Origin of the sequence: Kribbella sp. NPDC050470, assembly GCF_044458365.1 — a bacterium.
Taxonomy (GTDB): Bacteria; Actinomycetota; Actinomycetes; order Propionibacteriales; family Kribbellaceae; genus Kribbella.
On the sequence record NZ_JBITHV010000006.1, the window covers coordinates 115344 to 171910 of the forward strand.

The following is a 56567-nucleotide window of genomic DNA, read 5'->3' on the forward strand; positions in this document are numbered from 1 at the left end:
CAATCAGATCGCAGACCGGGCCGGCGAGTCGGACGTAGGCGAGCTGGCCGGTGGGGGAGTAGGCCGGGCCGTAGACGGTGCTGCCGGTCTGGGCGGGGACGAGGGTGGTGCGGGTGCCGGCTTTGAGGTCGAGCTCGACGATGGCTGCTGCGTCCACGGTGAAGGCGATCCTGGTGCCGTCGGCGGATACGGCCGGCTCGGCTTCCTCGGTCGTGTCGTCGGTGAGGGCGACGATCGTGCCGCTGGTGAGCTCGAGGCGGTGGATACCGTAGCTGCCGTTGCCGCCACGGTCCGAGGAGAAGACGACGTACCGGCCGTCGGGCGTGTAGTGCGGCTCGCGGTGGTCGTAGCGGCCGGTGGTCAGTTGGCGGAGATCGGTGCCGTCGGCGTTGATCGTCCAGAGGTGGAAGTTGCCGTCGCGGTATGACTGGAAGACGAGTCGTTGGCCGTCGGGCGACCAGCGCGGGCGGGTCGCGTCCTGGAGGTCGTCGGTCAGGCGCCGGGACACGCCGCCGGCGGCCGGTGTCACCCAGATCGCGGTGACCAGGTCGAAGGCTAGCCAGTTCCCGTCAGGCGACACGGACACCATGAAGTTGGTGCCCTCGGTGAGCACGGCCTGGTTGGCGGCCGTGGTCGTTGCTGCCTGCGTTGTGGTGGCACCTGCTGCTTCGGTGGCGGTGTGCAGCGCGCCGGCCGCGGCGGCACCGCCGCTGAGCTGGAGAGCGCGACGCCGGGAGATGCTCCACGAACCGGGCGCTTCGAGTTCGGTGTGGTCCACGGTCGGTCCAATCCCTCGGGGGCGGTGGGGCGCCACCGAATCTGCCAGTACCGTCACGACTGCACGATCCTGACCGGCGCGTCGAGCGCCGAGCGGCCCCTGTACTGCGACGAACGGCCGAACGTCTATCGTCTGCGCCATGCAATCCGTGTCGCCCCGGATCCGGGCGCTCGCCGCCGCCGTCGCCTGCATCGTGATCGCGCTCGCCGCGGCGCTGGCGGTGGACAGTCGGCTCGATCGGCACTGGATCATGCGCGGTCTCACGCTGTTCCTCGCGCTTTGCTGTGCTGCCTTGCTGCTCACCGACCAGAGCCGTCGGTTCCGTCAGATCATCACCGGGGTCGGTCTTCTCATGTTCGGAGTCGTCTTCCCGGTCACCTCGACCACCTGGGCCACCCCGCCGGAGATCGACTTCGCCCTCGCGGTCGCAACCGACGCGGAGAACGCCGCGACCAAGGACGCCCGCAGTGTCGTCACCGTCGAGGACGTGAAGTCGGCCGCCGAAGCACGCGGCGGCGCAATCGGTTCCCTGCAAACCGAACGAAGCCCGCAGGTCCGCGGCGCCGACGCCTTCCCCCTCATCGTCCGCCCCAAATCCACCCAGGGCCGCCCCTGGGCCTGCCTCACCTTCACCAACGGCCTAGAAGCCAAGATCCGAGCCTGCTGAACCCGAGCCCGACGGTCGGTGTGGGCTGGTTCAGTGGGGGTTGGTTGTGGCTAGTTGCTCGGCTCGGTCTAGGGGGTTCCAGGTGATTTGCTTGCCTGCTAGTTGGGCTTCGATTACTTCGAGGCCGGCCTGCCAGCCTGCGGAGGCGGGGGCGGCGGATTCGGGGTCGGTGAGGACGTTGGTGAAGACGAGCCGGCTGCCTTCCGGCGTACCCGTGATCTCCCAGGTGAGGATTTCGCCGGACCATTCGTACTCGAGCATCGACGGCGGCTCGTTGCGGAGCATTTGGCCGTTGGGGGTGGCGGCTGGGTCGTCGGTCATGCCGTAGCGGCGGTGTTGTTCGGGGGTGACGCCGAAGAACAGGGCCGCGCCGGCAGGGTGGTCCAGGTCGACGATGGCGGGGAACCAGACGGACAGTTGGGTCGGGTCGGTGATGGCCTGCCAGACCTTCTCCGGTGGGTGCGGGAGCAGCCGGACGAAACGGATCGCCACTCGGCCGTCATCGGTCTCGAACACCGTTCCACGTCGACTGTCCATGCCGTCAATATAACCCAACTGGCATATAGGCGGGAGTCGACCAGATCAGGGGATGGCAGTCGCCGCGTCGAACCAGGTGGTCGGGTCGCGTGGGTCACCGGCGAGCTGCAGCGGTTCGGCGACTCTCCGGAGCCTGCCGACGTCGGGCGTGCTGGTGAGGTCCTGGATCACGACGGCCACGCCGTTGCCTTCCATGCGGATCGCGGACTTGGCCGGCTTCGGCCGGTCGACCGGCTCCCCGAAGGTCAGCTCGGCGATGTACCAGGCCTTCATGCCGTTGATGGTCAAGTCGGGCTTGGGCTCGGGGAATCGCGACATCTGGTTCCAGAACTTGTCGGTGGTGACCCGGATCCGCAGGTCGTCCCCGGGCTGTGGGTCGTACGGGCGGTCGGTCTTGGCGTAGCCCTTCAGGTCCCGGAGCCGGAAGCCGGTCGCCGGATTCCCGTCACTCACATCGACGGTGAAGTTCTGCCCGGACCCTTCGATCCCGGCGTCCGGACTCCGATAAGTGACGCGGCCAGGCCGCAGCCCCTCCGGCAAGTACCCCACCTTCACCGGCGATCCGAGAGTTCGCGTCCCTGGTGAGATCGACTTCGCGATGGTCACCGCGAGCGGCACGTTCGCCTCGTACGGAGCGTCGAGCTGCGGCACCTTGAGCGTGCCGAGCTCCTGCTGCGAGCTGCAGGTCAGCAGCGCCCACAGGCCGTCGCCCGGTTGCCAGACCACCGTCTGCAGCGGGTCGCCCTGGATGGCCCCGAGGTACCCGCGAGGCGCCGCAATGAACGGGCGGCGCTGTGTCGAGCGCACGACCCGCCCCGACCGCCCGTTGAGGTCGATGCGAGGACTGCCGGCCGGGATCGTCGCCGGATCGAAGTCGCCGTTGCGATGCACGGTCAGCAGGCAGGTGGTGATCCAGGGGCGGCCGGTGAACCCGATCAGCTCGTAGTCCTGCCGATTCGCCGTGTGCACGCGAGGATTCACCCTCATCCCCTTCGGCACCGGCAGGTCGACCCACGGCGTCCACGCCGAGTTCCGAGGCTCTGCCGTCACGGCCCGATCGTTCAACTGGCTCACCACGATCGGCCCGGCGACAGCAGCTGTGGCAGTCGCCAACGCGGTGGCAACAACGAGAGGTGTACGGCGACGTCGTACCCGACCGAGCCTGGTCAGCGTCTCGTCCGGCGCCGGGGCCGAGCTCGCGAGGTGGTTGAAGGCGGCGCGGAGGTCTTCCTCAGTACGCATGGTTCACTTCCGAGGTCAGAGTCGGGGTGGTGAATTCGATCCGGAGGGTCGCGAGGGCGCGCGAGGCGTGCGCGCGAACGGTTCCGGCCGAGCAGCCGAGGGTCTCGGCGATCTCGGCGTCGCTCAGGCCGCCGTAGTACCGGAGCACCAGTACGGCGCGTTGCCGCCGGGGCAGCTTGGCCAGTTCGGCGATCAACTGATCGCGGTCGGCCGCCCGGTCGGCGTGGTCGGGTGTCTCCTCGGCCGGGAAGATCTCGGCCCGCGGCACGTACCGGGACCACTTGCGCCGCCAGGACAGGTACTCGTTGACCACCATCCGCCGCAGGTAGGCGTCCGGGCGACCGGCGGCGTCGACCCGGGACCAGTTCCGGTGCGCCTTGATCGCGACGTCCTGGACCAGGTCCTCGGCCAGATGCCCCGACCCGCACAGCGCGGTGGCGAACCGGAGCAACCCAGGCAGCCCCGAGCGGGTCCACTCGTCGAAGGTCACGTCCCCTCCCAGGGTGCCGGCGGTCTACACCAGTACAGACGACACGAGGACCCGATCTGCTGAGTCCAGTTGCTGGGCAATCGATTTCTCACAGGCCCGGCGACGACCTAAGGTCGCGGGTATGACTCTTGGGAACTTGTCCGGAATCAGCGCGATCGTGGACGTCGAGACGCGCTCCATCAGTGCGGAGAACCCCACCGGTGAGCCCGGCCAGGGCGGCCGGCGGACCGAGGGGACCGGCGCCAACGCGGCCCGGGACCTCGGCCAGGGCTGGAAGGTGTCGCCGTCGATCGAGATCGGCCCGGGGGAGACCGCGACGCTGGCGGACATCGCCGGCCAGGGCTGCATCACGCACATCTGGCTCACCACGCACGTCGACCACTGGCGGCGGCTGGTGCTGCGCGCGCACTGGGACGGCGACGAGGCGCCGGCGATCGAGACACCGGTCGGCGACTTCTTCTGCTCCGGTTGGGGCAAGTTCGCCCAGGTCAACTCGCTCCCGGTCGCGGTGAACCCCAACGGCGGCTTCAACAGCTACTGGGAGATGCCGTTCCAGTCCGAAGCCAGGCTGACCCTGGAGAACACCCACGACGAAGCAGTGGTCGTGTACTTCCAGGTCGACTACTGGCTGGGCGCAGTACCGGACAACACGGCGTACCTGCACGCGCAGTGGCGGCGGAGCAACCCGCTGCCCACCAAGACCGTGCACACCCTGCTGGACGGCGTGGAGGGCCCGGGACACTACGTCGGCACGTACGTCGCGTGGGGCGTCAACAGCAGCGGCTGGTGGGGTGAGGGTGAGGTGAAGTTCTACGTCGACGGCGACGACGAGTTCCCGACCATCTGCGGTACCGGGACCGAGGACTACTTCGGTGGCGCGTGGAACTTCGACGTGCCGCACCTCGGCGGTTACACCGAGTTCAGTACGCCGTACCTCGGCATGCCGCAGGTGATCCGGCCGGACGGGCAGTACGCGAGCCAGCAGCGGTTCGGCATGTACCGCTTCCACCTGCCAGACCCCATCCGCTTCAAGGAGAAGCTGCGCGTTGACGTCCAGGCGCTCGGCTGGCGCTCCGGCGGCCGCTACCTCCCGCTCCAGGACGACATTGCCTCGACTGCCTTCTTCTACTCGGTCAAGACCAGTACGGCGCGCCCGGAAGCGCCGGTGCACGACGCGATGGAGATCTGCTAGGGGATTGGCAGCGGCCGCTCGAGTGCAGCGCCGGCGAGGACGACCAGGGCTGAGGTCCAGCCGAGGGGAGCCTCGCCGGCCGGCTGCCGGTCGCGGTTCACCTTCTCCGGCAGCGCGCCGGTGCTGGTCCGGTACTCGTTCAGCCAGGTCAGCAGCTCACCGGCCGTCGCGCGATCCCAGCGCGCTGCGGCGCTCAACGCGAACAACGCGGTCTGCGGTGTCCAGGCGACCCCGTCGGTCCGCCAGTCCTCGCCCGGCGTCACCCCGCCGTTCGGCTGCGTCAGTCCGGCGCGTGCCCGCTCGATCGCCCGGTCGACCTCGGTACGGCGGGGCGCGAACGGCGGCCCGAGGACCGTGACGATCGCATCCGCCCCGCCGCCTAGCCCGATCGCCTCGAGTCCCGGCTCCAGGAAGGCCACCGCCCGCGCGGGCGTCCGCGGATAGTCCGGCCCGAAGTGCCGATCCGTTGCCGCGGACAACTTCTCCGCCGCCGCCCGCCACCGTGCCGCGTCGTCCGGATGCCCTAAGTCCGTGGCGATCCCGACCGCGGATCGAAGCCCGGCGAGCAGCGGCGCCACAGTGCCGAGCGTCACCTCGGCCTCCGGGCGTTCCCAGTAGTCCGGCGACGGTCCGGGCAAGCCGTTCGGTCCGAGCTCAGCGACGATCTGGTCCGCCGACTCCCGGACCAACTCCCAGTAGCTGCCGCCGGCCTTGCAGAACCACGTTGCCCACAGCACCCATCCCGACCCGTCGAGCTGAGCTTCGCGCCCGTCCCGGACGGCCTCCCCACCCGAGGAGTAGCGGGCCTCCCACCGACCCGTCGACGGCCTGACCCCGTCGAGGAAGTCCAGCACGCGTACGGCGTCCGCCGTACGGCCGATCGCGCAGTACGCGGCAGCCACGAAGGAGGCGTCCCGCGGCCAGACGAAACGCCACGGCCCGTCCCACCCGGCAAGGGTCGCGCCGTTCGGCAGTGTGAGGGCATCGAGGTCGGCGACCGCGTGCTGCATCATGTCGTCGTACTGGCCGTCGTCGGCGGTCAGCGCGGACGAGCCCGGCACCCCCTCAGCGACCAGCTGCGGCTGGGGGTTGCGCACCAGGTTGACCGTCGTCCCGGCGGCCAGGAGCGCCAGCAGGACGGCGATGACGACGGCCGGAAACCACCGGACCCGCCGCGCGCTGTCGTCCCGCATGGTTCTCCCTGCTGCTGGATCTACTGGGCCAGGTGCTGCACTTCGGCCTCGAACTTGCGCCGCGGTGCGAGTTCCACCAAGTACATGGCAGACAGCATCAGAGCGCCACCCACCAGCATCCGCCAGGTCACGCTCTCCGCCCCGAACAGGACGGCGAACGCCGACGCGAACACTGGTTCCATTGTCATCGCGATCGCCGCGCGGGTGGGAGTGAGGTGTGCCTGGGCCCAGGTCTGGACGATGAGTGCGAGCGCACCCGCGACGAGCGCCATGTAGAAGACGCTGACCCAGTCAGCGCCCGTACCCGGTACGGCGAAGCCGCCCGGAACGGCGCCGATCGCGCAGACGCAGGTGATCACGACCATCTGCAGCGCGGACAGCCCGAAGGCGTTCGAGGAGGTGGACCAGGCGCCGAGGCCAATGATGTGCAGCGCGTACAGGCCGGCCGAGGCCAGCGTGAGCAGCTCGCCGATGCCCAGGCTGAGCCCGCGCAGCGACAGGACGCCAAGGCCCACAGTGGCGAGGATCACGGCGACCCAGGCCCAGCGGCCGATCTTGTGCCGCAGGATGACCGCGGCCAGCAGTGGCGTGAAGACGACGTACATGCCGGTGACGAAGCCGGAGACGCTCGCCGAGGTGTGCCGCAGGCCCTCGGTCTGGACCAGCTGGGCGATGCCGTAGGTGATGCCGAGGGCAACGGCCCGGCCGCGGTCGAGGCGGCTGAGCCGGGCGATCGCGGGCGGGTGCACAAGGATCAGCGCGACCGAGGCGATCAGGAACCGCAACGCCAGGTAGTCGGCGACGTCCATCCTGGTGAGCAGGTCCTTGGTCAGGAAGAACGTCGATCCCCACGCCGCCGCGACCGCGAGCAGGGCCAGTACGGCGAGACGCGGGTGATTCACGCCGGACATCTCATCAGACGCCCGGCGACCGGGGCAAAACGGCTACAGAACCGTGATGACGACCTCGCTGCCCGGCTTGACCTTCTTCTTGGCGCCCGGGTTCTGGGCCGCGACGATGTTCAGGCCGAGGCCGTACGGCGCCTTCTCCGTCTTCACGGTGAAACCTGCCTCGGTCAGGATCCGCTGCGCGTCGGCGAGCCGTTTGCCCTTGACGTTCGGGACCTCGACCAGCGGCGGGCCCTTCGACACCACCAGCTGGACCTTGTCCTTGGCGAACAGCGTGCCGGTGTTCGGGCTCTGGCTGATCACCTTGCCCTCGGCGACCTTCTCGTCGTACTGGTCCGTCCGGCCGATCACGAAGCCGAGTCTGCGCAGTTCCTTGCTGGCGTCGCGGTACGACTTCCCGGTGGTGTCCGGGACCGTGATCGGCCGCTTGCCCTTGCTGATCGCGAGGTTGACCGCGGTCCCGGGCTTCACGACCGTGTCGAACTTCGGGCTGAACGCGATCACCCGTCCGGCCGGCACGGACTCGTTGTACTGCTCGTTGATCTGCCCGGTGATCAGCTTGATCGGGTCCAGCGCCCGCTTCGCCGCCTCCAGGTCCAGCCCGGCGAGCTGGGGGACCCGGTAGCGCTCCGGGCCCTTGGAGACGGTGAGACCGATCTCACCGTTCTTGCGGATCCGGTCGCCGGGGGCGGGGTCGGTCGCCATGACCTCGCCCGTCGGCACGTCCTCGGAGAAGTCCTGGTTCGCGAGGGTCGTCCGCAGTCCGGCCTTCTCCGCTTTGGTGGCGGCGTCTGCCGGCACCATGTTCACCAGGTTCGGTGTGGCGGTGTAGCGGTGGATGCCGTAGTACCAGGCCGCCGTACCGACGCCGATGGCGGCGGCCAGGATGGCGATCAGCGCGATCAGCCCGCGGCCCTTCCGCTGCGGCGGTGCATGGACCCTCGCTGCACCCGTGGGCCGCCCGTTCTCCACCGGTACGACGATCGTGTCGTGCCGCAGCAGCTGGCCGTTCTCCTCGGGGGCGCCCCGCGTGTAGCCGTCGTCGTACCCGCTGTCCTGGCGGATCTGCTGGATCGGCACAGTGAGGTCGCCGGTGAGCTCCGGGTCGTCCGGCAGGCCCTCGTCGAGGGCACTGCGCACCCGGCGCACCTGGCGACTCAGCACCCGGGCGTCGGCCGGCCGCAGGTCCCGGTCCCGCGCGGTCGCGCGCTGCACGAGCGCATCGACGTACGGCGGGATGCTCGGCTGCTCCGCCGACGGCGCAGGCACGTCGGCGTGCACATGCGCGTAGGCGACCTGGATCGGGGTGTCACCGGAGTGCGGCTTGTTGCCGGTGAGCATCTCGTACAGCAGGATGCCGGACGAGTACACGTCGGAGCGGGCGTCCGCACTACCGTCAGTGACGAGCTCAGGCGCCAGGTAGGACACCGTGCCCATCAGCAGGCCCTGCGTCGCGGTGTTGCCGGTCGCAGAGACCGCACGGGCCAGGCCGAAGTCCGCGACCTTCACCACGCCGTTGTCGGAGATCAGCACGTTCTCCGGCTTGATGTCGCGATGGACGATGCCGGCGTCGTGCGCTGCCGAGAGCGCGGACAGGATCGGCGCGAGCAGGTCAAGCGCTCGAGAGGGGGTGAGTGGCGCCTGCTCGCGGATCACGTCCCGCAGCGTCCGGCCGGGGACGTACTCCATCGCCAGGAACAGGGTGCCGTCGTCGTCACCCTGGTCGAAGACGGCGACCACGTTCGGGTGCGAGAGCCGGGCGGCGGCGCGGGCCTCGGCCACGAACCGGCGGGTGAACTGGGCGTCGTCGCCGAGCCCGTCGTGCATCACCTTGAGCGCGACCACCCGGTCCAGCCGCATGTCGAGGGCCTGGTAGACAGTGGCCATGCCGCCCTTGGCGACGCGCGCGCCGACGCGGTACCGTCCGTCGAGCACTCGCCCGACGAGGCGGTCGCTGACCTGCGTGTCCACGTCGTCCGTCACTTGCGGTGAGCCGCCTCTCCAAGCCGTTCTGCTCTGAGAGTGTAGATAACGGCTCAGCGTCACCGCGCCAGGCGCACCGCAGTAGCTGCTACCTCACCGTAACGGGTCCCAGCTCCGCTCCAGCTGTGCCTTGATCCGGAGGACGTTCTTCACGTAGGCCTTCGTGTCCGGGTACATGCCGTTCCGGGTCACCCCGCCCAGGCCCTGGTAGTACGCCGCGACGGCGATGTCCAGCCGCGCCGCGCTGGTCAGCCGGTCCAGCAGCACCACCCCGGCGGTGACGTTGTCCTGCGGCCGGAGCAGGTCCAGCTTCCGCCCGACGATCGAGGAGGCGAACTGCCCGGTCGAGGGGATCACCTGCATCGCGCCGATGGCGTTCGCGGGGGAGACCACCCGCTGCTTCCAGCCCGACTCCTGCCAGCTGATTGCGAGCGCCAGCTCCGGGTCGACACCGTGCCGCGTGGCGGTGCTGACGATGAGCGTCCGCATCTGGGCCCGGGTCGGCAGCTTGCGGCTCTTCAGGATCGCCCGGTTGCGATCGGCGCGGGCGACGATGTGGTCGGGGTAGGTGCGCCCGGCGAAGGTGTTGTTCTTCTTCTTGACCGGAGCCTTGGCCTTCGGGCGGATCTTGACCGGGATCTGCAGCCGTTTGCCGGCGTAGATGTGGTCGCCGGCGCGCAGTCCGTTGGCGGCCAGCAGGTTCGCCTGGGAGCACTTGAAGCGTTTGGCGATCCTGGAGACGGTGTCGCCGGGCTTGACGACGTACGTCACCCGGCCGAGCTGGGACCGCTTGGACGGGTGCGCCGCCGTGGCGCCTTGCTTGCCGGGCACCTTGAGCACCTCGCCGGCGTAGATCGCGTTGCCGTTGCCGGGCAGGTTGTTCAAGGCAACCAAGTTCTGGACTGTGGTGCCGTAGCGGCCGGCGATGTGGCTGAGCGTGTCGCCGTCCTTCACCTTGTACGAGCCGAAGCCCGGCGAGCCGGCGGTGATCACGGCCGCGGTCAGGAACGGTACGGCGATGCCCGTCAGTACACGTACGACGTTACGCATGTTCGATCTCCCCGTGTGAACGTCACTTGACCGTAAGTGCTGATACGGATGTGACAACAGGGGCGATTGGGGTGCTTGTTACGCCTGTAACCCAATGTTTACAATTCAAGGCTGAACTACATGCGTGTAGTTCACAAGCTGTCCTTGCTCGGAGCAACCGAACGGGTCAGAACCTGCTGCCGAGGAACGGCTTCCCGAGCTCCGGGACCACGCCGCTGCGGACCGTGTCCGCGATGATCTGCGCGGTGATCGGCGTCAGCAGCACGCCGTTGCGGTAGTGGCCCGTTGCCCACAGCAACCCATCCAGTCCGGACGGCCCGAGCACGGGCGCGTTGTCCGGAGTGGCCGGCCGCAGCCCGGCGATCGTCTCCACCAACTCCAGTTCGTCCGTGATCGGCAGGACGGTCCGCGCGTCCCGCAGCAACGCGAACACTCCGCCTGCGAGCACCCGGGTGTCGTAGCCGAGCTCGGAGGAGGTCGCACCCACCACGAGCTCACCGCCGGGCCGCGGGACGAGATAGACCGAGAAGCCTCTGGCTGTGGCCCGTACGACGTGACTCAGCGCCGGTCGATACGCTTCCGGCACCCGCAGCCGCAGTACCTCACCTTTCACCGGGCGCACTGGTGGCCGCAGCTCCTGAGGTACGCCGTCCAGCTGCCCGGACCACGGTCCTGCCGCAGCAATGACGTGCCCGGCGTGCACGGTGCCCCCGTTGTCCAGTTGTACGCCGACTGCCGTCGTACCGGACGTGATGACGTGGGACACGCGCTCACGGATCAGGGTGACGCCGGCAACCTCCACTGCGCGGAGGAGTGCGGTCACTGCCTGCCTGTTGTCGACTGAGTGGTCGCCGGGGACCCACACGCCGCCGGAGACGCCGGTGGCCAGCATGGGCTCGCGTTTGCGGGCGTCGCGGCCGGACAGCTCCTCGACCTCGAGGCCGAGCCGGCGCTGGTAGTCGGCCAGCCTCCGGAGGGCTGCTGCGTCGTCGACGTCGTACGCGACCGACAGCGTTCCGGTCTGGTGCAGGCCGGCGGACAGGCCGGTGGCGGCTTCCAGCTCGGCGGCGAACGTCGGCCAGGCGGCCACGCTGGCCAGATTGAGGGCCAGCAGGTCGTCCTCGCCGTACTCGACCTCGGTGACCGGGGCGAGCATGCCGGCGGCGACGTTGGAGGTCTGGGTGCCGGGTGTCGGGTCACATACCGTCACCTGGATACCGTCTGCAGCCAGCCGCCAGGCCGTGGCCAAACCGATCAGCCCGGCGCCGACCACCACCACGTCGGATGTGAGCCCGGTCATGGGGCCTCCCGGTCTGGACTGAGGAGCGGAGGGAGCGAAGCGACTGGAGCGACGAGGGAAGACCGGGAGTTACAGCCCCATGACCCGCCGCGCGGCAGCGCGGCAATCAGTACAGGCATGCCAACACCCTACGACGGTGGGGGCATGGCAGGCTTGGCGGTGTGACTGAGCGCACCGACAGACTCCAAGACGCCCGGCTCTACCTGTGCACGGATGCGCGGGAGAAGCAGGGCGACCTCGAACAGTTCCTGGACGCCGCGCTGAGCGGCGGTGTGGACATCGTGCAGCTGCGCCAGAAGGAGATGGAGGCGGCGGACGAGCTGGCCGCGCTCGAGGTCTTCGCGGACGCCTGCAAGCGGCACGGCAAGCTGCTCGCCGTCAACGACCGTGCGGACATCGCGTTCGCGGCCGGGGCCGACGTACTGCACCTTGGCCAGCGGGACCTGCCTGTGCACGCAGCGCGGGCAGTCATCGGTCCGGAGCCGATCGTCGGACGCTCCACCCACACCTTCAGCCAGGTGAACGCCGCCGTGACCGAGCAGGGGTCGGAGTACTTCTGCGTCGGCCCGACCTGGGAGACCCCGACCAAGCCGGGCCGCCAGGCCGCTGGGCTCGAGCTGGTCTCCTACGCGGCCAGCAGGCAGCAGTCCAAGCCGTGGTTCGCGATCGGCGGGATCGACCTCGACCGGCTGGACGAGGTCATCGAGGCGGGCGCCACCCGTGTGGTCGTCGTCCGGGCGATCACCGACGCGGGCGACCCGGCGGCGGCCGCAGCGGAGTTCAGCAGGCGGTTGCGGAGCGCCGGGTGATCAACAACCCGAAGGCCGCCCGGATCGTCGCGATCGTGGTGATCGCGATGCTGGTGATCACGCTGGCGGCCGCGCTGTTCGGGTGCAGCGCGCAAGAGAAGGCGAGCAGTACCGATACCGACAGCGGTCTGACCGTCGTCGCGATGGCGGACCTGCCGGACGAGGCGCGGGACACGCTGAGGCTGATCGACCAGGGCGGGCCGTTCCCGTACAGCCGCGACGGCGTGGTGTTCGGGAACTTCGAGAAGCTGCTGCCCCAGCAGGACCGTGGGTACTACCGGGAGTACACCGTGAAGACGCCGGGGGAGAACGACCGCGGCGCCCGCCGGATCGTGACCGGGAAGGGTGGCGAGCGTTATTACACCGACGATCACTACAAGTCGTTCCGCCGGGTCGCGGCGGACGGGGGGACCGACGGATGACTGAGCTGCGCACGCTGCTGACCAAGGGCCTGCGGCCCGGGGTCTACCGCTGGCCCTCGGACGCCCGCCCGGACCAGGTACGGCGTGACGCGGCCGAAGCCGGCTGGGACTTCGTCCTGCTGGACACCAGCGAGATCCACGACAAGACCGGCTTCCTGGACCTCTGCGCGACCGCGTTCGATCTGCCGCGCTGGTTCGGGCGCAACTGGGACGCGCTCGCCGACTCGCTCGGTGACCGCTCCACCGGCGAGCCCGAGCTCGTCCTGTGGGCCGGCCTGCACCACCTGCTCGAGCACGACCGCGACACCGTCGACGTCGCGCTGCAGATCTTCAGCGAGGACGTCACGGCCTCCGGTCAGCTCCGGGTGCTCGTCCAGGAGCACCCGGACGCCGAGCCCCCGGACCTGCTCAGCGCCCAGCCGGTCCTGTAGGCAGCAAGCGCTCCGCGAGCTCGGACAGCTCGCCGACGAACCACAGGGACCGGCCGCGGTTGCTCTCCCGCACCCAGTCGCGCAGCGGCTTGCTCGCGGCGAGCTTGTCCGAGATGTCCCCGACCACGACCAGGCCCATCCGGTAGTTCACGAACTTCTGCACGATCGCCCCGGCCCGTCCGGTCCGCAGCTCGAAGAACTCGTCGCCCAGCTCCGCCGCCGGCAGCGCAACCCACTCCGCCTGGTGCTCGTAGTGCGCGGTCGCGATCAGCTGTACGGCGTCGCCCTCGTCCACCACGCCGGTGTCCGCCACGAACACCCGCACGCCGCCTAGCTCCTCAACCACGTCAGCACCCTCTCGGTCTGGGCCGGCAGCACGTGTCCGGCCTCCGGCAACAAGACGGTCGCCTCCGGCAACCGCCGTTCGGTCTCGTGGGAGTCGAGCATCCGGTCCCTCCCTCCGACGATGACGAGGAGGTCGAGCTTCTCCAGTTGCTCGTCGGTGAAGATCGGCAGCGACACCCGGCGCGGCCGGAAGTGCTCATGGATCAGCAGGGCGAAGTCGCCGTACTCCGTTGGTTCTCCTGACGGCAACGGGCCCGCGACGAGTCGCATCGTCTGCACGATTCCCCACCGTCCCCAGGGCAGCAGGAACAGCGCAGGCAGGTAGATCAGCGACTTCTGCCGCCCGATCCCGCTAGGGGTCAGCAGCGCCAGCTTCGCCACCTGCCGCCGGATCGCGTAGTCGAGCGCGAACCAGCCACCCAGGGAGGACGCGACCATCGACACCGGCTCCGACATACCCAGACCTTCGAGTACGTCGTCCAGCCAGTCGACGTGAGCGTCCAGCGGGGGACGCGCGTCCGCGCTCAGGCCCGGCTCACCGATCAGGTCGACGGCGTGGAGGCGGAAGTGCTCGGACCATGCGACCACATCGCCGATCCACTCCAGCGTCGTACTGGCCGAGCCGTGCAGCAGGACCAGCGGCGGGGCGTCGACCGGCCCGCAGCTCACCACGAACGTCTCGCCCTGCCTGGTCGGCACGACCTGTTGCTCGCTCGGCACCGGCCAGGTCGCCAGCAGCTCGCGGTAGCGCTCATGCAGAGCGCTCCGGCCGACTGCCGACTTCCAGATCATGCAATCAAAGTACCTCAAACATCCCCATCTGACGAATTATAGGGAATTCTAAGGAAACTGCCGTAGCCTGGAGTCCCACGACGACAGGGACGCGGATGCCACAAGAGCTGTACTCGGTCGAGCAGGTCGCGAGCCGGCTCGGCCTGCACGTCCGGACGATCCGGAACTACGTGCGCGACGGCCGGCTGAAGGCCGTCCGGATCGGGAAGCAGTACCGGATAGCCCGCGAGGACCTCGAGGCGTTCACCGGCACCAGCGCCGCCGCGCTCGAGGCCGACGAGCAGTCCCGGCACGTCGAGGCGTCGAGCATCGTGCACATCGACGCGATCGACCGCGCGGAGGCGGACCGGATCACCACCCACGTGATGGGTTCGCTCAATCAGAGCGGGATCGGCAGGCTCCGGGTCGAGACTGTGTACGACGAGGATCGCGCCGTACTCAAGGTGATCATCCTCGGCGACCTGGCCCCCACCGCCGAGCTGCTCCGCCTGATCAACCTGATGACGACGCCTTAGAGGACGCGGGAGGTGGCGGCGATCGCCAGGTCGGCGAGTGCCTTGCGGGCGGTGTCGTCGGCCAGCGGAGCGCGGTCGAGCGCGTCCAGGGCGTCCTCGGTCCGCTCGGTGATCAGGTCCTCGCAGGCCTGCACCGCGCGCGAGTCCTGCAGGATCTCGCGCAGCAGCTGGATCTCGTCGTCGTGCAGGTCCGGCCGCCCGAAAAGCCGGTCGAACTCGGCCAGCTGCACCTCCGACGCGTGGTCGACCGCGTAGGCCACAAGCACGGTCCGCTTGCCCTCACGGAGGTCGTCACCGGCCGGCTTGCCGGTCAGCGCCGGATCGCCGAACACCCCGAGCAGGTCGTCGCGCAGCTGGAACGCCTCGCCCACGGGCAGCCCGTACGCCGACAGGGCCTCGATCAACCGCCGGTCGCCGCCGGCCAGCGCCGCGCCGATGTGCAACGGCCGCTCGACCGTGTACGTCGCGGACTTGTACCGCAGCACCCGCAGCGCCTGGTCCATGTCGGACACGCCACTCGCCTGCGCGACCAGGTCCAGGTACTGCCCGGCGGTCACCTCGACCCGCACGGCATCGAAGAACTTCGACGCCCGGGCCAGTGCGGCCGCGTCGAAGCCGGACGTGTGCAGCATCTCGTCGGCCCAGATCAGGCACAGGTCGCCGAGCAGGATGGCTGCCCCGACGCCGAAGCGCTCCGGGTCGCCTCCGAGCCCGGACGCCTCGGACCGGGCCCGCTGCAGGGCCTCGAAGCGACGGTGGGCCGCCGGCGCGCCTCGCCGTACGTCGGAGGAGTCCATCACGTCGTCGTGCACCAGGGCGCTGACGTGCAGCATCTCCAGGCTGGCCGCCGCGGTCAGGATCGGCTGCGTCAGATCGCCGCCTGCGGCCCGGAAACCCCAGTAGCAGAAGGCCGGCCGCAGCCGCTTGCCGCCGCTGGTCGCGCCCCGCGCGGCCTGCACCTGCTCGGTCAGCTCCGGCCCGATCGCCACCAGCCGCTGCTGCTGCAGGTCGAGGAAACCGGTCAGCGCGCGCTGTACCTCGGCCGGGATGTCCACATCGCCATACACGTCTCGGAGCGTAGTCGGTGGCAGCGGCGTGGTGGACACCGCGGGTAACCTGTCGGCATGGCGAACGGTCTCCCTTCGACGCTGCCCGGCGGTACGCCGACGATCCGTGACCTGCTCGCGACCGGACACCGTTCGTTCTCCTTCGAGTTCTTCCCACCGAAGACGCCCGAGGCCGAAGAGGTGCTGTGGCGGTCGATCCGCGAGATCGAGCAGCTCCGGCCGACCTTCGTCTCGATCACGTACGGCGCGGGCGGGACCACCCGGGACGGCACCATCCGGGTCACCGAGCGAGTCGCGCAGGACACGTCGCTGACTCCGCTCGGCCACCTCACCTGTGTCGCCCACTCCCGCGACGAGTTGCGCTCGGTGATCGGCGCCTACGCCGGCGCGGGCGTCCGGAACATGCTCGCCCTGCGCGGCGACCCGCCGGGCGGTCCGAACCAGCCCTGGGTCGCGCACCCGGAGGGCATGAACCATGCGATCGAGCTGGTCGAGCTGATCCGGTCGCTGGGCGACTTCTGCGTCGGGGTGGCTGCCTTCCCGGACAAACATCCGGAGGCCCAGTCGCTGGAGGCGGACGCGCAGGTGCTGGCGGCCAAGGCCGCCGCGGGCGCGGACTACGCGATCACCCAGATGTTCTTCGGCGCGGACGACTACTTCCGGCTGGTCGAGCGGGCGTCCGCGCTGGGCTGCGACATCCCGGTGCTGCCGGGCATCATGCCGGTCACCAACATCAAGCAGATCCAGCGGATGGCGGAGCTGACCGGCATGGCGTTGCCGAAGGCCGTCACCGACCGGTTGCTCGCGGTCGAGGACGAGCCGTCCGCGGTCCGCGAGATCGGTATCGAGATCGCCACCGAGCTGTGCGAGCAGCTGCTCGGGGGCGGTGCGCCGGGGATTCACTTCATCACGCTGAACCGGTCCACGGCGACCCGGCAGGTGTTCCTGAACCTCCGCTCGTCGGTCGTGTCCTGAACCCGGCCTCCCGCCGTATCCTGTGCGGATGGCTGACCCGTCGGACCTGCTGATCGACCGCACGCTCGTGCTGCTCCGGCACTCGAAGGCGGTCCCGCACGAATCGATGCCGGACCCGGAGCGCCCGCTGGCCGACCGCGGCCGGGCCGACGCCCGCGCGGCCGGCCGCTACCTCGTTGCCCAAGGCATCGAAGCGGACCTGGTGCTGTGCTCGCCCTCGCAGCGCACCCGGGAGACCTGGCAGTACGCCGCCGAGGCCGGCGCGACCGCAGCCGACATCTGGTACGACCGGCGGATCTATGACGCCGACTCCGACGAGCTGCTCGACGTCATCCGCGAGGCCCCGACCGAGGCGCGCACGGTGATCCTGGTCGGCCACGCTCCCGGCGTACCGTGGCTGGCCGACGAGCTCGCCCTCGACGGCACCAGCCCCGAGCGCGTCCAGCTCACCCAGAAGTACCCGACCAGCGGCCTGGCCGTCCTGCACCTGACCTGCCACTGGTCAGACCTCTCCGAGAACGACGCCGACCTGGTCTCGTACGTCGTACCGCGCGGCTAAGGCAACCAGTTCGTCGTGCTGTTGATCGTCACCAGGCGTTGAGTCGCTCTGGTCAGCACGACGTACAGCGCGCGTACGCCGCCCAGGGTGTCGCTGACGATGCGGTCCGGTTCGACGACGACCACTGCGTCGTACTCGAGGCCCTTTGACTCCAAGGGGCTTACGGCAACGACGCGTGGGTCGCCCAGCTCGGCGAGCACGGGGTCGACGGCCGGTCGCAGCTTCGGCGGCACGATCACGCCGACCGTGCCCTCGACCAGCTGGAGCAGCTCGACCGCCGCGTCGCCGGCGGCCTCGGCAAGCTTGCCGTGGTCAACGATCCGGTGCTCGGGCTCCACTCCGGTACGACGTACTGCGTCGGGCAGGTCCGCATCGGGCAGGCTCTGCCGGATCACCTCACCGGCGAATGCGTAGATCTCGGCCGAGTTCCGGTAGTTGGTGGACAGCCGGAACGAATGCCGCTGCAGGTGCGACAGCATCGAGTCCATCGCCGCACGGGCCTCGTCCGGGTCCGGCCACGAGCTCTGCGCCGGGTCGCCGACGATCGTCCAGCTCGCCTGCGGGCCGCGGCGGGTCACCATCCGCCACTGCATGGGGGAGAGGTCCTGCGCTTCGTCGACCAGGACGTGCGCATACTCCTCCGGCTCCTCCGCCTCGCGGGCAGCAACAGCCCGTGCCCGGCGTTCCGACGTGGTCAGCACCTCGTTGACGCCGTCCGACAGGCCCTCGAGCCAGTCGAACTCCTCGTCCTTGACCTCGGCGACCGGTGCGCGTCCCAGCAGCGTGCCCAGCTCGTCCAGCAGCGCCACGTCGGCGATGGTGAACTCGTCCGTGCCGCGAATGGCGGCAGCGAGTGTGTCGACCTCGACAGGGGACAGGTCGTTGCGAGCCCAGCGCTGCAACCGTCTCGGGTCACCGAGCCAGCGCAGGACCGACTCCGGCGTCAGCACCGGCCACCACTGGCCGAAGAACGTCCGGAACGCCGGCGTCTCGGTGACCTGGTCGCCGAACGCCTCCCGGTCGCCGTACACGCCGTTGCGCAGGTCGTCGGGGAACCGCTGCCACAGCGCAGCGACCAGGCCCTTGCGGGCTTCGGCAGCGGCCCTGTTGCGAGGCGTCCGGCGCAGCGCGTTCCGCCGCACGTTGTCCAGTTGGTTGGCGTCCAGCTCGATCGTTGCCCCGCCGACGAAGACACGCATCGTCGTGGGCGCAGTGGGCACGCGGTCGCGAGCAGCGCGCGACAGCACGCCGCGCATTCGCAGCGAGCCCTTGATGGCGGCCGCATCGGCCTCGTCGACCGCAGTGGCCTTGACGCCGTCCACCAGCTCGCCGACAGCGCGCAGCGACACGGTGTTCTCACCAAGACTCGGCAGCACGCGCTCGATGTACGCCATGAACGCAGCAGACGGCCCCACGACCAGTACGCCGCCACGCTCGAACCGCCTGCGGTCGCTGTAGAGCAGGTACGCCGCGCGGTGCAGAGCGACCACGGTCTTGCCGGTGCCCGGTCCACCACCGATCACGGTGACACCACGGGCAGGAGCCCGGATCGCCTTGTCCTGCTCGGCCTGGATGGTGGCGACGATGTCCCGCATCGTGTGACCGCGGGCCCGCGACAGCGACGCCATCAGCGCGCCCTCACCCATCACCGGCAGGTCCTCGGGCGCCCGCTCCGGCGCCAGCAGGTCGTCCTCGAGACCGATGATCCGCGGGCCCTTGTTCCGCAGCACGCGGCGGCGGACGACCTTGAGCCGGTCGGTCGACGTGGCCCGGTAGAACGGCTCGGCGGCCGGGGCGCGCCAGTCGATCACCAGCGGCTCGTACTCCGCGTCGCGGACGCCGATCCGGCCGACGTACAGCTTCTCGAGATCCGTCGCGGCGCCGGCGGCGGGCTGGTCGTCGCCGTGGTCGGAGTCGAGCCGGCCGAAGACGAGCCCCTCGTGCTCGGCGTCCAGCTCGGCGATCCGGCGGGCCGCCGCGAACACCAGCACGTCCCGCTCGTACAGACCGGTCTGCTCCTCCTCGCGGACCCGGCCGACGTTCTGCGCCTGCCCGCGCTGGTGGCCTTCGACCGCGATCCGGGACGCCGACCTGGCCGCCTCCGCGACCCGCTCGTACACCCGGTCGACGTGTAGCTGCTCAGCCGCCAGCTCAGCCCGCTCGACGTTCTCGTGATCGGCCGACGTGGGGGATTGATCCACCGAGGTCCTCTCTACTGCCGGGCACCCATCCCGACATGACACACATGAACAATCAATCCTACGTGCGCCCTTGGACCGGAACCCAACCCGGTCTCAGGCTTTCCCGACCGCGTCGGCCACGATGGCCGCACCCAGCGTGGTGGCCGGTACGCCGGACCCCGGGTGGGCTCCCGCGCCGACGCAGTACAGGCCCTTGACCGGCGACACGTTGGCAGCCCGCCGACGGGCCGTGCGGTAGCCCTCCCACGCCACGCCGGCCCACCAGGACGGCGATGTCTGCCGTGACACCACCTTGCCCCGGATGTGCAGGCCACGGGCCACCAGGAGGTCCAGTACGTCGTCCGTCGGGTAGCCGTGCACCAGCACTGACCACGCCCGATGCCCGGCCGGCGCCTGTCCACCCGTCCGTACGACGACTGTCGGCGTACCGTGCAGCACAGTCTCGAACGGCAGGCTCGGCACCGGCTGCCGCAGACCCAGGTGTACGACGTACGCGGCCTGCGCCTGGTGGGTCGACTGCACCTTCTTGCGCACCTTCTTGGCCGCCGGGTCGTCCACCAGTTGCCCGTAGAGCTCACGCGGGTCGATGTCGCTCACCACGATCTCGCCAGCAAGCTCAGTCCCGTCAGCGAGCCGTACGCCCGTCACACTGCCGTCCGATGTGGTTACTGCCACAACCTCGGCACCGGTCCGGACGTCTACCTTCCGTTCACTCGCGCGTTGCGCCAGCGCATCCGCGAGGGTGCCGAAACCGCCATCGATCGTCCAGCGGCCGAACGTGCGCTCCAGGTACGACCAGACGCCGACGTATCCCGGAGTGAGCTTCGCGTCCGATCCACCCTGTGCTGCGAAGTGCCGCAGGACCGCCCGAGCTCTCTCGTCGTCCAGTTGGCGCTGTGCGACCCGCTCCAGCGACTGCCACGGCTTGAGTGTTCTGACCGCTCCCAGGGGCAGCTTGTCCTTGAGCGGCGGCTCCAGCGACGTCTTGCGCAGTACCTGCCAGGTCTCGCTGTAGCCGTCGACCAGTGCGGTCCACTGCTGGGCCGCCCTCTCGCCGGCCAGGTCCGTCCAGGCCTGGAACTGCTCACCGCGGTCGGCGATCGGCAGGTCGAGCACCGAGCCGTCCCCGAACATGTGCCGTCGCGGCTCGGTCACAGGCTCGAGCTGGATCAGGCTCTCGATCGGACGGCCACTCTTGCGGAACAGGTCGCGCAGCGCGGCCGGGAGCGTCGTACTGGCTGCGCCTGCGTCCCAGCTGAAGCCGTCTGCCTCGATCCGGCCCAGCACTCCGCCGAGACGCTCGTCACGCTCGCAGATGGTGACCTGGTGACCCAGCTTGGCCAGGCGGACTGCACTGGCGAGACCGGCAAGGCCGGCCCCGATGACTATCACCCGTGCCATCAGAGCGCACTGCTCCCAGTCACCGGGGCACCGCGTTTCTCCCGCCAGGCCCTGAACCTGGCCCAACCCCGTCTGATGAACCGGAAGGCGACGTACACGCCGATCAGGCCGAGCAGCAGCAGGATGCCGGCGATGATTAGGGCGGCCTCCGGGTGGAAGGCGGCGAGCGTCACCACACCGGCGACCGCGACGTCCTCACCGGACGACGCCGCGATGTTGGTGACCGGCTCGGGGGAGGTGTTGATCGCGAGCCGCAGACTCGACTTGACCGCGTGCGAGAGCAGCGCGACCAGGCCGCCGGCGGTCGCGATCGCGGCCTGCTCCAGCGTGCTCGCCTCACCGGACAGCAGCGCGGCGATGATCGCGCCGACAGTGGGCCGGATCACTGTCGAGATCGCGTCCCAGGCCGAGTCGATGTACGGGATCTTGTCCGCGATGAACTCGAACGCGAACAACGCGCCGGCCGCGATCAGCACGCCGTTGGTGGTCAGTGCCTCCGGCACGTCCTCGGCGCCGGCGAAGCGGCCGAGCAGACCGAGGATCAGCACGCAGGCGTAGGCGTTGATCCCACTCGCCCAGCCGGTCGTGAACGCCAACGGCAACGCTTCCATCGTCCTGCTCCCGTAACCCTCTGTCGCCACTGCTGCTGTCAGTATTGAACCTTTTGTGGCGAGTTTTGGTTAACCGTTGACTTCCGGGTCGCCTCGACTCACAGTGATCAGGCTGCCAGTCTGTGTGACCGGCATCCCCGCCGTCGGTTCAGGAGAACAACATGCGTCGTCGTCCGAAGATTCTCGCCGCATTGGCTGCGGTAGCGCTGGCCATCACCGTGACCGGCGTGTCGTCAGGCGGTCCACCCGCATCCGCGTCGACACCAGATCCCGCTGCCTCTCCCTACAGCGCGGCGGCTGCGAAGTACGGCGTACCGGAGTCCGTGCTGCTGGCTGTGTCGTACGCCGAGACGCGCTGGGACGACCATCAGGGTGCGTCGAGCACCGACGGCGGCTACGGGCCGATGCACCTGACCGCTGTCGACCCCACTGCGGTCGTGGACCTCTCCGGCAAGCGCAAGGTCGCGAAGGCCGAGTCACTGCGGACCCTCTACAAGGCGTCCGAGCTGACCGGGCTCGACCCGGTTGCCTTGCGCAATGAGACCGCCGCGAACATCGAGGGTGGCGCTGCACTGCTTGCGTCGTACCAGCGGAACCTCGGTCTGCCAGTGGGCTCCGACACGTCGGCAGCCCAGTGGTACGGCGCGGTGGCCTCGTACGCGGAGGCCTCGGACCGTGCGACCGCATCGGCCTTCGCCGACGACGTCTACGCGATCATGGCGCGCGGCGCGGCCCGTACGACGAACACCGGGCAGCAGGTCGTGATGCCTGCCCTGGCTGTCACACCGGACAAGACGCAGGTGAACAAGCTGGCGCTGCCGGCCGGGGTGCAGGCTTCGACCGCCGGTGTGGAGTGCCCGGACTCGCTGGGCTGCGAGTGGCTGCCGGCGCCGTACCAGGACCTGGGTGGTGGCGACTACGGCAACCACGACCTGGCGGACCGGCCCAAGACCGGCAAGATCGACTACATCATCGTTCACGACACCGAGGGCGGCTGGCAGGGCACGCTCAACCTGGTGCAGGACCCGACGTACGTGAGCTGGCAGTACACGATGCGCTCGTCCGACGGCCACACCTGGCAGCACGTGAAGGCCGACGACGTCGCCTGGCACGCCGGCAACTGGTACGTGAACATGCACAGCATCGGCATCGAGCACGAGGGCTTCGCGGCCCAGGGCGCGACCTGGTACACCGAGTCGCTCTACCGCAACTCGGCCAAGCTGGTGCGCTACCTGGCCGCCAAGCACAACATCCCGCTCGACCGGGCGCACATCATCGGCCACGACCAGATCCCGGGGACGATCCCGAGCACGGTCCGCGGCATGCACTGGGACCCGGGACCGTACTGGGACTGGGAGCACTACTTCGACCTGCTCGGCGCTCCGATCTGGGGCAACTCCGTGTTCCCGGTGAAGGCGGGCTCGATCGTCACCATCAAGCCCGGGTTCGACGACAACGTGCAGGTGCTGACCAACTGCACCGGTGCGGGCACCACGTGCACGCCGCAGGGCACCAACTTCGTCTACCTGCGGCAGGCGCCCGACGACGCGGCTCCGCTGGTCAAGGACATCGGTCTGCGCCCGGACGGCTCGGACAGCACGACTGTGGTGTCCGACATCGGGGCACGGGCGGCCGCCGGCTCGCAGTACGTCGTGGCTCAGCGGCAGGGGGACTGGGTGGCGGTCTGGTACCTCGGTGCGCTCGGCTGGTTCAAGAGCCCGCCGTCGGCCCCGGATGCGTTCGCCAAGCCGGGTCTCGTGGTGAAGCCGAAGGCGGGTAAGGCTTCCGTTCCGGTGTACGGGCGGGCCTACCCCGAGCAGTCGGCGTACCCGGCGGGCATCCCGTACCAGGTGGTCACCCCGCTGCAGTACTCGATCGGAGCCGGTCAGGCCTACCCGGTGGGCGACCCGTCCATCGAGACCGACTACTACCGCGCCGTCACCTTCGCGGGTGAGCCGCCGACCGACCACGTCCAGGTGATCGGCAACGACCGGTACTACCAGATCTGGTTCGGCCACCGGATGGCCTACGTCCGTGCTGCCGACGTGGACCTGCGACCGGCTGTCTAAGCTGCTGTTGTGATCGACGAAGCCGTCCAGTCTTTGCTGGACGGCTTCGTCACGTCGGTGCGCCGGATCGCTGACGTCGAGGCGATCTGGCTGCACGGGTCGCTGGCGTTGGGCGACTTCCAGCCGGGGCGGAGCGACCTCGACGTGGTGGCCGTGGTCTCGTCGCCGCCGCCTCTGGCTGTCGCCGACCTTCATCGCCAGCTGATGGCGGCCTCGCCGCTGGCGTCGAAGCTGCATTGCTCGTACATGCTCGCGTCGGACCTGGCGGATCCGTCGGTTCGGCATCCGACCTTCGCTCAGGAGCGGTACTTCGACCGGCCGGTGACTCCGGTGACGCGGCGGGAGCTAGCCATGGGCAACAAGTCGCTGTACGGGCCGCCGCCGGCCTCGTTGCTACCGGCAATCAGTGATGCGGAGCTGTCTGCGTTCATTCGTGAGGACCTGCGGTCGTTCTGGTTGCCCGTGACAGCGCGCCGGAAGCCTTGGTACGCCGACATCTGGGTCGATCTGGGCCTGGTGACGGTCGCGCGAGCCCACGTCACGTTGTCGTCCGGTGACCTGATCACGAAGCGGGCGGCGCTTGGACTGCTGCCCGGGATGGGGGCGCCGGAGAGCGTCGTACGGGATGTGGCCCGCCGGCGGTACGGTCCGGCGGGCGCGGTGAACCCGTTCTGGCGTCAACGGCGAGCGGTGCTGACGCAGGTCTTTCTGCAGTCGGCGATTCCTGCGGTGATCAGTTCACCGTGATCGGCGTGCCCGCGGTGACCTTCAGGAGCTCGGCGTACGTAGTCGGGTAGACCGAGTGGGGGATACCGGCGGCCGCCCAGATGACGCCGTACTGCTCGAGGGCGGTGTCGACGTAGGTGCGGACCGGGTGCGGGTGGCCGACCGGGGCGACGCCGCCGATCGACTGGCCGGTGTGCTCCTTGACGAACTCCGGGGTGGCGCGGCGCAGCTTGGCGATGCCGAGCTCGGCGGCGACCTTCGCGGTGTCGACCCGGTGCGCGCCGGACGTCAGGATCAGCACCGGGGCGCCGTCGCCGTCGAAGATCAGGCTGTTCGCGATCGCGCCGACCTCGCAGCCGAGCTCGGCCGCCGCGGCCGCCGCGGTCGGGACCGCCTCGTCGAGGATCACGATCTCGCCGGTGGCCCCGGCCGCCCGGAGCGCGTCGGCCACGCGTTGCACGTTGGGATGGTTGCTCACCTTCGTGAGCTTAGGCGGCCTGTCACACCGTTTTGAGCTCGGCTGCCCCGAAGGACACGTTGAAGCGGTCGCACCAGATCGCGACGCTGCGGAAGTCGCCGAGGTCGACGGCCTTCGGGATGACGTAGTTCTGGTTGCCGTGGTTGCCCTTGAGACTGCCCAGGCTCTGGTGGTCACCGTCGTCGAACACGTGCCAGCCCGCGCGGCCGGGGACGGTTTTCGCGTCACTGAGCCAGACCTTGAGGTCGGGGCCGTCGGAGGTGCTGAGGTTCTCCAGGCGGAGGATGCGGGAGCCGTCGGGCAGCCTGAGTACGGCGACGGTGCCTTCGGTCTCGTGCTCGTGCGTGATCAGCTTCCCGGTCAGGAGCACGGTCGGCGCTGTCGGCTGCTGTGCCGGTTGCTGTGTCGGCTGCTTTGCGGAAACTGTCGGTGGCGTCGTCGACGATGACTGTGTGGAGATCGGAACGGCGCCTGGCAGCGCTTCGTCGACGACCTTGTCGGTGAAGAGCCGCCACGGCTGGAAGAGCGGCAGCGCGACCGCGGTGACCACGACGGCCACCGCCGCCGCGGCGATCACGGCTGCCCGCCACCGCTTCGTCAGTCTCGGCATCGGCGTTCCCTCCACGTCCTCGGCCTGCTTCTTCGGTGACTTCCGGCGTCTGTCCGGCGTCCCCGGGGTCTTCGGTGCTGCGTGTTCTCCAGTGTGGACGGCGGATCGGTCGCGCGGCGGCGCGCCGGGCTTACGGCCCGTTGACGTTTGTCGGCGGCCGACGATACGCTGTTCGTGTTCGAACAGATGTTCGATTACCTTCGGCCCGGTTTCGTCGGGAGACCGGCCAGGGGTGATCCGGACAGCTGGACGGCTCCGGTGCGGAGTTGCGGCCGCATCGGAAACCGGTGGTCCCGGCGGGCCGGGCGCCGAGGTGGTCCTCGACCCCCACCTCGAGCCTGTCCGCCGGGCCCCGGAACCAGCCGTCGACCAGGGGAAGCAGGCGTTCGTTCACAGGAGGCGATGGAGTATGTGGGAGTTCGACGAGGCCGTGGAAGTGCGTTCGGACGTCGTGGACGGCGTCGAGACCCCGGCGCAGTTCCTCTGGCGTGGCCGGCTCTGGCGCGTGTGCTCCGTCCAGGCCCGCTGGACCGAGACCGCCGCCTGGTGGGAGCGCGGCATCATCGGCGCCGGCCTCGGCCCGTCGTACGACGCCCGCCCCCGATCGACCGAGGTAGCCGGCACGGCTGCCCACCTGAACGGCGCGGTGGCGTCGGCGAGCCCCCGATCTCGCACCGACTGCCTGGCCGCGTCCGCTCTCGGCGGGAGCACCACCGCCCTCGCTCCCGCCGGGAGCGCCACCACCGGGATGGCCGAGAGCCCGGCGGCCGTCGGCGTGCTGGATGCGGACTGGGGGCCGCGGCGTGCGGTGTTCCGAGTAGAGGCGGGGTGCGGCCGGCACGGTCGGCGTGAGCTGTTCGATCTCGCGCACGACCCGGACTCCGGCCGCTGGCAACTGGAAAGGGTGACGGACCGATGACTGTCTCACCGGTATCTCCGGCAGCCGCCGGCGCGGCCAGCCGCGAACTGTCCCGCGCGCGAGCCGCGCTGGCCGAGGCTGTGGAGACGAGCGACCACCTGATCCGCTACTCGAGCGCCCATGTCGCAGGCCTCCGAGTTGCGGCCGCGGTCCTCGCCGTCCGCGCCCGCCCGGTCCGCTCCGGCACTCGCCGTCGGGTCCAGCGCAACGCCTGGGTGCTGCTCGCCGAGGTGGCGCCCGAGTTCGGCGAGTGGGCCACCTTTTTCGCCGCCGGCGCATCCCAGCGCGCGGCTGCCGAAGCGGGTCTGGAGCGCGCGGTCACTACCCGCGAGGCCGACGATCTCGTCCGCGCCGTGGAGACCTTCTACGACCTGGTCGAGACCAGCCTCCGGCTGTCCGCCAGCCCGGCCCTCACCGCCACCACGGACCCCCAGTCCGTCCTGACCCAACCTTGGATGCAGGCCAGCTGACCGCGTGGCTCTGTTGACCACCTGACAGCCTGACCTTGTTGACTCGGACTCGGACTCGGGAGAACCAAACCTGTGAGTGAGCTACGGCGGGGCGTCGGCAAAGACGTCTGCGGTCGCGTCCACGCCATCACCGGCGTCGAGTGCTACCTCCCCGACACCCACTACCCCAACCCGCACCACTCCATCGAAGGCGACTCCTGGCACGACGGTCTCTGCAGCAGGTGCGCCGGTGGCGGCACCGACGCCGACGCCGACGCCGTCTGCCCCCGCTGCAACGGCACCGCCTTCGAACCCGTGGCCCTCATCGACCCCGAGACCTACCAACCCGGCTGACCACCTTGCGGGTTCCCCGATGCCCGCGAGCTCGCGGCCGATCGTGACCGCTCTGATCGCGGCCGATGCTGACCGCGCTGAACCGCGCTGGTCGCGCTGAACCGCCCTGGTCGCGCTGAACCGCCCTGGTCGCGCTGAACCGCCCTGGTCGCGCTGGGGAGCTGGCGCTTCTCGTATTGCTCTCGGGCTGCGGGCTCTGTTGGTTGGGGGAATCGTCTGGACTGTTCTGGGGGTCTGGGAATTAGGGTCGGGAGGGTGAGTGAACTTCCTGTACTCGACGGTGAGGATCAGCGGGTCCTCGGAAGCCTGATGGAGAAGCAGTCGACGGTGCCGGCGTCGTACCCGCTCACCGCCAACGCGTTGCGTACCGCCTGCAACCAGACCAGCAACCGCGAACCCGTCGTCGACTACGACCAGTCGACGGTCGAGCAGACCGCGCGCTCGCTGCGGGACAGAGGCCTCCTGCGGATCGTGTGGGCCGACACCGGCCGCCGCACCCTCAAGTACCACCAGACCCTCGACGAGCGCCTGGGCCTCGAACCTGACGAGCGCGCACTTCTCACGGTCCTGCTCCTTCGGGGCGCCCAAGCGCCCGGCGAGCTCCGCACCCGCACCGAGCGCCTCCACCCGTTCCCCGACCGATCCGACGTCGAAGCCTGCCTACGGCGTATGGCCGCCCGACCCGAACCGCTGGTCCGCGAGCTCGAACGCCGCGCCGGCCAGCACGACCACCGCTGGATCCACCTCCTCGGCCCGGTGCCGGACGAAGCCGCCCAGCCCGCCGCGCCGGCCGTCGACCGCGACGTGGTGATCGCCGAGGGCGCGGACACCCGCGACGCTCGAGTGCGTTCGGCGTACGACGCTGTCGCCACCTCCTACGCCGATCGACTCATCGACGAGTTGGACGTCCTGCCCTTCGAAACCTGGCTCCTGGACCGCGTGGTCGCCCACGCCGCCGGACGCCCGATCGTGGAAGTCGGTTCCGGCCCCGGCCACATCACCGCCTACCTCGCCGACCACGGCGCCGACGCCACCGGCATCGACGTCTCACGCGCCATGGTCGAGGAAGCCCGCCGCCGCTTCCCCGACCACACTTACGAGCTCGGCGACCTCCGCCGGCTGGGGCGCCCCCCGACATCCTCCGGCTGGTCCGCAGTCCTCGCCTGGTACTCCCTGATCCACCTGGCCGCCGCCGAGCTCCCGGCCGCCCTCGCAGCCCTGACCCGCCCCCTGGACCCAGGCGGCTGGCTGGTCCTGGCCCTCCACGCCGGCTCCGAAGTCCGCCACGTCACCGACATCTTCGGCCACGAGGTCAACCTCGACTTCGTCCTCCACGACCCGGCAGCCATCGTCACGCTCATCGAGTCCGCTGGCCTGACAGACATCGAGTGGTACCTGAGAGGACCCCTCCCGACCCACCAGGAAACAACCCAACGCCTCTACGTCGTGGCCCGAACCCCCAGCTGATCCGCCTCGGCAGTGGTTGGTGTCCGTCGTTCACCGGGACCGGGCGGGTCAGCTCTTGGCGTAGGTTTCGGCGGCTTGGGACTCGAACTCGTAGGCGATGGCGGGTTGGTCGCCGACGACCCAGGCGTCGTGGCCGGGCTCGATGATGTAGGCGATGCCTGGGAGTACGCGGGCCTTGGTGCCGTCGTCGTGGACGACCTCCATCTCGCCGGAGATCAGGGTGCCGACGTGCCGCACCTGGCAGGTGTCGCCGCCGACGATGGGACGGATGCACTCGGACCAGCGCCAGCCCGGCTGGAACGTGATCCGCGCGACGCTGGCTCCTGGCAGCTTGACCACGTCGACGGTGGTCTTGTCCGGCGTACGGCGCTCGTCGGGCTCGTCGAAGGACTTGCTGTGAATGGTCATTGGGTTCCCTCCCTGGCCGGTGTTTCTTCCCCTTCTCTCCGACGATGGCGCGCCCAGCCGCACCGCGACAGACACCAGCTCTTAACGTCCGCTTACAGGACCCACAGCCGATCACGCCAGGTGGTGCGGCGCTGGCCGGCGGTGCTGGGGAAGTAGGGTGTGGCGGGGTGGGGTCATGGGTCGAGGAGGGTTATGACGATGGTCGATCGGCGGCGGCGGTCTGTGCGGACGGCGCTGGTGGCCGAGGCTCTGCGGGTGGCGCTGGCGGGGCGGGCGCGGGTTGATCCTGAGGCCGGGTTGGACATCGTCGACCTGGGTGGTGGGACCGGTGGGTTCGCGGTGCCGCTGGCGGTCGAAGGCCACCGGGTGACCGTGGTGGATCCGAGCCCGGACGCGCTGGCCTCGCTGGAGCGGCGGGCGAGCGATGAAGGCGTCAGCGCGCTGGTTCGTGGTGTGCAGGGCGACGCGGCTGAGCTTCCCGGTCTCGCGGGGGAGTCGAGTGCGGACGCCGTACTGTGCCATGGCGTGCTCGAGGTCGTCGACGACCCGGTGCAGGCGCTGCAGGCGATGGCGTCGGTACTGCGGGAAGGCGGCGTACTCAGCCTGCTCGTTGCCCAGCGCAACGCTGTCGTCCTCGCTCGCGCGCTCGCCGGCCACCTCGCCGAGGCGCGGATCGCGTTGCAGGATCCGGACGGGCGCTGGGGTGCGACCGATCCGATGCCGCGGCGGTTCGACGAGGCCGGGATCACGGGGCAGCTGGCCGATGCCGGGTTCATGGTGCACACGGTGCACGGCGTACGCACGTTCGCGGACCTCGTCCCGTCAGCGTTCGTCGACTCCGAGCCGGGGGCGGCCGAGTCGCTGGCCGAGCTCGAGCGCGCCGCCAGCCAGCACCCGGCCTTCCGGGCGCTCGCAACCCAGCTGCACATCCTCGCGACCCGCTGACCGATCGATCCGGGCTCGCCGGCTCGAGCACGGCGCTCAACCTGCGACACGCCCGGGTTGTGTTGTGAGTCACACTCGCCGCCCGGCCGCGGTCGCCTCGGGAGCTGTGAAGTCCCGGCGGCTCCGTCGTGGGTGGTCGACGGAGGGTGATGGACCGGTGACTACTCCTCGGCGGCGTGGAATAGACCGGTGCGGGGTGGATGGTGCGACACACGGAGTTTGGTGGGTTTGGAGGGTCGATGTTGTGGGCAGTTGCGGGACCGTGACGCGCTGGACAGGCGGTCAGGGTTTCGTGCAAGGCAAGCGCGGCCTAGACTGGAGTCGGCCTATCGAGATCGCGCTCATCATGGAGGGATCGACGGTGCCCCTCTCGGAAGAAGAGCAGCGCCAGTTCGAGCAGCTCGAACGTGCCCTTGCTGCGGAAGACCCGAAGTTCGTCTCCGCCATGCGAGGGACCAATGTGCGCTTGTACTACAAGCGCCGGGCAGTGCTTGCCGGCGTTGGATTCGTGCTGGGCATCGCTGTTCTGATGACCGGTGCGATCATCCCCAACACCATCATCGGAGTCATCGGCTTCGTGATGATGGTCGCCTGTCTATACATCGCTGCGCTGAGCATGAAGCGGATCAGCAACGCCGGAGACTCCGACGACATCCCGCCGCCTCCGCCGCCGACCAAGCGGCACCGGACCAAACACGACTCGTCCGGCAGCTTCATGGAGCGGATGGAGGACCGCTGGCGGCGCCGCCGCGACGAAGACCTCTGACGGTGCGGCGCTCCTGAGCGCGTAACCGGCCGACAACCACACCCGCGTCCCTGGTGGCGCGGGTGTGGTTTTTGTTTGGGGTACGGCGGGGGTGGGTGCCGCTGCCGCAGCGTTTGCCGGCGGGTGCGGGTAGCTCCCGTTCGGCGCTTTGCAGGTCGGCGGTTGAGTGGCCGATGGTGCGCAGGCAAAGCGCCGAACGGGAGCAGTTGTGGGTCAGGAGGGGATTGCCAGGCAGGCTAGCCGGCGTGGCGGCGGCGTAGGGCCAGGGAGCGGAGGCGGGCCAGGAGGAGGTCGAAGTCGTCCAGGAGGTCGGAGGCCTCGGTGCTGCCCCGGCTCAGGTACCAGCGCCAGGAGGGCGGCAGCAGCCGGGCTCGCCAGCGGCGCAGGTGGGAGGCCTGCGTCCACAGGGCCTTGCGTACGGCGGCTGCCTCGGAGCGCAGGTCCATGGTCACGTCGGCGTCACCGGCGTACCGCAGGGCCTCGATGCCGCGAGCGACCCGGATGGCCTGTCGGTGAACATCAGCCGGCAATTGGCCGACCAGCCACTCGCCGGACTGCCGCGGTGTGGCGATGTCGGACCAGTCCAGTCCGAGGTCGCGGGACGTGTCCCGGATCTCGGCCCACAAGCCCTCGGCTCCGAGCCGGCCCGGCGGTCTGGCGAACCGCTGTCGCCTGGTCAGGCCGCGGATCAGCCACGGCACGCAGAGCAGCAGAAGCACCCCGAGGGCGATCGCGATGTTCCGGCCACCGCCGTTGGTGAACCAGTTGCCGCTGTCAATGATCGGGACGCCGGTGTCGTCCGGCAGATTCCGGTCGTCGGGCCGTTCCAGACCCGGGTCCTCGGTGGCGCCCGGAGTGCTCGGGGCGGTGGTCGGCGCCGTCGTCGGGCCGGCCGGGTTCGGGGTCGCGGGGGCGGTCCAGCCCGGCGTGCTCGCGACCCGGGCGGCCGGGGTCGGCTCGAACCGGACCCAGCCGACGCCCTGGAAGTACAGCTCCGGCCAGGCGTGCATGTCGTGCATCTTGACGGTGTACTCGCCGTCCTCGCCGGCCTGCCCGGGCAGGAACCCGATGCCGACCCGGGACGGGATGCCTGCGATCCGGGCCATCAGCGCCATCCCGGTGGCGAACTGCTCGCAGTACCCGGTCTTGGTCTCCAGCAGGAAGTCGCGCAGCGCCCGCATCCCGCTGCCGCGGGTGGTGTCGGTGCTGTAGGTGAAGCCGCCACCGCTTCGGAACCAGTTCTGCAGCAGCACGGCGGCCTCGAACTGGTTGCTCCCGGCACTCTTCGTGATCTCCTGGGTCAGCTCTTTGACCGACTGCGGGGTCTGCCGCGGGACCCGGCTGGTGAACTGGTCCGGCTCACCCTGGCCGCTCGCGTCGTGCAGCTGCTGCGACGTCGGCTGCAGGTCGTACGACGTCACGTCGTACTTCTTGCCACCGACCACCTGGCCGTTGGAAGAGACCACGTCGAGCGTGCCGGCGTCGAAGCGCCAGTCCCGCTTCAGCGAGATCGAGCGCACCGGGTAGGGGACCGGGGCGAACTGGGAGCGGAAGCTCCGGCTGACGTCGATCTCCATCTTGGACTGCGGGACCTTGCTCAGGTCGCCGCTGTACCCGGGCGGCGGGGTCAGCTCGCTGCCGATCTTGCGGCCCTCCTGGCGGGGCGCGATCCGCCAGATGTCGCCGTCGAAGAAGTCGAGTGCGGTCAGCCGCAGGTAGGTGCCGCCGGCCGGGCCGCCCTTGTAGGTGAGGGCGACGACGTTGTCGCCGCGCTTCAGGTTCCGGCCCATGTCCAGCATCGGGTCCGTCGACGAGATCGACGCCCCGACACCGGTCCCGGGACCGGTGCCGGCCAGACCGTTGCCGATGACACCTTCGGGCAGGGCGGGCAGCAGAGCGGGCAGCAACGCCGCCAGCGCGACGACGGTCAGGCCGATCCGGCGGCCGGCCTGACCGAGCGCGGACGCTTCCACGGGCTCGGCGGCGTCCAGGTGGGACACGCCGGAGATGCGCCGGCCCCAGCGGCTGAGCCGGCTGCGGCCTTCGGCCGACAGCAGCAGGATGTACCCGAGCGCCGGCGGGATGAACAGCAGTGCCGGCAGGCCGCCGTGCACGGTCGCGGCCGGCACCGTGTACATGATCAGCAACAGCAGCCCGGCCCACGCGGCCTGGCGAAGCTGTACGGCGATGACGTGGATGAGCAGGCCGGTCGCGGCGATCACCGAGGCGGCGAACAGCGTCAGGTGCGAGTCCGGTGGCAGTGGCGCGCTGAACCGATTGATCGAGTCCATCGCGTTGACCATCTGCTGGTTGAACTCCAGCGCGGTCGCCTTCACCGGGATCAGCCCGAACTTCAGTGTGTCCCGCAGGAAGAAGAACGAGATCAGCTCCACCAGCACCAGGAGCTGGACGAACGGTACGACGAGCCGCGGGGCGCGCAGGTTCTGCAGCAGGATCCCGACACCGGTGATCGCACCACACAGGAGCGCGCTGATGAACAGGAACGGCCCGGAGAACACCGGGGTGAGCACCAGCGCTCCCAGAACGGTCGCGCCCCAGGCGGCAAGAGAGATCCTCGCGTGGCCGGTCATGCGATCCTTCCGCTCCGTAGTCCTAGGCCGGACCACACGGTGGGTAGGTGGTCGCCGCGGTGGACTCTGGCGACGCGCCAGCCGTTGTGGCGCAGCTCGTTCTCGGTGGCGTCCGCGGCTGCCTTCAGCCGGTCCGCCTTCTCACTCGGCTCGGCGCCGACCGCCCAGCTGGCCGCGTCGAGCACCAGCGCGACGCCGATCGCCTGGCTGGTCCGCCAGCGGTTCAGCGAGGTGATGTCCTCGGAGTTCAGCGCGCCGACGATCGCGATCACCAGGCTCGGCTCCTGCGCGTGCCGGTCTACGGTCAGCAGTGGGCCGATCTCGGCGTACTTGTGCTCCTCGACGGTCGCGCACTCCGTCAGCAGCTGCTGCGCGCTGAGCGGTTGGTGTACGGCGGTCGACGACCGGTGGCTGATGGCCGACAGAGTGGTCGGCCCGCCCAGCATCGTGGTGACGTAGCCGCGACGGATCCGGTCGGTGCCGATCGAGGCGGCAGCGCTGACCGCCCACTCGAGGCTGGACGACGGGCCGTGCCCGTGGTGCGAGATGGTCCGCGCGTCCAGGAACATCGCGCACCGGCTCTGCCAGGGCTGCTCCTCCCGCCGCACCATCAGCTCGCCGCGGCGCGCGGTGGACCGCCAGTGGACGCGGCGCAGGTCGTCGCCGTCGCGGTACTCGCGAACTGTCGCGTCCTCTTCACCGGCCGAGGCGATTGCACGCGGCCGGTTCTCACCCGAGCCGGCCCGGTCCGCACCCAGCCGGATCTCGGGCAGCCGGTAGACCCGCGGCGTGACCAGCAGGTGCTGGCTGCGGGTGAACGTCCGGCTGGTCTCCACCAGGCCGAACGGGTCGGCCACGGTCAGCATCAACGGTCCGACCTGGAACAGTCCGCGGACGTCGCTCTTCACCGGGTAGGTGACGGTGCGACGCCAGTTCGGGCTGACTCGGTCGACGACGAACCGGGGCCGGTGCCCCAGTACATAAGGAATACGGTCCTCGAGCAGCAACAGTCCGGCCGGCATCCGGCCCTGGTTGCTGAGGGCAAGCTCCACCGTCGCCTGCGTGCCGACCGGGACCTGGTCCGGTGCGAGGCTGCGCCGTACCTGCAGTCGCAGCCGGGTCCGCCCGACGACGAGCGCCGCGACGACCGGCAGCGCGACCAGCAGGATGCCGACGCGCAGCAGGTCCTTCTGACCGAGCAGGAGCGCGCACAGGGATGCGGTGATGCCGGCCGCGACGAAGGCCCGCCCTCTGGTGGTCAGCCCGCGCAGTGCCTGCCGCATGTCTCAGTCCCGACGTGCGCGGGGCAGCGCCACCGTGGCCACCAGCCCCGAGATGATGTCGGCTGCACCGCGCCCACCGAGATGCGCCTCAGCCGCAGGAAGAACACGGTGTGCCAGCACCGGCACAGCGAGCTCCTGGATGTCGTCCGGCAGGACGAACTCACGGGAGTCCAGCGCCGCTGCGGCCCGGGCCGCGCGGATCAGGTGCAGCGTCGACCGCGGGCTCGCTCCCAGTCGCAGCTCCTGCGAGCGACGGGTCGCGCCGACGAGGGCGACGGCGTACTCCTTGACCGACTCCGAGACGTGCACCGACTGCACCGTCTTCACCAGGCGCAGGATCTGCTGGCCGTCGGTGACCGGCTGCAGGGTCTGCAGCGGGTCGTCGGCCGCGTGCCCGTCCAGCATCCGCAGCTCGGCGGCCGGCTCCGGGTAGCCCATCGAGACACGAGCCATGAACCGGTCGCGCTGGGCCTCGGGAAGCGGGTAGGTGCCTTCCATCTCGATCGGGTTCTGGGTCGCGATGACCATGAACGGCGCCTCGAGCTGGTACGTCGTGGTGTCGACGGTGACCTGGCGCTCCTCCATCGACTCCAGCAGCGCGGCCTGGGTCTTCGGCGAGGCGCGGTTGATCTCGTCGCCGACCACGATGTTCGCGAACACCGCGCCGGGCTTGAACTCGAAGTCACGGATCTCCTGGTTGAAGACCGAGACGCCGGTGATGTCGGACGGCAGCAGGTCGGGCGTGAACTGGATCCGGCGCACGCTGCAGTCGATCGACTTGGCCAGCGCCTTGGCCAGCATCGTCTTGCCGACGCCGGGCACGTCCTCGATCAGCAGGTGCCCCTCGGCGAGCAGGACCGTGATGGCGACCTCGACCACGTCGGGCTTGCCTTCGATCACCTGCTCTATCGCCCGGCGGACCCGGCCCGCCACCTCTGACAGCTCGTCGAAGTCCCCGGCTCCGGCCAGCGCCGAGCTGGTCGCGGTGGTGCTCACCCTGTGTCCTCCCCATTCGTTGACGGCCGACACATTCTCACCCGCTGTAGGGGTCCGGCCTAGAGCAGCGGAAGTTTTGTTACCTGGCGTTTCGGTGTTCATCGGCACAGGCCCTCACCGGCGTGGGTCGGAAAGTCGTCCCTCCAAGCGTACGGGTGGCCAAAACCCCACGCTGCGCAAACGACGCCGCCGCGACCTTGAGAACCCACCAACCACTTTCCGGGCCCAGAAATGGCTGGTGGGTTCTCAAGGTGGAGCGAAGTGGAGGACGCGGCACGCGGGGGCCACGCCTGGATTCAGGCGGCGCGTGGGGGAAACGGGGCGGAAGTTGGTTGACGGTGGTGGAAAGTGGAGTAAGGTGGAGCGCAGTGGAACTAAAGTGGTGGAAACAGCTCGCCTAAGTCGGAGGGTCCGCAACGGGGAGGTGGAGCGTGTTCCTCGGAACTCACTTCCCCAAGCTCGACGACAAGGGACGGCTGTTCCTGCCGGCGAAGTTCCGGGAGGAACTGGCTGACGGCCTGGTGATCACGCGTGGACAGGAGCGGTCGCTGTCCGTGTGGCCGGAGCGCGAGTTCGTCCAGCTGACCGAGCAGTTGAAGCAGGCGCCGATCACCAACAAGGGTGCGCGGGACTACCTGCGGATGCTGTTCGCCGGAGCCTCGAACGAGGTGCCGGACAAGCAGGGCCGGGTCACCATCCCGCCGATGCTGCGCGATTACGCAGGACTCGATCGCGACTGCGTCGTCATCGGGGCGATGAACAGGGTGGAGATCTGGAACACGGAGAACTGGAACAGGTACTCCCAGGAGCAGGAGCAGGCGTTCGCCGATCTCTCCGAGGAGGTCCTGCCGGGCATCTTCTAGAAGAACAGTGGGCGAGCGGTACCGCGGCCACACCGGCCGTCCGGTGAGATCACGGGTCCGACTTCCGACCTCAGGTGTTGACGCCACTTCCCCGGCGCCAAGACCCCGAGGTACTTCCCCGGAAGGCGTACCCGCGATCTGACCGGACGGAGTCGTCTCCGGGTTCGCACCACTGAACCGCACCACAGGACCTGCGGGGGCAGGGTCGCTCCCGCGGCGACGGAAGGGTCGAGGATGGACGCTGCGGAGCGGCATGTGCCGGTGATGCTGGAGCGCGTGGTCGCGCTGCTGGCTCCCGCACTCGCGCACCCCGGCGCAGTCCTCGTCGACGCCACTCTCGGTCTCGGTGGTCACTCCGAGGCGTTCCTGCGCCAGTTCCCCGAGGCCCGGCTGATCGGGCTCGACCGCGACCCCGAGGCGCTGCGCCTCGCCGGCGACCGGCTCGCGCCGTACCAGGAGCGGACGACCTTCGTGCACGCCGTGTACGACGAGCTGCCGCAGGTCATGGCCGACCTCGACGTGCCCGCGATCGACGGGATCCTGTTCGACCTGGGCGTCTCCTCGATGCAGCTGGACGAGGCCGAGCGTGGTTTCGCCTACGCGCAGGACGCGCCGCTGGACATGCGGATGGACAGCACCGGCCCGACCACGGCCGCGGACATCGTGAACACCTACAGCGCGGCCGACCTGGCCCGGATCCTGTTCCAGTACGGCGAGGAGAAGTTCGCCCGCCGGATCGCGGACCGGATCGTCCGCGAGCGCGAGACCGAGCCGTTCACGAACAGCGCCCGGCTGTCCGAGCTGGTCCGCAACGCGATCCCGCAGGCGGCCCGCCGGACCGGGGGACACCCGGCGAAGCGGACCTTCCAGGCGCTGCGGATCGAGGTGAACGGCGAGCTCGAGGTACTGCGGCGGGCGCTGCCGGCCGCGATCGAGGCGCTGGCGCTGCACGGCCGGATCGTGGTGATGAGCTACCACTCGCTCGAGGACCGGATCACCAAGCAGACGTTCGCGGCCGGGACCAAGTCCGACGTGCCGGACGACCTGCCGGTCATCCCGGCCGGGCACGAGCCGTACCTGAAGCTGCTGACCCGCGGCGCCGAGCGGCCGACCGAGGAGGAGGTCGCGGCGAACCCGCGGGCCGCCTCCGCTCGCGTGCGGGCGGCCGAGCGAGTCCGGGAGAAGGGGCTGGTGGCCTGATGAGTACTGTCTTCAGCCCGCAGAAGGCGCGGGTCACGCCGGCGCCGGCGAAGCGGCCGGAGCCGAAGCTGCGGGTCGTCTACGGTGCGCCGTTCCGGCCGCCGCGGATGCCGTTCGTCATCTTCGTGGTGTCGCTGCTGGCGGCCGGCCTGGTCGGCTTGCTGCTGCTCAACACGGAGCTGCAGAGCGGGACGTTCCAGGTGACCGCGCTGAACAAGCAGGCCGACCAGCTGCGGGACCAGCAGGAGTCGCTGGAGAAGCAGGTGCGCACGCTGGAGTCGCCGCAGAACCTGGCCGACCGGGCGCTGCGGATGGGCATGGTGCCGAACCCGAACCCGGTGTTCCTGCGGCTGTCCGACGGGCAGGTGCTGGGTGTGCCGGAGGAGGGCAAGGCCGGCACGGGTACGGCGATGTTCGGTCCGGGCACGCCGACGTCGGTGTCGCCGAAGCCGCCGGTCACCACGGTCAAGCCACCCAACGTGACCGTGAAGCCACCCGCGGCGACGGTGAAGCCACCCGCGACGACGGTCAAGCCGCCTGCGGCCACTGTGAAGCCGCCGGTCACCGCGCAGAACCGGGCGGCGACGGGCACCACCGCACGGACAGGTACGGCGACCGGCAACAAGCCGCCGGCCACGACCACGCGTACGACGACCACCGGGGGATGATCGGATGACGGACCGACGGGGCAGCGAGCCGCCACGCAAGCGTGGTGAACCGGGTCGGAGCAATCCGACCCGCAAGGCTCAGCCTCGCCGTCCGTCCGCTACGGACAGCACCCGTGCCACCCCACAGCGTCCGGAGTCCACCCGAGACCGCCTCCTCCGCAAAGCCCGCGAGGAGGCGGATCAGCGTGCGGCTGAGCAGGGCGGTGTGGTGCGGCGTCCGGTGAAGAAAACCGCACCCAGCCGACCGGTGAAGAAGACTGCCGCACGCCCGGCGCCCACCAAGAAGACGGCTGCAAAGAAGACTGCATCGAAGAAGGCGCCGGTCAAGAAGGCGCCGGTCAAGAAGGCGACGGCCAAGCGGCCGGTGAAGAAGAGTCCGCCGCGGAAGCGGCCTCAGAGCAAGCGGCCGCCCAAGAAGAAGGTGAAGCGGCCGCCGCGGATGCTGAAGCTGGGTCGGCCCACGCTTCGGCTGCGGGTGACGTTCGTGGTGATGGCGTTCGTGCTGTCGCTGTTCGCCGGGCGGCTGGTGCTCCTGCAGGGTGTGGACCCGGACCGGTACGCGCTGGCGGCGAGCAAGGAGAACACCAAGCCGTTCGTGCTGCACGCGACCCGCGGCGCGATCCTTGACCGCAACGGCGTGCCGTTCAGCGTGTCCGAGGACGCGGTCGCGATCACTGCCGACCCGACCCAGACCGGCCCGGTCGCGCCGCAGCTCGCCCGGATCCTGGCGCCGAAGCTGACCGGTACGACGTCCGCGCAACTCGTCACCGCGATGACCGGGAAGGGCCGGTTCCAATATCTCGCACGCCAGGTCAGCCCGCAGACCTGGAACGCCATCGAGGCCGAACTGAAGGCGAAGAACGCCGAGATCGCCCAGCAGAACAAGGGCCGGCCGCAGGACCAGCAGGCGCCGTTGCTGGCCGGGATCTACACCGAGGAAGACCCGATCCGCAGCCACCCGAACGGCACCATCGCGGCCAACGTGGTGGGCGTGGTCGGCGCCGACGGCAAGGGCCAGTCCGGGCTTGAGTACGGCATGAACGACAAGCTGTCCGGCCAGGACGGCAAGGCCATGTACGAGGTGGACACCAAGGGCAACAAGATCCCGAACGCGAACCACACCGTCGAGGAGCCGAAGCCCGGCGTCACCGCGCAGCTGACCCTGGACGCGGACCTGCAGTGGTTCGCGGAGCGGCGGATCGAGCAGGCGGTCAAGCAGTACAAGGCCACCTCCGGCACCGTGGTCACCCAGGACGTGAAGACCGGCGAGATCCTGGCGATGGCGAACTACCCGACCTTCGACCCGAACAAGCCGGTCAAGCCGAGCGAGCTGTACAACCCGGCGCTGGAGCAGGTCTACGAGCCGGGCAGCGTGCAGAAGGTCGTCACCATGGCCGCGCTCGCCGACGCCGGTCTGATCGACCTCAACACCAAGCTCAAGGTGCCCGGCAGCATCAACGTCCAGCGCCGGACCATCAAGGACCACTTCTCGCACGGCACGCTCGACCTGACCATCGCCGGCGTGATCGCGAAGTCGTCGAACGTCGGCACCATCATCGCGGCCCAGCAGATGAAGTCGATCCCGCAGTTCGTGAAGTACCTGAAGGACTTCGGGTTCGGTGAGCCGACCGGGCTGAACTTCCCGGGCGAGAGCCGCGGCCTCATGCCGCCGGGTGACGAGTGGAGCGAGCTGACCCGGTCGAACGTCGCGTTCGGCCAGGGCCTGTCCGCGAACGCGGTCCAGATGACCGCCGCTGTCAACGCGGTCGCCAACGGCGGGGTCTACGTGCCGCCGAAGCTGGTGAAGAACTACGTCGACGTGAACGGCAACGTCGTACCGAACCCGTCCGGGCCGTCCCGCCGGGTGGTGAGCGAGAAGGCGGCCAAGGAGGTCACCACGATGATGGAGGCCGTCACCGCCGAGGGAGGTACGGCGACCCAGGCCGCGATCGACGGTTACCGGGTGGCCGGCAAGACCGGTACGGCGCAGGAGGTCGACTCCGCCTGCGGCTGCTACCGCAAGTGGGCCACGTCTTTTGCCGGATTCGCTCCTGCCGACAACCCGCGCTTCGTTACGTACGTCGTACTCCAGAACCCGACCAACGGGCGCAGTGGCGGTGGACAAGGAGGACCGGTGTTCCGTGACGTGATGAGCTACGCGCTGCAGAAGTACGTCGTACCGCCGACAGGTGCGAAGCAGCCTGCCGTGCCGCTCGAGTGGTGACGCAGGGTCAGGTAGGAGTCACACGGGCCGGAGCGGTAGCCTCAGGGCCCGTGTCCACCCCTACCGCCGCAGGCGGCGCCGTCGCAGCGATCAGGCCACGGCACATCGTGCCGGTCAGCCTGATCGAGGTCGCCAGGACCGCTCACGCGCGGATCCCCACCAGCAGCACCGTCGAGGTCACCGGTGTCTCGCTCGACTCCCGGTCAGTCCTCCCAGGCGATCTGTACGCCGCTCTGCCCGGTGCCGTCACGCATGGCGCCGCCTTCGTCGCCAAAGCACAGCAGTCCGGCGCTGTCGCCGTACTGACCGATCCGACCGGTGAGGAGCGGGCGAAGGAGACCGGTCTGCCGGTGCTAGTGGTCGACCGGCCACGGGACGTGCTCGGCGCCGTCGCGGCCCACATCTACGGCGAGCCGACCAAGGAGCTGCACCTGCTCGGCGTGACCGGGACGAATGGCAAGACCACGACCAGCTTCCTGCTGGACGCCGTACTGCGCCGGCTCGGTCCGACCGCGCTGATCGGGACGATCCAGACCCGGATCGGCGACGAGGTCGTGAAGAGCGTCCGGACCACTCCGGAGGCCACTGACCTGCACGCGCTGTTCGGAGTGATGCGGGAGCAGGCGGTCGACTGGTGCGCGATGGAGGTCTCCAGCCACGCGCTCGCGCAAGGCCGGGTCGACGGTGCGCGGTTCGCAGTCGCCGGGTTCACCAACCTCACGCAGGACCATCTGGACTTCCACAACACGTTCGAGGAGTACTTCGCGGCGAAGGCCTCGTTGTTCACCCCGGAGCGCTGTGATGTGGCGGTGGTGACGATCGACGACGAGTACGGGCGCCGGCTGGCCGCGCAGACCGTCGTACCGCTGGTGACCGTGTCCACCACGGGTGAGGCCGACTGGATGGTGGCGGGCAGGCACCAGTCCGAGCGACCGGGGCGGTGGGGCGGGGAAGGAATCAAGCAGAGCACGACGGTGATCGACATCCAAGGGCCGGGGGAGACGCTGACCGTCGAGATCGGGCTGCCCGGCGACTTCAACGTGGCCAACGCGCTGCTGGCGACCGCCATGCTGCGGCAGGTCGACGTACCAGCCGAGGAGATCGCGGCCGGGCTGCGGACGGCCGCCGTACCGGGCCGGATGGAGACGTTCACCCGGCACGACGGGTTGGCCGTGATCGTCGACTACGCGCACACGCCGGACGCGGTCGAGCTCGCGCTCGAGGCCGCCCGCGGCGCGACCAAGGGCCGCTTGTACGCGGTCGTGGGCTGTGGCGGCGACCGCGACGCCGGCAAGCGTCCCGCGATGGGCGCCGCGGCGGCACGTACGGCGGACGTCGTGATCATCACCGACGACAACCCGCGCACCGAGGACCCGGCGGCGATCCGGGCCGCCGCGCTCGAGGGCGCCCGAGCCGCTGTGCCGGGGGCCGACCTGCACGAGATCGGCGACCGTCGCCAGGCCATCGCCGCCGCGATCGAGCTGGCCGGTCCGGGGGACACCGTCGTCGTGCTGGGCAAGGGCCATGAGACAGGTCAGGACGTCGGCGGTGTGATCCACCCGTTCGACGATCGCGAGACTGTGCGTGAGTTGCTGGAGGCAGAGCGGTGATCCCTGTCAGTTGCGGCGAGATCGCCGACGTCGTCGGTGGCGAGCTGGTGGGCGTGGACCCGTCGGCCGTGGTCGACGGCGCGGTGGTGATCGACTCGCGGGCCGCCGGTCCGGGTGGGCTGTTCGTCGCCCTGCCCGGTGAGCGCGTCGACGGGCACGACTACGTGGGTACGGCGACCGAGGCCGGCGTCACGGCGTCACTCACCACGCGGCCGGTCGAGGGCAGCCCGTGCATCGTCGTCGGCGACGCGCAGAAGGCACTCGGAGACCTGGCCCGGCTCGTGGTCAGCCGACTGCCGGAGCTCACCGTGCTCGGGCTGACCGGCTCGTCCGGCAAGACCAGCACGAAGGACCTGATAGCCCAGCTGATCCGCCCGTACGGCGAGACCGTGTCGCCGGAGGGATCGTTCAACAACGAGATCGGCCACCCGCTGACCGCTCTGCAGGCGACCGGGTCCACCAAGTTCCTGATCGCCGAGATGGGCGCGCGGCACCTGGGCGACCTCACCTACCTTTGCGGGATCACGCCGCCGAAGGTCGGGCTGGTGCTCAACGTCGGCACCTCCCACATCGGTGAGTTCGGCAGCCAGGACAACATCGCGCTGGCCAAGGGCGAGCTGATCGAGGCGCTGGCTCCGGGCGGGACCGCCGTACTGAACGCCGACGACCCGCGCGTCGCCGCGATGGCGAGCCGGACCGGGCAGCGGGTGCTGACCTTCGGCGAGGCGGACAGCGCGGACGTGCGGGCGACCGACGTCAAGCTCAACGCCGAGGGCCGGGCGAGCTTCACGCTGCGGATCGGCGACTTCGGCCGCTCGGTCCAGCTCCAGTTCGTCGGCGAGCACTACGTGTCCAACGCGCTCGGCGCGGCGACCGTCGCGTACGCGGCCGGGCTGACCGCCGAGCAGATCGCCGAGGGACTGGCTGCGGCCACCCCGGTGTCGGCGGCGCGGATGGAGGTGGTCGAGCGCGCGGACGGCGTGACGGTCATCAACGACGCGTTCAACGCCAACCCCGACTCGATGCGGGCCGCGCTGAAGGCGCTGGTCGCGATCGGCCGGGCCCGCGGCGCGCGGACCTGGGCGGTGCTCGGCGAGATGCTCGAGCTCGGCGACACCTCCGCGGACGAGCACGACGCGATCGGGCGGCTGGTGGTGCGGCTGGACGTGAACCGGCTGGTCGTGGTCGGCCCGGGTGCGAAACCCATCCATCTCGGGGCCTCGCTCGAAGGCTCCTGGGGCAACGAGTCGGCCTATGTCGACACCATTCCGGAGGCCCTCGACATGCTCCGCGCCGAGTTGCGGGCCGGTGACGTCGTCCTGGTGAAGTCCTCGAAGGCGGCGAAGCTGCGCAGCCTGGCCGACGCGTTGCTGGAGGATGCGCAGTGATCTCGATCCTGTTCGCCGGCGCCGTCTCGATGGTGCTGACCCTGCTCGGCACGCGGTGGGCGATCACGCTGCTGGCCCGCCGCGGCTACGGCCAGGAGATCCGCGACGACGGGCCGACCTCGCACCACACCAAGCGCGGCACGCCGACGATGGGCGGCACCGTGTTCATCATCGCCACCATCATCGGGTACTTCGCGGCGAAGCTGTTCACGATGACGCCGCCGAGCGCGTCGGCGCTGCTGGTGCTGTTCCTGTTCGCCGGGATGGGCGCGGTCGGCTTCCTGGACGACTTCATCAAGATCTTCCGGCAGCGCAGCCTGGGCCTGCGCAGCAAGGCGAAACTGGCCGGCCAGACGATGATCGCGGTCGCCTTCGCGGTGCTCGCGCTGCAGTTCCCGGACGAACGCGGCCAGAGCCCGGCGTCGCCGTTCATCTCGTTCATCCGCGACATCACCTGGCTGCAACTGTGGCCGGTGCTCGTGGTGATCTGGATCCTGCTGCTGATCGCCGGCATGTCGAACGGCGTGAACCTGGCCGACGGCCTGGACGGCCTGGCCACCGGCGCGTCGATGATGGTGTTCGGCGCGTACACGCTGATCTGCATCTGGCAGTTCAACCAGAGCTGCGCGACCGCTCAGGGTGTGGGCGCGAAGTGTTACGAGGTCCGAGATCCGCACGACCTGGCCGTGGTCGCGGCCGCGCTGACCGGCGCGCTGTTCGGCTTCCTGTGGTGGAACGCGTCGCCGGCCAAGATCTTCATGGGCGACACCGGCTCGCTGTCGCTGGGCGGCGCGCTGGCGGGCTTCGCGGTGATGACTCGGACCGAGTTGCTGGTGCTGCTGCTCGGCGGCCTGTTCGTCATCATCACCGCCTCGGTGATCCTGCAGGTCGGCTACTTCAAGCTGACCAAGGGCAGGCGGCTGTTCCGGATGGCGCCGCTGCACCACCACTTCGAGATGCTCGGCTGGGAGCAGGTCAACGTGGTGATCCGGTTCTGGATCATCCAGGGCCTGTGCGTGGTCATCGGTCTCGGCATCTTCTACGCGGAATGGGTGGCCGGATGACGCTCGGGACTCGCACCGACGACGGCTGGGCGACGACTCGCTTCGTCGTTCTCGGCTTCGGTACGGCGGGCTACGCCTGCGCGGACTCGTTGCTCCAGGCCGGCGCCGAGCACGTCGTCGTACTGGACGACCGTGACAACGAGGGGCTCCGCGAGAAGGCGCAGATCCTCGAGACGCTGGGCGCCACCATCACCCTCGGCCCGGGCAGTACGGCGGAGCTGCCGAAGGACGTCGACGTGGTCGTGACGTCTCCCGGCGTACCGCCGCACGCGCCGCTGCTGGCGCAGGCAGCCGAGCGCGAGGTGCCGATCTGGAGTGAGATCGAGCTCGCCTGGCGGCTGCGTGACCCGGCCAACGCGGCGCCGTGGCTGTGCATCACCGGGACCAACGGCAAGACCACGACGGTCCAGATGCTCACCGCGATCCTGACCGCGGCCGGTCACCGTGCGGTTGCCGCCGGCAACGTCGGGCTGCCGCTGCTGGAGGCGGTCATGGACCCGGAGCCGTACGACGTGATCGCCGTGGAGCTGTCGAGCTACCAGCTGCACTTCACGCACTCGATGTCGGCGCACTCGGCCGCCGTGCTGAACATCGCGCCGGACCACGTCGACTGGCACGGCTCGCTGGAGGCGTACGCCAAGGACAAGGGCCGGATCTTCGAGAACTGCCAGATCGCCTGCGTCTACAACGTCGCCGACCCGGCCACCGAGCAGCTGGTCATGGACGCCGAGGTGATCGAGGGCTGCCGGGCGATCGGCTTCACGCTCGGCACCCCCGGCCTGTCGATGGTGGGGATTGTCGACGATCTCCTTGTCGACCGCGCGTTCGTCGAGCAGCGCGCGTCCTCGGCGCTCGAGCTGGCGACCCTGAACGACATCACGCCGGCCGCGCCGCACAACGTGGCGAACGCGCTGGCCGCGGCCGCGCTGGCCCGGGCGTTCGGGGTGCCCGCGACGGCGGTTCGGGACGGGCTGCGCGGGTTCCGGCCGGACAAGCACCGGATCGCGCACGTCGCGGACGTTGCCGGGGTCAACTATGTCGACGACTCGAAGGCGACCAACCCGCACGCGGCGCAGGCCTCGCTGCTCGCCTACGAGCACGTGGTGTGGATCGCCGGCGGCCAGGCCAAGGGCGCGACCTTCGACGACCTGGTGATCGCGGCCCGCGAGCGGTTGCGCGGCGTCGTCCTGCTCGGCCAGGACAAACAGGTGATCGCCGAAGCACTTGCCCGACACGCACCGGATGTCCCGACGATCACTGTCGAGGCAACGGACACTGAAGCCATGGAGATCGTGGTGGGGGAGGCGGCGAAGCTTGCCCAGGCGGGCGACACCGTGCTGCTGGCCCCCGGCTGCGCCTCCTGGGACATGTTCGCCAACTACGGAGCCCGCGGCGACGCCTTCGCTGAAGCCGTGCACCAGCTGACCCGGGGGTGATCGCGTGACGTCGGTCGCAGACCAGCCGGATCAGAAGCAGGAGCGCAACACCACCGACCGGCCGTGGGTGGCGGCGATCCGCGAGGTGCTGGACCGGCCGCTGACGTCGTACCACATCCTGCTCGGCGCGACCGGCCTGCTGCTGGTGCTCGGGCTGCTGATGGTGCTGTCGGCGTCGAGCGTGCTGTCGCTGCGCGCGAACGGCAACAGCTACACGATCTTCATCCGCCAGCTGATCTGGGTCGGCGTCGGCCTGCCGATGGCGTACGTCGCCTCCCGGATGACGCCCCGGCACTTCCGGATGCTCGCGTACGTTGCCCTGCTCGGGTCGGTGTTCCTGCTGGTGCTGACCTACATCCCCGGCCTCGGCGTCGGCGTGAACGGCAACACGAACTGGCTGAACCTCGGCGGTCCGCTGCAGATCCAGCCGAGCGAGTTCGCCAAGCTGGCGTTGGTGATGTGGTGCGCGGACCTGTACGCCCGCAAGGAGAAGCTGCTCACCCAGTGGAAGCACCTGCTGGTTCCGATGGTGCCGGTCTGCGGCCTGGTGATCGCCCTGGTCGTCGGCCAGCACGACCTCGGTACGGCGCTGGTGCTGATGGCCGTCATGCTCGGCCTGATCTGGATCGTCGGCGCGCCGACCCGGCTGTTCGTCGCGACCATCGTGGTCGTCGGCGCGATCGCGTCGTACTTCGTCACCACGGCCCAGCACCGGATGGACCGGCTGATGAACTTCACCAACCCGCTGTCGGACCCGTCCGGCGTCGGCTGGCAGGCGTACCACTCGTTCTACGCGCTGTCGACCGGTGGCTGGTGGGGCGTCGGGATCGGCAACAGCCGGCAGAAGTGGGGCAACCTGCCGGAGGCGCACACCGACTTCATCTTCTCCGTGATCGGTGAGGAGCTCGGCCTGGTCGGGTCGCTCACCGTGCTCGCCCTGTTCCTCGTCCTGGCCTACGCCGGGGTGCGGATCGCGACCCGGAACACCGAGCCGTTCGTCCGCTACGCGGCGGCCGGAATCACCATCTGGATCATGGCCCAGACCCTGGTCAACCTGGGCGCCGTGATCGGACTGCTACCCATCGTGGGGATTCCGCTCCCGCTTTTGTCGTACGGTGGTTCCGCACTGCTGCCGACCCTGATCGCGGTCGGCATGCTGCTGGCCTTCGCGAAGGCCGAACCCGGCGCCCAGGCCGCCCTGAAGGAGACCAGGCGGCCGAGGTTCGGGTGGCTGCCGTCGCGACGTCCGTCCTGACTCGAGAGAACACGCGGGAGCGTTGAAAGCTGTGCCCAGCATCGTCCTGGCCGGTGGCGGAACCGCCGGCCACACCTCACCCCTGATCGCCACCGCCGACGCGCTGCGCCGGATCGACCCGACCGTAGAGATCCTGGCCCTCGGCACCGAGCGCGGCCTGGAGACCCGGGTGGTCCCGGAGGCGGGCTACCGGCTGGAGCTGATCCCGCCGGTGCCGCTGCCGCGGAAGCCGACGCCCGCGCTGCTCGCCGTACCAGGCAAGATGCTCGCCTCGGTGGGCGCGGCCCGCCGGGCCCTGGACGAGGCGAAGGCCGACGTGCTGGTCGGCTTCGGCGGGTACGTCTCCACCCCCGCGTACGTCGCCGCCTGGCGCCGGAAGACCCCGATCGTCGTGCACGAGGGCAACGCGGTGCCGGGTATCGCGAACAAGTTCGCCGCCCGCTACTGCACGCAGCACGTCAAGACCTCGTTCCCGGGCACCGACCTGCCGCACGCCGAGTACGTCGGCCTGCCGATCCGGCGGGCGATCTCGACGCTGGACCGGGCCGCGCTGCGGTCCGAGGCACGCCAGTTTTTCGGTCTGGACCCGAACGCGCCGACGCTCCTGGTGACAGGTGGCTCGCAGGGTGCTCAGCGGCTGAACGAGGCGGTCGCGGGGTCGGCCGCCGACCTGCAGGCCGCCGGGATCCAGGTCCTGCACGTGATCGGCCCGAAGAACACCCTCGAGGCTCCGCAGACCGGGCCGCTGCCGTACGTCGTGCTGACCTACGTCGACCGGATGGATCTCGCCTACGCGGCGGCCGACCTCGTCGTCTGCCGGTCCGGTGCGAACACGGTCACCGAGGTCTCGGGAGTCGGACTGCCCGCGATCTACGTTCCGCTGCCGCACGGTAACGGTGAGCAAGCGCTCAACGCGAAGCCCGTGATCGACGCGGGCGGCGGGCTGCTCGTCGACAACGCGGCGGTGACTCCGGACTGGATTCGCGCCAACGTCCCGCAACTTCTGCACGACTCGGCGCGTCTGACAGCCATGTCCACAGCAGCGAAGGGTCTGATCCGCACGGACGCCGACGAGCGATTGGCGCGGATGATCCTGGATGTGGTGGGGTCTGCTTCGTGATCGTCGAAGTATCGAATTTTGGTCCTGATGCCGTCATTCCCCCGGCGGAGAAGCTAGGCAGTGTCCATTTCGTAGGCATCGGCGGCGCCGGCATGTCCGGGATCGCCCGGATCATGGCGTCCCGCGGCATCGAGGTGTCCGGCTCCGACGCCAAGGACGGGAAGGTGCTGGCCGCGCTGCGCGCGCTCGGCGCCACCTGCTGGGTCGGCCACGCCGCCGAGCACGTCGCGGACGCCGACACCGTGGTGGTGTCCACCGCGATCCGCGAGAACAACCCCGAGGTGGTCGCCGCCCGGGCCGCCGGGATCCCGATCCTGCCGCGGGCCGCCGCGCTCGCCTCGGTGATGGTCGGCCGCCGCACGCTGGCGGTCGCCGGGACTCACGGCAAGACGACCACCACGTCGATGCTGACCGTTGCGCTGCAGCACTGCGCGGCGGACCCGTCGTACGCGATCGGTGGCAACCTGAACGAGTCCGGGTCGAACGCGCACGACGGCACCGGCGACCTGTTCGTGGCCGAGGCGGACGAGTCGGACAAGTCGTTCCTGACCTACCGGCCCGAGGTGTCGATCGTCACGTCGGTCGAGCCCGACCACCTGGACAACTACGGCGACGAGGCCAGCTACCGGCTCGCCTTCGAGCAGTTCTGCGACCGGGTGATCCCGGGCGGGTTCATGGTGATCTGCTACGACGACGCCGGCGCCCGCCGGCTGGCGGAGTTCGCCCGCGAGCGCGGCATCGACGTCCGCACGTACGGCGAGGCCGGCGACGCCGACATGCGGGTGACCGAGATCACCGCGACCGGGGCGACGCAGTCGTTCGTGCCGGTGTACCGCGGTCGCAAGCTGCCGGTCGTCCAGTTGCAGCAGGCGGGCAAGCACAACGCGCTGAACGCGTCGGCCGCGCTGACGGTCGGGCTCGGGCTCGGGTTCTCGGCCGCCGACCTGGCCGAGGGGCTGGCGTCGTTCACCGGGACCGGCCGGCGGTTCGAGTTCAAGGGGCTCGAGGACGGGGTGCGGGTGTTCGACTCCTACGCGCACCACCCGACCGAGCTGGCCGTCGACCTGACCGCGGCCCGGCAGGTGGCGGGGGAGGGGCGCGTGGTCGCCTGCTTCCAGCCGCACCTGTTCAGCCGGACCAGAATCTTCGCCACCCAGTTCTCCGAGGCGCTCGCGCTGGCCGACGAGGTCGTCGTGATGGACGTGTTCGCGGCCCGCGAGGACCCCGAGCCCGGTGTCACCGGGGCCCTGATCGCGAACCACGTGCCGCTGAAGCCGGACCAGGTCCGGTTCGAGCCGTCGTGGTCCGCCGTACCGCAGGTGGTCACCGACCTGGCCGAGCCGGGCGACCTGGTGGTCACCCTGGGCGCAGGTGACGTGACGCTGATCGGCCCGGAGGTCGTCGGTCTGCTGGCCGAACGGGCAGCCGCCCGCGAGTCTGCCGCCGAAGCCCTTGCTCCTGTGGTGGAGTAAAAGGGTGGGGTCGACTGAATGAGCCAGAGCGCTGATCTGGCTCGGGCACAACAGCGGTTCGCGCGCCGGCAGCGTCTGGTGCGGTGGCGAAGCTGGCTGCCGTGGGCGATCGGTGGCGCCGCGCTGGTGCTCGGCGGGCTGGTCGTCTGGCTGTTCTACTTCTCCACCGCGCTCGCGGTCGACGGCGTCCGGGTGAGCGGGGCCGACACGGTGCCGGTGGCAACGATCGAGAACGTGGCCGAGGCGCCGGTGGGCACCCCGCTGGCGAAGGTCGACCTGACTGCGATCGCGTCCCGGGTCCGGACCATCCCGGCGGTGGCCGACGCGCAGGTGACCAGGGCCTGGCCGAACAAGGTCGTGATCGTGGTCACCGAACGAGTGCCGGTGGTGGTCGTCACCGACGGCTCGCGGTACGAGCTGGTGGACGCGACCGGGACGGCGTTCAGGACGGTGCCGGACCGGCCGGCCGGTCTGCCGGAGGCGAAGATCACCGGCGCCCGGCGGGACGTGACGATCCGTTCGGTGGTGACGGTCTCGGCCGCGCTGCCGTCCACACTGCGGGCACAGGTGCGGTCGATCTCGGCAGCGTCGCCGGACTCGATCACCCTGAACCTGGGGTCCGGCGTGAAGGTCGTTTGGGGCAGTTCCGATGACAGCGCGCGCAAGGCCGAGGTACTCAGCGTGCTGATGAAGCGCAAGGCGACCGTGTACGACGTGTCGGCGCCCGATCTCCCTGTCACCAAAGGGGAAAAGCGGTGACGAGTCACATCACGGCAGAGTGCGGCGAGGCGCGTGGACTTTGGCCGGAAGCGTCCCGTACCGTGCGTCGTAATCTAAAGTTGACATAAGTCTAAGCATCCACTTGAGGTTCAGTCTTTTCGCTGGACAACGGGAAACGAACGAGGCGAGAGGCGCGGACGTGGCGGCACCGCAGAACTACCTGGCACTCATCAAGGTCGTCGGCATCGGCGGAGGCGGCGTGAACGCCGTCAACCGGATGATCGAGCACGGTCTGAAGGGCGTTGAGTTCATCGCCATCAACACCGACGCGCAGGCGCTGTTGATGAGCGACGCGGACGTCAAGCTCGACATCGGCCGCGAGGAGACCCGCGGCCTGGGCGCCGGGGCCAACCCGGCGATCGGGCAGAAGGCCGCCGAGGACCACGCGGAGGAGATCGAGGAGGCGCTGAAGGGCGCCGACATGGTCTTCGTCACGGCCGGCGAGGGCGGCGGCACCGGCACCGGCGGCGCGCCGGTGGTGGCCCGGATCGCCCGATCGCTCGGCGCGCTGACCATCGGTGTGGTGACCCGGCCGTTCTCGTTCGAGGGCAAGCGCCGCGCCACCCAGGCCGAGGACGGCATCAGCACCCTCCGCGAGGAGGTGGACACGCTGATCGTCATCCCGAACGACCGGCTGCTGACCATCTCCGACCGCGCGGTGTCGGTGCTGGACGCGTTCAAGCAGGCCGACCAGGTGCTGCTGCAGGGCGTCTCCGGCATCACCGACCTGATCACCACGCCCGGCCTGATCAACGTCGACTTCGCCGACGTCAAGGCGGTCATGTCGAACGCCGGCTCGGCGCTGATGGGGATCGGCTCGTCCCGCGGCGAGGACCGGGCGGTCGCGGCCGCCGAGGCGGCCATCTCGTCGCCGTTGCTCGAGGCAAGTATCGAGGGCGCGCACGGGGTGCTGCTGTCGATCGCCGGCGGCTCCGACCTGGGCCTGTTCGAGATCAACGAGGCGGCCCAGCTGGTGTCGGAGTCGGCGCACTCGGACGCCAACATCATCTTCGGCGCGGTCATCGACGACGCCCTCGGCGACGAGGTGCGGGTCACGGTGATCGCGGCCGGCTTCGACGGCGGGATGCCGAAGCGGCGCGAGCAGGCGATGAACTCGGCCCGCCCGCAGGCCTCGCGTCCGGCGGCCGGATCGGAGAGCCAGCCGGGGTACTCCGCCCAGATGCAGTCGGGTAACCCGGCGTCCACGCCGCCTGCCGCGACGCCGCCGCCTGCGACACCGCCGTCCACGCCGCCGTCCACCGGGGCCCCAGCGGCGACTCCGGGTGCTTCGCCGCAGCCGGCTTCGGCGCCATCCGCGAACGGGCAGGCCCCGAGCAGCCAGCCGGTGAACCCGCCGACGCCGACCGACGACACCGTCCCGGTGCCGGCGCCGACCGAGGGCCGTCCAGGCGCGGGTACGACGCACTCGGCACGCCCGCAGGCCGGTGAGCCGGTCCGTCCGGTGTCGCCGACCGCGCAGCCCACGCCGCACACCCCGGCGTCGCCGACCACCCAGCACTCCTGGCCCGTCAACGGCCCGAGCAACGCCTCGTCCGGGAGCTCCGCCGGCACGTCGCAGCCAGGCCCGACCCGCCCGGCCCGCAAGCCCGAGCCCGAGGAAGACCTCGACATCCCGGACTTCCTCAAGTAAGCAGCATCCGGGCCGGTAGGCTCTGGATGTGTTCGGGTATGACGAGGTTCTCGACGACGTCCGCTTCGCCTTCACCGACCGCTTCGGCGGTGCAAGCCAAGCGCCGTACGGCGAGCTGAACCTCGGCGGATCGGGTGAGGACGCGGGGCTGATCGCGGAGAACTTCCGGCGGGTCGCGGACGCGTTCGGCGTCCGGCCCGAAGGGGTGGTCCGGGTCAGCCAGGTCCACGGCCGCGACGTGCACGTCGTCCGCCCCGGTGACGAGCTGCCGCCGGCGCCGACGCCGAGAGCGGATGCGCTCGTCACGACCAGGACGGACGTGGTGCTGGCCGTCCGGGCCGCCGACTGCCTTCCGGTGCTGCTGGCCGGTGACGGTGTCGTCGGAGCGGCCCACTCCGGACGCAAGGGCATGTACGTCGGCGTCGTACCGGCGACCGTGGACGCGATGCGGGACCTCGGTGCGTCGCGGATCACCGCCGTACTCGGGCCGTATGCGTGCGGCAACTGCTACGAGGTGCCCGACGAGATGCGGGCCGAGGTGGCCGAGCGGGTGCCGGCGTCGTACTCGGAGACGAGCTGGGGGACGCCGGCGATCGATGTCGCCGCCGGGGTCAAGGCGCAGCTGGCCGAGCTCGGGGTCGAGGTGGTCGACGCGACCGCGTGCACGATCGAGTCGGAGAGCCTGTATTCGTACCGCCGCGAGGGACCGGTCAGCGGCCGCCTGGCCGGCCTGGTCAAGCTGGGCGCGTGATGGCGGCGCGGGAGGAGGAGCTGCGGGACAACCTGCGGCTCGCCCGGGAACGGATCGAGAAGGCCTGTGAGGCGGCCGGGAGGTCTCCGGACGAGGTCACCCTTGTCGCGATCACCAAAACCTTCCCAGTCAGCGACGTACGGGCGCTGACGGCCCTTGGGGTGCGGGACGTGGGGGAGAACCGCGAGCAGGAGCTCAAGGCGAAGGCTCCGGACTGCCCGGACGCCACCTGGCACTTCGTCGGGCAGTTGCAGTCGAAGAAGGTCCGTTCGGTGGTGCGGTACGCGTCGGTGGTGCACTCGGTGGACCGCGCGTCGCTGGTGACCGCGCTGTCCAAGGCTGCGGTCGCCGAGGAACGGACTGTTCGCTGCCTGTTGCAGGTGAGCCTGGCGTCGTACGGATCGGCCGATGCCGCGACCGGCGCTGCCCGCGGGGGCGTCGAGCCTTCCGCCGTACCGGAGCTGGCTGCCGAGGTCGCCGCGGCGGACGGGCTGGAGCTGGGTGGCGTGATGGCGGTCGCGCCGCTCGGGTCGGACCCCGACAAGGCGTTCGCGGGACTGCATGAAGTAGCCTCCCGGTTACGCTCCGATCATCCCGGGGCCGGCTGGATCTCGGCCGGGATGACCGGCGACCTGGACGCCGCGATCAGGCAGGGAGCGACACACGTGCGCCTCGGGCGCGCCTTACTCGGAACGCGTACTCCGCCGGGTTAGTGTCGACATCGAGCAGGTTTCCTTCCTGCTCACCGTTGTCGTCGAGACCGGATCGAGGGGCTGGAGGGCCATGAGCGGCGCGCTGCGCAAGATGGGTGTCTACCTCGGCTTGGTCGAGGACGGGGAGCGCTACAACGCGCGGTACGACGACGAGTACGACGACTACGACGAGTACGACGAAGCCGTCGACGGGGAGTCCCACGAGCCCGAGCCGGTGCCCGCCGGCCGGGAGGTCCGCGAGTCCCGTGACTCCCGCACTGAGTCGCACAACCACTCAGGCCGCGAGGAGCAGGGCGCGACGGTCAGCAAGTTTCCAGATCGACGTGGTGTCGCACCGTCCCCGGAGGTAACCGAGTTGGCCCGCATCACCACCGTGCACCCGCGCAGCTACAACGAGGCGCGGGTCATCGGTGAGCACTTCCGCGACGGCACGCCCGTCATCATGAACCTGACCGAGATGGACCACGCGGACGCCAAGCGGCTGGTCGACTTCGCCGCCGGGCTGATCTTCTGCTGCCGCGGCTCGATCGAGCGGATCACCACCAAGGTGTTCCTGGTCTGCCCACCGAACGTGACGGTCGCCGCAGAGGAGAAGGAGAAGATCGCCGCGGACGGGTTCTACAACCAGAGCTGACGCGTTCGCTTCGGTCATCTTCTACACTCATTGACGACATGGTTGCTCTAGTGATCGTTCTGCAGATTCTCTCCGTCGTGCTGCTCGTCTTCTTCCTGACGCTGGTGGCGCGGTTCGTGCTGAGTCTCATCGTCATGTTCGCGCCGCAGTGGCACCCCAAGGGCCCGCTGCTGCTCTTCTTCGAGTTGATCTACTCGATCACCGATCCGTTCCTGCGCCCGCTGCGGCGGATTCTGCCCCCGATCGGGGCCGGCGGGATCCGGATCGACCTGTCCATGCTGATGCTGTTCGTCATCGTCTCGCTGGCGATGTCGATCAACTCGACCGCGCTGCGCTCACTGTGAGGGTGAGGCGGCCGGGAGCTGGGTAGGTAGAGTCTCGAAAACGGGGAACCTAGGCCGTTATCGCCGCCCGGATTCCGTTAGAACACAACGAAGCGATAACGTGATCTACTGAGTCGCCGGGGCGAAGGCCACGGGGACTCCGCCAAGACACAGACAAACGAGGTGAAAGATGCCGCTGACGCCGGATGACGTCCGCTCGAAGCAGTTCACGCCCGTCCGACTACGGGAGGGCTACGACGTCACTGAGGTCGACTCCTTCCTCGACGAGGTCGAAGCCGAGCTCGAGCGACTTCTCGCCGAGAACGAGGAGCTGCGGGCCAAGCTCGCGGCGGCTCAGCGCGCGGGTGCGGGGCAGGACCGGCCGGTCGACCAGACCGCCGCGCTGCCGCCCGTCGTGCAGCAGCCCAAGCCCCCGGTCGTGGTCGAGAAGCCGGAGGAGAAGCCACCCGTCGTCGCGCCTGTAGCGGCCGCGGGGGCTGCTGCCGCGGCAGGGACCGTCGGTGACGCCTCCAGCTCCGCGGTGCGGCTGCTGGAGATGGCCACCAAGCACTCCGACGACCTCGTCCAGGAGGCGAAGGACACCGCCGACAAGATCATCGGCGAGGCCCGCGCCAAGGCCGAGCGGCTGGAGAACGAGGCGCGCGGCAAGGCCGACCGGATGACCGGCGAGGCCCGCGCCCGCGCCGAGAAGCTGGACGGCGAGATCGCTGAGCGCCGGGCCCAGATGCTCGGCACGCTGGAGAAGCAGAAGGGTCAGCTCGAGCGCACGATCGACGACCTGCACGCCTACGAGCGCGAGTACCGCAGCCGGCTGAAGACCTACTTCACCGAGCAGCTCAAGGCTCTGGGCAACGGAGACGACACGCTGAGCCCGCGCAACGGCTTCCGCCCGGAGGCCCGCGCCCAGGCGCACGGTCACGGCGTCTAAAACCTCGGAGCTCTGTAGTTTCTGACAGGGGCGGTGCTTTCCGGCGGCACCGCCTCTTCGTCATGTCTGGACACCTTTGACACAGGGTCCCACGACGGTGACACCGAGTCAGGGCCAGGCCAGAGGCTCCTTCCGGCCACTCAGCGTCTTCACATCGCCGATCGACCTGCTGGGCGCCGCCCCGGCCTTGCGGGCCAGGGCGGCGCGGCTACCTCGTCAGGCCTTCGTCAGCCAGTAGGTGAGCTGCAGGTCCTCTTCGGTGCCGGTGGCAACGTCGGCGGACTCCGACGGGGCCGCCTGGCTGAGCTCGACGGCGAGCACCTCGCGGGCGATCTCGTCGGCGTGCTTGCCGAGGGCATCGGTGAGGTCGGCGTCGGTCGAGGTGAGCCAGACCTTGATCCGGTCCGACACCTCGAGGCCGGCGTTCTTCCGGGCCTCCTGCAACGTCCGGACCACCTCGCGGGCCAGACCAGCCTGCCGGAGTTCCGGGGTGACCTCGAGGTCGAGGGCAACGGTCTCGCCCTGCTCGTTCACCACCGACCAGCCCTCCCGCGGCCGCTCCGACAGCAGCACCTCGGCCTCGCCGACCTGGACGTCCGCGCCGTCGACGACGACCGTCGCCGTACCGGACTCCTTGAGGGCGGCGGCCAGGGCGGCGGCGTCGGCGGCGGCGATCGCGGCCGCGACCACCGGCGTCTGCTTGGCGAACCGCTTGCCGAGCTCGCGGAAGTTGCCCTTGGCAGAGAACTCGACCAGGTCCGCGCCGGCCGAGGACAGCGGCTCGACCGAACCCACGTTCAGCTCGTCGGCGATCTCCTGCAGCAGCTCGGGGGACAGGTCCGCGATCGCGGCCGACCCGACCAGGGCACGGGACAGCGGCTGCCGCGTCCGCACCTTGGCCTCGGCCCGTGCCGACCGGCCGAGCTCTACGACTCGG

The 56567-nt window shown here is 69.8% G+C and carries 55 protein-coding genes and 1 pseudogene (2 of these 56 cut by a window edge); 34 read left to right on the plus strand and 22 right to left on the minus strand.

Annotation, left to right across the window (positions count from 1 at the left end; all coding sequences use genetic code 11):
* A protein-coding gene (locus ACIBGM_RS18660) for a DPP IV N-terminal domain-containing protein (RefSeq protein ID WP_396386278.1) crosses the window boundary here: on the minus strand, positions 1–778 show its 5' end (the start). The gene continues 2345 nt to the left of window position 1, outside the view; only the first 778 of its 3123 coding nucleotides appear in the window; it begins with the start codon at positions 776–778; the stop codon falls past the left edge of the window.
* A 139-nt stretch (positions 779–917) separates the two neighbouring features.
* On the opposite strand from ACIBGM_RS18660, the gene ACIBGM_RS18665 reads away from it, so the two are divergent.
* Positions 918–1445 carry a hypothetical protein gene (locus ACIBGM_RS18665; RefSeq protein WP_396386279.1) on the plus strand — a complete coding sequence of 176 codons (528 nt, stop codon included), beginning with the start codon at positions 918–920 and terminating at the stop codon, positions 1443–1445.
* 30 nt (positions 1446–1475) lie between these two features.
* On the opposite strand, the gene ACIBGM_RS18670 is transcribed toward ACIBGM_RS18665, so the two are convergent.
* Genes ACIBGM_RS18670 through ACIBGM_RS18680 form a run of 3 tightly spaced genes read right to left on the minus strand, consistent with a single transcriptional unit; the run spans position 1476 to position 3714 of the window.
* Positions 1476–1982 carry an SRPBCC domain-containing protein gene (locus ACIBGM_RS18670; protein ID WP_396386280.1) on the minus strand — a complete coding sequence of 169 codons (507 nt, stop codon included), beginning with the start codon at positions 1980–1982 and terminating at the stop codon, positions 1476–1478.
* A gap of 45 nt (positions 1983–2027) precedes the next feature.
* Positions 2028–3224 carry a hypothetical protein gene (locus ACIBGM_RS18675; protein WP_396386281.1) on the minus strand — a complete coding sequence of 399 codons (1197 nt, stop codon included), beginning with the start codon at positions 3222–3224 and terminating at the stop codon, positions 2028–2030.
* Complete coding sequence (locus tag ACIBGM_RS18680; RefSeq protein WP_360530085.1) at positions 3214–3714, minus strand: SigE family RNA polymerase sigma factor; 501 nt, start codon at positions 3712–3714, stop codon at positions 3214–3216. Before ACIBGM_RS18680 ends, ACIBGM_RS18675 begins: the two co-directional genes overlap by 11 nt.
* A 121-nt stretch (positions 3715–3835) precedes the next feature.
* On the opposite strand from ACIBGM_RS18680, the gene ACIBGM_RS18685 reads away from it, so the two are divergent.
* A complete protein-coding gene (locus ACIBGM_RS18685; RefSeq protein ID WP_360530088.1) occupies positions 3836–4906 on the plus strand; it encodes a glycoside hydrolase family 172 protein in 1071 nt (356 codons plus the stop codon).
* Here ACIBGM_RS18685 and ACIBGM_RS18690 read toward each other — a convergent pair.
* The 5 genes from ACIBGM_RS18690 to thiO all read right to left on the minus strand — a co-directional run bounded on the left by ACIBGM_RS18690 (position 4903) and on the right by thiO (position 11340).
* Complete coding sequence (locus ACIBGM_RS18690) at positions 4903–6099, minus strand: glucoamylase (protein ID WP_396386282.1); 1197 nt, start codon at positions 6097–6099, stop codon at positions 4903–4905. The two genes, ACIBGM_RS18685 and ACIBGM_RS18690, sit on opposite strands and share 4 nt — an antisense overlap.
* 20 nt (positions 6100–6119) lie before the next feature.
* Positions 6120–7001 carry a DMT family transporter gene (locus tag ACIBGM_RS18695; protein ID WP_396386283.1) on the minus strand — a complete coding sequence of 294 codons (882 nt, stop codon included), beginning with the start codon at positions 6999–7001 and terminating at the stop codon, positions 6120–6122.
* A 42-nt stretch (positions 7002–7043) separates the two neighbouring features.
* Positions 7044–8990, minus strand: coding sequence for a Stk1 family PASTA domain-containing Ser/Thr kinase (pknB, locus tag ACIBGM_RS18700; RefSeq protein WP_396386284.1), 1947 nt, complete (start codon positions 8988–8990; stop codon positions 7044–7046).
* Between the two features lie 93 nt (positions 8991–9083).
* Positions 9084–10040, minus strand: a complete 957-nt coding sequence (locus tag ACIBGM_RS18705; protein ID WP_396386285.1) for a LysM peptidoglycan-binding domain-containing protein — start codon at positions 10038–10040, stop codon at positions 9084–9086.
* A gap of 166 nt (positions 10041–10206) precedes the next feature.
* Positions 10207–11340, minus strand: a complete 1134-nt coding sequence (gene thiO / locus ACIBGM_RS18710) for a glycine oxidase ThiO (protein WP_396386286.1) — start codon at positions 11338–11340, stop codon at positions 10207–10209.
* Positions 11341–11501: 161 nt separating this feature from the next.
* Here thiO and thiE point away from each other — a divergent pair, with 161 nt between their 5' ends.
* From thiE to ACIBGM_RS18725, 3 genes are read left to right on the plus strand one after another with little or no spacing between them, the layout of a single operon-like run.
* Positions 11502–12149: a thiamine phosphate synthase gene (gene thiE, locus ACIBGM_RS18715; RefSeq protein ID WP_396386287.1), complete on the plus strand. Its 648-nt coding sequence runs from the start codon at positions 11502–11504 to the stop codon at positions 12147–12149.
* Positions 12146–12571, plus strand: a complete 426-nt coding sequence (locus ACIBGM_RS18720) for a ribonuclease domain-containing protein (RefSeq protein ID WP_396386288.1) — start codon at positions 12146–12148, stop codon at positions 12569–12571. The genes thiE and ACIBGM_RS18720 overlap by 4 nt, the downstream gene beginning before the upstream one ends.
* Positions 12568–13002: a barstar family protein gene (locus tag ACIBGM_RS18725; RefSeq protein WP_396386289.1), complete on the plus strand. Its 435-nt coding sequence runs from the start codon at positions 12568–12570 to the stop codon at positions 13000–13002. Before ACIBGM_RS18720 ends, ACIBGM_RS18725 begins: the two co-directional genes overlap by 4 nt.
* On the opposite strand, the gene ACIBGM_RS18730 is transcribed toward ACIBGM_RS18725, so the two are convergent.
* Together ACIBGM_RS18730 and ACIBGM_RS18735 are read right to left on the minus strand one after the other, a co-directional pair.
* The gene (locus ACIBGM_RS18730; RefSeq protein WP_396386290.1) at positions 12980–13348 is read right to left on the minus strand and encodes a DUF4180 domain-containing protein; all 369 of its coding nucleotides are present in this window, start codon (positions 13346–13348) and stop codon (positions 12980–12982) included. The two genes, ACIBGM_RS18725 and ACIBGM_RS18730, sit on opposite strands and share 23 nt — an antisense overlap.
* On the minus strand, positions 13333–14139 hold the full coding sequence (locus ACIBGM_RS18735) for an alpha/beta fold hydrolase (protein WP_360528571.1): 807 nt from the start codon (positions 14137–14139) through the stop codon (positions 13333–13335). The genes ACIBGM_RS18730 and ACIBGM_RS18735 overlap by 16 nt, the downstream gene beginning before the upstream one ends.
* 95 nt (positions 14140–14234) lie before the next feature.
* Between ACIBGM_RS18735 and ACIBGM_RS18740 the strand changes: the two genes are divergently transcribed.
* Positions 14235–14654 carry a helix-turn-helix domain-containing protein gene (locus tag ACIBGM_RS18740; protein ID WP_360528567.1) on the plus strand — a complete coding sequence of 140 codons (420 nt, stop codon included), beginning with the start codon at positions 14235–14237 and terminating at the stop codon, positions 14652–14654.
* Here the strand turns inward: ACIBGM_RS18740 and ACIBGM_RS18745 are convergent.
* Positions 14651–15721, minus strand: coding sequence for a polyprenyl synthetase family protein (locus tag ACIBGM_RS18745; RefSeq protein ID WP_396386291.1), 1071 nt, complete (start codon positions 15719–15721; stop codon positions 14651–14653). The two genes, ACIBGM_RS18740 and ACIBGM_RS18745, sit on opposite strands and share 4 nt — an antisense overlap.
* A gap of 57 nt (positions 15722–15778) precedes the next feature.
* On the opposite strand from ACIBGM_RS18745, the gene metF reads away from it, so the two are divergent.
* Both metF and ACIBGM_RS18755 read left to right on the plus strand, forming a co-directional pair.
* Complete coding sequence (gene metF / locus ACIBGM_RS18750) at positions 15779–16696, plus strand: methylenetetrahydrofolate reductase [NAD(P)H] (protein ID WP_396386292.1); 918 nt, start codon at positions 15779–15781, stop codon at positions 16694–16696.
* 28 nt (positions 16697–16724) lie between these two features.
* Positions 16725–17255, plus strand: a complete 531-nt coding sequence (locus tag ACIBGM_RS18755) for a histidine phosphatase family protein (RefSeq protein ID WP_360528558.1) — start codon at positions 16725–16727, stop codon at positions 17253–17255.
* On the opposite strand, the gene ACIBGM_RS18760 is transcribed toward ACIBGM_RS18755, so the two are convergent.
* The 3 genes from ACIBGM_RS18760 to ACIBGM_RS18770 form a co-directional block, all read right to left on the minus strand.
* Positions 17252–19456, minus strand: coding sequence for a UvrD-helicase domain-containing protein (locus ACIBGM_RS18760; RefSeq protein ID WP_360528555.1), 2205 nt, complete (start codon positions 19454–19456; stop codon positions 17252–17254). The two genes, ACIBGM_RS18755 and ACIBGM_RS18760, sit on opposite strands and share 4 nt — an antisense overlap.
* A gap of 93 nt (positions 19457–19549) precedes the next feature.
* A complete protein-coding gene (locus tag ACIBGM_RS18765) occupies positions 19550–20857 on the minus strand; it encodes a phytoene desaturase family protein (protein ID WP_396386293.1) in 1308 nt (435 codons plus the stop codon).
* Entirely contained in the window at positions 20857–21468 is a 612-nt protein-coding gene (locus ACIBGM_RS18770) for a DUF4126 domain-containing protein (RefSeq protein WP_360528550.1), read from the minus strand. The genes ACIBGM_RS18765 and ACIBGM_RS18770 overlap by 1 nt, the downstream gene beginning before the upstream one ends.
* 161 nt (positions 21469–21629) lie before the next feature.
* Here ACIBGM_RS18770 and ACIBGM_RS18775 point away from each other — a divergent pair, with 161 nt between their 5' ends.
* Both ACIBGM_RS18775 and ACIBGM_RS18780 read left to right on the plus strand, forming a co-directional pair.
* A complete protein-coding gene (locus ACIBGM_RS18775; RefSeq protein WP_360528547.1) occupies positions 21630–23537 on the plus strand; it encodes a peptidoglycan recognition family protein in 1908 nt (635 codons plus the stop codon).
* A gap of 9 nt (positions 23538–23546) precedes the next feature.
* Entirely contained in the window at positions 23547–24284 is a 738-nt protein-coding gene (locus ACIBGM_RS18780; protein WP_360528544.1) for a nucleotidyltransferase domain-containing protein, read from the plus strand.
* Here the strand turns inward: ACIBGM_RS18780 and ACIBGM_RS18785 are convergent.
* Positions 24271–24741 (minus strand): YbaK/EbsC family protein, encoded by a 471-nt coding sequence (locus tag ACIBGM_RS18785; RefSeq protein ID WP_360528541.1) that lies wholly within the window; start codon positions 24739–24741, stop codon positions 24271–24273. The genes ACIBGM_RS18780 and ACIBGM_RS18785 overlap by 14 nt on opposite strands.
* Positions 24742–24763: 22 nt before the next feature.
* Complete coding sequence (locus ACIBGM_RS18790) at positions 24764–25351, minus strand: DM13 domain-containing protein (protein ID WP_360528538.1); 588 nt, start codon at positions 25349–25351, stop codon at positions 24764–24766.
* A gap of 409 nt (positions 25352–25760) precedes the next feature.
* Between ACIBGM_RS18790 and ACIBGM_RS18795 the strand changes: the two genes are divergently transcribed.
* From ACIBGM_RS18795 to ACIBGM_RS18810, 4 genes are all read left to right on the plus strand, one after another.
* A complete protein-coding gene (locus tag ACIBGM_RS18795; protein ID WP_360528535.1) occupies positions 25761–26270 on the plus strand; it encodes a DUF6504 family protein in 510 nt (169 codons plus the stop codon).
* Positions 26267–26740, plus strand: a complete 474-nt coding sequence (locus ACIBGM_RS18800; protein WP_360528532.1) for an SAV_6107 family HEPN domain-containing protein — start codon at positions 26267–26269, stop codon at positions 26738–26740. The genes ACIBGM_RS18795 and ACIBGM_RS18800 overlap by 4 nt, the downstream gene beginning before the upstream one ends.
* Before the next feature lie 72 nt (positions 26741–26812).
* Entirely contained in the window at positions 26813–27073 is a 261-nt protein-coding gene (locus ACIBGM_RS18805) for a hypothetical protein (RefSeq protein ID WP_396386294.1), read from the plus strand.
* A 255-nt stretch (positions 27074–27328) separates the two neighbouring features.
* Positions 27329–28540, plus strand: a complete 1212-nt coding sequence (locus ACIBGM_RS18810; protein ID WP_396386295.1) for a DUF480 domain-containing protein — start codon at positions 27329–27331, stop codon at positions 28538–28540.
* Between the two features lie 48 nt (positions 28541–28588).
* Here ACIBGM_RS18810 and ACIBGM_RS18815 read toward each other — a convergent pair whose 3' ends face one another.
* A complete protein-coding gene (locus ACIBGM_RS18815) occupies positions 28589–28948 on the minus strand; it encodes a cupin domain-containing protein (RefSeq protein WP_396386296.1) in 360 nt (119 codons plus the stop codon).
* Between the two features lie 192 nt (positions 28949–29140).
* On the opposite strand from ACIBGM_RS18815, the gene ACIBGM_RS18820 reads away from it, so the two are divergent.
* Together ACIBGM_RS18820 and ACIBGM_RS18825 are read left to right on the plus strand one after the other, a co-directional pair.
* The gene (locus ACIBGM_RS18820) at positions 29141–29893 is read left to right on the plus strand and encodes a methyltransferase domain-containing protein (protein WP_360528520.1); all 753 of its coding nucleotides are present in this window, start codon (positions 29141–29143) and stop codon (positions 29891–29893) included.
* A gap of 262 nt (positions 29894–30155) precedes the next feature.
* Positions 30156–30659, plus strand: a complete 504-nt coding sequence (locus ACIBGM_RS18825; protein ID WP_396386297.1) for a DUF3040 domain-containing protein — start codon at positions 30156–30158, stop codon at positions 30657–30659.
* Positions 30660–30895: 236 nt separating this feature from the next.
* On the opposite strand, the gene ACIBGM_RS18830 is transcribed toward ACIBGM_RS18825, so the two are convergent.
* Genes ACIBGM_RS18830 through ACIBGM_RS18840 form a run of 3 tightly spaced genes read right to left on the minus strand, consistent with a single transcriptional unit; the run spans position 30896 to position 35475 of the window.
* On the minus strand, positions 30896–33250 hold the full coding sequence (locus tag ACIBGM_RS18830) for a transglutaminaseTgpA domain-containing protein (RefSeq protein ID WP_396386298.1): 2355 nt from the start codon (positions 33248–33250) through the stop codon (positions 30896–30898).
* On the minus strand, positions 33247–34533 hold the full coding sequence (locus ACIBGM_RS18835) for a DUF58 domain-containing protein (protein ID WP_360528511.1): 1287 nt from the start codon (positions 34531–34533) through the stop codon (positions 33247–33249). The genes ACIBGM_RS18830 and ACIBGM_RS18835 overlap by 4 nt, the downstream gene beginning before the upstream one ends.
* Positions 34534–34536: 3 nt before the next feature.
* The gene (locus tag ACIBGM_RS18840; protein WP_396386497.1) at positions 34537–35475 is read right to left on the minus strand and encodes an AAA family ATPase; all 939 of its coding nucleotides are present in this window, start codon (positions 35473–35475) and stop codon (positions 34537–34539) included.
* A 485-nt stretch (positions 35476–35960) separates the two neighbouring features.
* Between ACIBGM_RS18840 and mraZ the strand changes: the two genes are divergently transcribed.
* The 18 genes and pseudogenes from mraZ (at position 35961) to ACIBGM_RS18930 (ending at position 55630) form a co-directional block, all read left to right on the plus strand.
* Positions 35961–36392: a division/cell wall cluster transcriptional repressor MraZ gene (gene mraZ / locus ACIBGM_RS18845; protein WP_360528505.1), complete on the plus strand. Its 432-nt coding sequence runs from the start codon at positions 35961–35963 to the stop codon at positions 36390–36392.
* Between the two features lie 234 nt (positions 36393–36626).
* Positions 36627–37592 carry a 16S rRNA (cytosine(1402)-N(4))-methyltransferase RsmH gene (gene rsmH, locus ACIBGM_RS18850; protein ID WP_396386299.1) on the plus strand — a complete coding sequence of 322 codons (966 nt, stop codon included), beginning with the start codon at positions 36627–36629 and terminating at the stop codon, positions 37590–37592.
* Positions 37592–38260 (plus strand): hypothetical protein, encoded by a 669-nt coding sequence (locus ACIBGM_RS18855; protein WP_360528499.1) that lies wholly within the window; start codon positions 37592–37594, stop codon positions 38258–38260. The genes rsmH and ACIBGM_RS18855 overlap by 1 nt, the downstream gene beginning before the upstream one ends.
* 220 nt (positions 38261–38480) lie before the next feature.
* Positions 38481–40484, plus strand: coding sequence for a peptidoglycan D,D-transpeptidase FtsI family protein (locus ACIBGM_RS18860; RefSeq protein ID WP_396386300.1), 2004 nt, complete (start codon positions 38481–38483; stop codon positions 40482–40484).
* Between the two features lie 50 nt (positions 40485–40534).
* Positions 40535–42094 (plus strand): UDP-N-acetylmuramoyl-L-alanyl-D-glutamate--2,6-diaminopimelate ligase, encoded by a 1560-nt coding sequence (locus tag ACIBGM_RS18865; RefSeq protein WP_396386301.1) that lies wholly within the window; start codon positions 40535–40537, stop codon positions 42092–42094.
* Positions 42091–43482, plus strand: a complete 1392-nt coding sequence (murF, locus tag ACIBGM_RS18870) for a UDP-N-acetylmuramoyl-tripeptide--D-alanyl-D-alanine ligase (RefSeq protein ID WP_396386302.1) — start codon at positions 42091–42093, stop codon at positions 43480–43482. Before ACIBGM_RS18865 ends, murF begins: the two co-directional genes overlap by 4 nt.
* A complete protein-coding gene (gene mraY, locus ACIBGM_RS18875; RefSeq protein WP_360528487.1) occupies positions 43479–44546 on the plus strand; it encodes a phospho-N-acetylmuramoyl-pentapeptide-transferase in 1068 nt (355 codons plus the stop codon). Before murF ends, mraY begins: the two co-directional genes overlap by 4 nt.
* Positions 44543–45982, plus strand: a complete 1440-nt coding sequence (murD, locus tag ACIBGM_RS18880) for a UDP-N-acetylmuramoyl-L-alanine--D-glutamate ligase (RefSeq protein WP_360528484.1) — start codon at positions 44543–44545, stop codon at positions 45980–45982. Before mraY ends, murD begins: the two co-directional genes overlap by 4 nt.
* Before the next feature lie 4 nt (positions 45983–45986).
* Positions 45987–47237 carry a putative lipid II flippase FtsW gene (gene ftsW / locus ACIBGM_RS18885; RefSeq protein ID WP_360528481.1) on the plus strand — a complete coding sequence of 417 codons (1251 nt, stop codon included), beginning with the start codon at positions 45987–45989 and terminating at the stop codon, positions 47235–47237.
* 31 nt (positions 47238–47268) lie between these two features.
* Entirely contained in the window at positions 47269–48357 is a 1089-nt protein-coding gene (gene murG, locus ACIBGM_RS18890) for an undecaprenyldiphospho-muramoylpentapeptide beta-N-acetylglucosaminyltransferase (protein WP_396386303.1), read from the plus strand.
* Complete coding sequence (murC, locus tag ACIBGM_RS18895) at positions 48357–49829, plus strand: UDP-N-acetylmuramate--L-alanine ligase (RefSeq protein WP_396386498.1); 1473 nt, start codon at positions 48357–48359, stop codon at positions 49827–49829. Before murG ends, murC begins: the two co-directional genes overlap by 1 nt.
* Before the next feature lie 18 nt (positions 49830–49847).
* Complete coding sequence (locus ACIBGM_RS18900; protein WP_396386304.1) at positions 49848–50588, plus strand: cell division protein FtsQ/DivIB; 741 nt, start codon at positions 49848–49850, stop codon at positions 50586–50588.
* Between the two features lie 160 nt (positions 50589–50748).
* A pseudogene (ftsZ, locus tag ACIBGM_RS18905) lies at positions 50749–51996 on the plus strand (cell division protein FtsZ); the annotation flags it as partial.
* Between the two features lie 292 nt (positions 51997–52288).
* Positions 52289–53011: a polyphenol oxidase family protein gene (locus ACIBGM_RS18910; protein WP_396386305.1), complete on the plus strand. Its 723-nt coding sequence runs from the start codon at positions 52289–52291 to the stop codon at positions 53009–53011.
* The gene (locus ACIBGM_RS18915) at positions 53011–53724 is read left to right on the plus strand and encodes a YggS family pyridoxal phosphate-dependent enzyme (RefSeq protein WP_360528470.1); all 714 of its coding nucleotides are present in this window, start codon (positions 53011–53013) and stop codon (positions 53722–53724) included. The genes ACIBGM_RS18910 and ACIBGM_RS18915 overlap by 1 nt, the downstream gene beginning before the upstream one ends.
* Positions 53725–53794: 70 nt before the next feature.
* Entirely contained in the window at positions 53795–54358 is a 564-nt protein-coding gene (locus ACIBGM_RS18920; RefSeq protein WP_360528467.1) for a cell division protein SepF, read from the plus strand.
* A gap of 38 nt (positions 54359–54396) precedes the next feature.
* Positions 54397–54702: a YggT family protein gene (locus ACIBGM_RS18925; protein ID WP_360528464.1), complete on the plus strand. Its 306-nt coding sequence runs from the start codon at positions 54397–54399 to the stop codon at positions 54700–54702.
* A gap of 169 nt (positions 54703–54871) precedes the next feature.
* The gene (locus ACIBGM_RS18930) at positions 54872–55630 is read left to right on the plus strand and encodes a DivIVA domain-containing protein (RefSeq protein ID WP_132144064.1); all 759 of its coding nucleotides are present in this window, start codon (positions 54872–54874) and stop codon (positions 55628–55630) included.
* A 216-nt stretch (positions 55631–55846) separates the two neighbouring features.
* Here the strand turns inward: ACIBGM_RS18930 and ileS are convergent, their stop codons facing one another.
* Positions 55847–56567, minus strand: the 3' end of a protein-coding gene (gene ileS / locus ACIBGM_RS18935; RefSeq protein WP_396386306.1) for an isoleucine--tRNA ligase. The gene runs 2420 nt beyond the window's last position; only the last 721 of its 3141 coding nucleotides appear in the window; its start codon lies off the right edge, out of view; it ends in the stop codon at positions 55847–55849.

Bases quoted from the DNA above. Each gene is read 5' to 3' on its own strand.
- ACIBGM_RS18665 (WP_396386279.1), top strand. From the start codon at position 918: ATGCAATCCGTGTCGCCCCGGATCCGGGCGCTCGCCGCCGCCGTCGCC.
- ACIBGM_RS18790 (WP_360528538.1), bottom strand. From the start codon at position 25,351: ATGCCGAGACTGACGAAGCGGTGGCGGGCAGCCGTGATCGCCGCGGCG.
- ACIBGM_RS18670 (WP_396386280.1), bottom strand. From the start codon at position 1,982: ATGGACAGTCGACGTGGAACGGTGTTCGAGACCGATGACGGCCGAGTG.
- ACIBGM_RS18725 (WP_396386289.1), top strand. From the start codon at position 12,568: ATGACTGAGCTGCGCACGCTGCTGACCAAGGGCCTGCGGCCCGGGGTC.
- ACIBGM_RS18855 (WP_360528499.1), top strand. From the start codon at position 37,592: ATGAGTACTGTCTTCAGCCCGCAGAAGGCGCGGGTCACGCCGGCGCCG.
- metF (WP_396386292.1), top strand. From the start codon at position 15,779: ATGGCGAACGGTCTCCCTTCGACGCTGCCCGGCGGTACGCCGACGATC.
- ACIBGM_RS18815 (WP_396386296.1), bottom strand. From the start codon at position 28,948: ATGACCATTCACAGCAAGTCCTTCGACGAGCCCGACGAGCGCCGTACG.
- ACIBGM_RS18690 (WP_396386282.1), bottom strand. From the start codon at position 6,099: ATGCGGGACGACAGCGCGCGGCGGGTCCGGTGGTTTCCGGCCGTCGTC.
- ACIBGM_RS18735 (WP_360528571.1), bottom strand. From the start codon at position 14,139: ATGATCTGGAAGTCGGCAGTCGGCCGGAGCGCTCTGCATGAGCGCTAC.
- ACIBGM_RS18900 (WP_396386304.1), top strand. From the start codon at position 49,848: ATGAGCCAGAGCGCTGATCTGGCTCGGGCACAACAGCGGTTCGCGCGC.
- ACIBGM_RS18835 (WP_360528511.1), bottom strand. From the start codon at position 34,533: ATGCGGCAGGCACTGCGCGGGCTGACCACCAGAGGGCGGGCCTTCGTC.
- ACIBGM_RS18775 (WP_360528547.1), top strand. From the start codon at position 21,630: ATGCGTCGTCGTCCGAAGATTCTCGCCGCATTGGCTGCGGTAGCGCTG.
- ACIBGM_RS18685 (WP_360530088.1), top strand. From the start codon at position 3,836: ATGACTCTTGGGAACTTGTCCGGAATCAGCGCGATCGTGGACGTCGAG.
- ACIBGM_RS18705 (WP_396386285.1), bottom strand. From the start codon at position 10,040: ATGCGTAACGTCGTACGTGTACTGACGGGCATCGCCGTACCGTTCCTG.
- ACIBGM_RS18915 (WP_360528470.1), top strand. From the start codon at position 53,011: ATGGCGGCGCGGGAGGAGGAGCTGCGGGACAACCTGCGGCTCGCCCGG.
- ACIBGM_RS18930 (WP_132144064.1), top strand. From the start codon at position 54,872: ATGCCGCTGACGCCGGATGACGTCCGCTCGAAGCAGTTCACGCCCGTC.
- ACIBGM_RS18765 (WP_396386293.1), bottom strand. From the start codon at position 20,857: ATGGCACGGGTGATAGTCATCGGGGCCGGCCTTGCCGGTCTCGCCAGT.
- ACIBGM_RS18925 (WP_360528464.1), top strand. From the start codon at position 54,397: ATGGTTGCTCTAGTGATCGTTCTGCAGATTCTCTCCGTCGTGCTGCTC.
- rsmH (WP_396386299.1), top strand. From the start codon at position 36,627: ATGGACGCTGCGGAGCGGCATGTGCCGGTGATGCTGGAGCGCGTGGTC.
- ACIBGM_RS18675 (WP_396386281.1), bottom strand. From the start codon at position 3,224: ATGCGTACTGAGGAAGACCTCCGCGCCGCCTTCAACCACCTCGCGAGC.
- murD (WP_360528484.1), top strand. From the start codon at position 44,543: ATGACGCTCGGGACTCGCACCGACGACGGCTGGGCGACGACTCGCTTC.
- ACIBGM_RS18820 (WP_360528520.1), top strand. From the start codon at position 29,141: ATGACGATGGTCGATCGGCGGCGGCGGTCTGTGCGGACGGCGCTGGTG.
- ACIBGM_RS18770 (WP_360528550.1), bottom strand. From the start codon at position 21,468: ATGGAAGCGTTGCCGTTGGCGTTCACGACCGGCTGGGCGAGTGGGATC.
- ACIBGM_RS18920 (WP_360528467.1), top strand. From the start codon at position 53,795: ATGAGCGGCGCGCTGCGCAAGATGGGTGTCTACCTCGGCTTGGTCGAG.
- thiO (WP_396386286.1), bottom strand. From the start codon at position 11,340: ATGACCGGGCTCACATCCGACGTGGTGGTGGTCGGCGCCGGGCTGATC.
- ACIBGM_RS18740 (WP_360528567.1), top strand. From the start codon at position 14,235: ATGCCACAAGAGCTGTACTCGGTCGAGCAGGTCGCGAGCCGGCTCGGC.
- ACIBGM_RS18800 (WP_360528532.1), top strand. From the start codon at position 26,267: ATGACTGTCTCACCGGTATCTCCGGCAGCCGCCGGCGCGGCCAGCCGC.
- ACIBGM_RS18830 (WP_396386298.1), bottom strand. From the start codon at position 33,250: ATGACCGGCCACGCGAGGATCTCTCTTGCCGCCTGGGGCGCGACCGTT.
- ACIBGM_RS18795 (WP_360528535.1), top strand. From the start codon at position 25,761: ATGTGGGAGTTCGACGAGGCCGTGGAAGTGCGTTCGGACGTCGTGGAC.
- ACIBGM_RS18755 (WP_360528558.1), top strand. From the start codon at position 16,725: ATGGCTGACCCGTCGGACCTGCTGATCGACCGCACGCTCGTGCTGCTC.